At 71.7% G+C, this 56,399-nt stretch carries 55 protein-coding genes (1 of these 55 running past the window's edge); 29 read left to right on the top strand and 26 right to left on the bottom strand.

Annotation, left to right across the window (positions count from 1 at the left end):
* The first annotated feature begins 78 nt into the window (after positions 1-78).
* From ABD811_RS22130 to ABD811_RS22155, 6 genes are all read left to right on the top strand, one after another.
* On the top strand, positions 79-516 hold the full coding sequence (locus ABD811_RS22130) for an AAA family ATPase (RefSeq protein WP_344950825.1): 438 nt from the start codon (positions 79-81) through the stop codon (positions 514-516).
* 60 nt (positions 517-576) lie between these two features.
* Entirely contained in the window at positions 577-1,005 is a 429-nt protein-coding gene (locus ABD811_RS22135; RefSeq protein ID WP_344950828.1) for an SRPBCC family protein, read from the top strand.
* A 128-nt stretch (positions 1,006-1,133) separates the two neighbouring features.
* Complete coding sequence (locus ABD811_RS22140; protein ID WP_344950831.1) at positions 1,134-2,660, top strand: hypothetical protein; 1,527 nt, start codon at positions 1,134-1,136, stop codon at positions 2,658-2,660.
* Positions 2,661-2,811: 151 nt separating this feature from the next.
* Positions 2,812-3,252: a hypothetical protein gene (locus ABD811_RS22145; RefSeq protein WP_344950833.1), complete on the top strand. Its 441-nt coding sequence runs from the start codon at positions 2,812-2,814 to the stop codon at positions 3,250-3,252.
* Positions 3,249-4,460, top strand: a complete 1,212-nt coding sequence (locus ABD811_RS22150; protein WP_344950835.1) for an FHA domain-containing protein — start codon at positions 3,249-3,251, stop codon at positions 4,458-4,460. The genes ABD811_RS22145 and ABD811_RS22150 overlap by 4 nt, the downstream gene beginning before the upstream one ends.
* Positions 4,461-4,552: 92 nt before the next feature.
* The gene (locus ABD811_RS22155) at positions 4,553-6,256 is read left to right on the top strand and encodes an MFS transporter (protein WP_344950838.1); all 1,704 of its coding nucleotides are present in this window, start codon (positions 4,553-4,555) and stop codon (positions 6,254-6,256) included.
* Between the two features lie 72 nt (positions 6,257-6,328).
* Here ABD811_RS22155 and ABD811_RS22160 read toward each other — a convergent pair whose 3' ends face one another.
* The 7 genes from ABD811_RS22160 to ABD811_RS22190 all read right to left on the bottom strand — a co-directional run bounded on the left by ABD811_RS22160 (position 6,329) and on the right by ABD811_RS22190 (position 15,450).
* A complete protein-coding gene (locus ABD811_RS22160) occupies positions 6,329-7,285 on the bottom strand; it encodes a LamG-like jellyroll fold domain-containing protein (RefSeq protein WP_344950841.1) in 957 nt (318 codons plus the stop codon).
* Positions 7,286-7,430: 145 nt separating this feature from the next.
* Positions 7,431-9,548 carry a PQQ-dependent sugar dehydrogenase gene (locus ABD811_RS22165; RefSeq protein ID WP_344950844.1) on the bottom strand — a complete coding sequence of 706 codons (2,118 nt, stop codon included), beginning with the start codon at positions 9,546-9,548 and terminating at the stop codon, positions 7,431-7,433.
* 95 nt (positions 9,549-9,643) lie between these two features.
* The gene (locus ABD811_RS22170; protein ID WP_344950847.1) at positions 9,644-10,870 is read right to left on the bottom strand and encodes a purine-cytosine permease family protein; all 1,227 of its coding nucleotides are present in this window, start codon (positions 10,868-10,870) and stop codon (positions 9,644-9,646) included.
* Positions 10,871-10,876: 6 nt separating this feature from the next.
* Positions 10,877-12,028, bottom strand: a complete 1,152-nt coding sequence (locus ABD811_RS22175) for a Gfo/Idh/MocA family protein (RefSeq protein ID WP_344950850.1) — start codon at positions 12,026-12,028, stop codon at positions 10,877-10,879.
* 419 nt (positions 12,029-12,447) lie between these two features.
* Positions 12,448-13,263 carry an ABC transporter ATP-binding protein gene (locus ABD811_RS22180; RefSeq protein WP_344950853.1) on the bottom strand — a complete coding sequence of 272 codons (816 nt, stop codon included), beginning with the start codon at positions 13,261-13,263 and terminating at the stop codon, positions 12,448-12,450.
* A 176-nt stretch (positions 13,264-13,439) separates the two neighbouring features.
* Positions 13,440-14,462, bottom strand: a complete 1,023-nt coding sequence (locus ABD811_RS22185) for an ABC transporter substrate-binding protein (protein WP_344950855.1) — start codon at positions 14,460-14,462, stop codon at positions 13,440-13,442.
* Positions 14,463-14,553: 91 nt separating this feature from the next.
* A complete protein-coding gene (locus ABD811_RS22190; RefSeq protein WP_344950857.1) occupies positions 14,554-15,450 on the bottom strand; it encodes an ABC transporter permease in 897 nt (298 codons plus the stop codon).
* Between the two features lie 134 nt (positions 15,451-15,584).
* On the opposite strand from ABD811_RS22190, the gene ABD811_RS22195 reads away from it, so the two are divergent.
* Both ABD811_RS22195 and ABD811_RS22200 read left to right on the top strand, forming a co-directional pair.
* On the top strand, positions 15,585-16,712 hold the full coding sequence (locus ABD811_RS22195) for a LacI family DNA-binding transcriptional regulator (RefSeq protein ID WP_344950860.1): 1,128 nt from the start codon (positions 15,585-15,587) through the stop codon (positions 16,710-16,712).
* 113 nt (positions 16,713-16,825) lie between these two features.
* Positions 16,826-17,626 (top strand): arginase family protein, encoded by an 801-nt coding sequence (locus ABD811_RS22200; RefSeq protein WP_344950863.1) that lies wholly within the window; start codon positions 16,826-16,828, stop codon positions 17,624-17,626.
* A gap of 90 nt (positions 17,627-17,716) precedes the next feature.
* On the opposite strand, the gene ABD811_RS22205 is transcribed toward ABD811_RS22200, so the two are convergent.
* Positions 17,717-18,430, bottom strand: coding sequence for a hypothetical protein (locus ABD811_RS22205; protein WP_344950866.1), 714 nt, complete (start codon positions 18,428-18,430; stop codon positions 17,717-17,719).
* A gap of 99 nt (positions 18,431-18,529) precedes the next feature.
* On the opposite strand from ABD811_RS22205, the gene ABD811_RS22210 reads away from it, so the two are divergent.
* Together ABD811_RS22210 and ABD811_RS22215 are read left to right on the top strand one after the other, a co-directional pair.
* A complete protein-coding gene (locus ABD811_RS22210) occupies positions 18,530-18,844 on the top strand; it encodes a hypothetical protein (protein WP_344950868.1) in 315 nt (104 codons plus the stop codon).
* A gap of 49 nt (positions 18,845-18,893) precedes the next feature.
* Positions 18,894-19,226, top strand: a complete 333-nt coding sequence (locus tag ABD811_RS22215; RefSeq protein WP_344950871.1) for a YciI family protein — start codon at positions 18,894-18,896, stop codon at positions 19,224-19,226.
* Positions 19,227-19,336: 110 nt separating this feature from the next.
* On the opposite strand, the gene ABD811_RS22220 is transcribed toward ABD811_RS22215, so the two are convergent.
* Complete coding sequence (locus tag ABD811_RS22220; protein WP_344950874.1) at positions 19,337-20,056, bottom strand: hypothetical protein; 720 nt, start codon at positions 20,054-20,056, stop codon at positions 19,337-19,339.
* A gap of 199 nt (positions 20,057-20,255) precedes the next feature.
* On the opposite strand from ABD811_RS22220, the gene ABD811_RS22225 reads away from it, so the two are divergent.
* Positions 20,256-20,942 carry a hypothetical protein gene (locus tag ABD811_RS22225; RefSeq protein WP_344950877.1) on the top strand — a complete coding sequence of 229 codons (687 nt, stop codon included), beginning with the start codon at positions 20,256-20,258 and terminating at the stop codon, positions 20,940-20,942.
* 164 nt (positions 20,943-21,106) lie between these two features.
* The gene (locus ABD811_RS22230; protein WP_344950880.1) at positions 21,107-21,937 is read left to right on the top strand and encodes a GNAT family N-acetyltransferase; all 831 of its coding nucleotides are present in this window, start codon (positions 21,107-21,109) and stop codon (positions 21,935-21,937) included.
* Positions 21,938-21,967: 30 nt separating this feature from the next.
* Here the strand turns inward: ABD811_RS22230 and ABD811_RS22235 are convergent, their stop codons facing one another.
* Complete coding sequence (locus ABD811_RS22235) at positions 21,968-22,732, bottom strand: class I SAM-dependent methyltransferase (RefSeq protein WP_344950883.1); 765 nt, start codon at positions 22,730-22,732, stop codon at positions 21,968-21,970.
* A gap of 117 nt (positions 22,733-22,849) precedes the next feature.
* Between ABD811_RS22235 and ABD811_RS22240 the strand changes: the two genes are divergently transcribed.
* Positions 22,850-23,443, top strand: a complete 594-nt coding sequence (locus ABD811_RS22240; protein ID WP_344950886.1) for a TetR/AcrR family transcriptional regulator — start codon at positions 22,850-22,852, stop codon at positions 23,441-23,443.
* Between the two features lie 203 nt (positions 23,444-23,646).
* Positions 23,647-24,099, top strand: a complete 453-nt coding sequence (locus ABD811_RS22245) for a MaoC family dehydratase (RefSeq protein WP_344950888.1) — start codon at positions 23,647-23,649, stop codon at positions 24,097-24,099.
* 194 nt (positions 24,100-24,293) lie between these two features.
* Here ABD811_RS22245 and ABD811_RS22250 read toward each other — a convergent pair whose 3' ends face one another.
* The 4 genes from ABD811_RS22250 to ABD811_RS22265 form a co-directional block, all read right to left on the bottom strand.
* Entirely contained in the window at positions 24,294-25,049 is a 756-nt protein-coding gene (locus tag ABD811_RS22250) for a hypothetical protein (RefSeq protein ID WP_344950891.1), read from the bottom strand.
* A 119-nt stretch (positions 25,050-25,168) separates the two neighbouring features.
* Positions 25,169-25,408 carry a DUF397 domain-containing protein gene (locus tag ABD811_RS22255; protein WP_344950893.1) on the bottom strand — a complete coding sequence of 80 codons (240 nt, stop codon included), beginning with the start codon at positions 25,406-25,408 and terminating at the stop codon, positions 25,169-25,171.
* A 24-nt stretch (positions 25,409-25,432) separates the two neighbouring features.
* Positions 25,433-25,642: a DUF397 domain-containing protein gene (locus ABD811_RS22260; protein ID WP_344950894.1), complete on the bottom strand. Its 210-nt coding sequence runs from the start codon at positions 25,640-25,642 to the stop codon at positions 25,433-25,435.
* A gap of 66 nt (positions 25,643-25,708) precedes the next feature.
* On the bottom strand, positions 25,709-26,554 hold the full coding sequence (locus ABD811_RS22265) for a GntR family transcriptional regulator (protein ID WP_344950896.1): 846 nt from the start codon (positions 26,552-26,554) through the stop codon (positions 25,709-25,711).
* Between the two features lie 444 nt (positions 26,555-26,998).
* Between ABD811_RS22265 and ABD811_RS22270 the strand changes: the two genes are divergently transcribed.
* The gene (locus ABD811_RS22270; protein ID WP_344950899.1) at positions 26,999-27,409 is read left to right on the top strand and encodes an ATP-binding protein; all 411 of its coding nucleotides are present in this window, start codon (positions 26,999-27,001) and stop codon (positions 27,407-27,409) included.
* A gap of 20 nt (positions 27,410-27,429) precedes the next feature.
* On the top strand, positions 27,430-27,720 hold the full coding sequence (locus ABD811_RS22275; RefSeq protein WP_344950901.1) for a hypothetical protein: 291 nt from the start codon (positions 27,430-27,432) through the stop codon (positions 27,718-27,720).
* 401 nt (positions 27,721-28,121) lie between these two features.
* Here ABD811_RS22275 and ABD811_RS22280 read toward each other — a convergent pair whose 3' ends face one another.
* The 6 genes from ABD811_RS22280 to ABD811_RS22305 form a co-directional block, all read right to left on the bottom strand.
* The gene (locus ABD811_RS22280; RefSeq protein WP_344950904.1) at positions 28,122-28,988 is read right to left on the bottom strand and encodes a TIGR03619 family F420-dependent LLM class oxidoreductase; all 867 of its coding nucleotides are present in this window, start codon (positions 28,986-28,988) and stop codon (positions 28,122-28,124) included.
* Positions 28,985-29,422, bottom strand: coding sequence for a MerR family transcriptional regulator (locus ABD811_RS22285; protein WP_425549443.1), 438 nt, complete (start codon positions 29,420-29,422; stop codon positions 28,985-28,987). Before ABD811_RS22285 ends, ABD811_RS22280 begins: the two co-directional genes overlap by 4 nt.
* Before the next feature lie 98 nt (positions 29,423-29,520).
* Positions 29,521-29,778 (bottom strand): hypothetical protein, encoded by a 258-nt coding sequence (locus ABD811_RS22290; RefSeq protein WP_344950908.1) that lies wholly within the window; start codon positions 29,776-29,778, stop codon positions 29,521-29,523.
* A gap of 16 nt (positions 29,779-29,794) precedes the next feature.
* Complete coding sequence (locus tag ABD811_RS22295; protein ID WP_344950911.1) at positions 29,795-29,938, bottom strand: hypothetical protein; 144 nt, start codon at positions 29,936-29,938, stop codon at positions 29,795-29,797.
* Positions 29,939-30,116: 178 nt separating this feature from the next.
* A complete protein-coding gene (gene glpK / locus ABD811_RS22300; RefSeq protein WP_344950914.1) occupies positions 30,117-31,631 on the bottom strand; it encodes a glycerol kinase GlpK in 1,515 nt (504 codons plus the stop codon).
* A gap of 19 nt (positions 31,632-31,650) precedes the next feature.
* Positions 31,651-32,418 carry an IclR family transcriptional regulator gene (locus tag ABD811_RS22305; RefSeq protein ID WP_344950917.1) on the bottom strand — a complete coding sequence of 256 codons (768 nt, stop codon included), beginning with the start codon at positions 32,416-32,418 and terminating at the stop codon, positions 31,651-31,653.
* Between the two features lie 333 nt (positions 32,419-32,751).
* Here ABD811_RS22305 and ABD811_RS22310 point away from each other — a divergent pair, with 333 nt between their 5' ends.
* Genes ABD811_RS22310 through ABD811_RS22320 form a run of 3 tightly spaced genes read left to right on the top strand, consistent with a single transcriptional unit; the run spans position 32,752 to position 36,845 of the window.
* Entirely contained in the window at positions 32,752-33,579 is an 828-nt protein-coding gene (locus tag ABD811_RS22310; RefSeq protein WP_344950920.1) for an MIP/aquaporin family protein, read from the top strand.
* 43 nt (positions 33,580-33,622) lie between these two features.
* Positions 33,623-35,137 (top strand): glycerol kinase GlpK, encoded by a 1,515-nt coding sequence (glpK, locus tag ABD811_RS22315; protein WP_344950923.1) that lies wholly within the window; start codon positions 33,623-33,625, stop codon positions 35,135-35,137.
* Between the two features lie 22 nt (positions 35,138-35,159).
* Complete coding sequence (locus tag ABD811_RS22320) at positions 35,160-36,845, top strand: glycerol-3-phosphate dehydrogenase/oxidase (protein ID WP_425549444.1); 1,686 nt, start codon at positions 35,160-35,162, stop codon at positions 36,843-36,845.
* A 78-nt stretch (positions 36,846-36,923) separates the two neighbouring features.
* On the opposite strand, the gene ABD811_RS22325 is transcribed toward ABD811_RS22320, so the two are convergent.
* The 4 genes from ABD811_RS22325 to ABD811_RS22340 all read right to left on the bottom strand — a co-directional run bounded on the left by ABD811_RS22325 (position 36,924) and on the right by ABD811_RS22340 (position 42,426).
* The gene (locus tag ABD811_RS22325; protein ID WP_344950925.1) at positions 36,924-38,705 is read right to left on the bottom strand and encodes a M64 family metallopeptidase; all 1,782 of its coding nucleotides are present in this window, start codon (positions 38,703-38,705) and stop codon (positions 36,924-36,926) included.
* Between the two features lie 63 nt (positions 38,706-38,768).
* On the bottom strand, positions 38,769-39,380 hold the full coding sequence (locus tag ABD811_RS22330) for a GTP-binding protein (RefSeq protein ID WP_344950928.1): 612 nt from the start codon (positions 39,378-39,380) through the stop codon (positions 38,769-38,771).
* A complete protein-coding gene (locus ABD811_RS22335; protein ID WP_344950931.1) occupies positions 39,361-39,753 on the bottom strand; it encodes a DUF742 domain-containing protein in 393 nt (130 codons plus the stop codon). Before ABD811_RS22335 ends, ABD811_RS22330 begins: the two co-directional genes overlap by 20 nt.
* A gap of 6 nt (positions 39,754-39,759) precedes the next feature.
* Positions 39,760-42,426, bottom strand: a complete 2,667-nt coding sequence (locus tag ABD811_RS22340) for a sensor histidine kinase (protein ID WP_344950934.1) — start codon at positions 42,424-42,426, stop codon at positions 39,760-39,762.
* 269 nt (positions 42,427-42,695) lie between these two features.
* Between ABD811_RS22340 and ABD811_RS22345 the strand changes: the two genes are divergently transcribed.
* From ABD811_RS22345 to ABD811_RS22355, 3 genes are all read left to right on the top strand, one after another.
* Positions 42,696-43,880 carry an ABC transporter substrate-binding protein gene (locus tag ABD811_RS22345; protein ID WP_344950937.1) on the top strand — a complete coding sequence of 395 codons (1,185 nt, stop codon included), beginning with the start codon at positions 42,696-42,698 and terminating at the stop codon, positions 43,878-43,880.
* An 84-nt stretch (positions 43,881-43,964) separates the two neighbouring features.
* Entirely contained in the window at positions 43,965-45,014 is a 1,050-nt protein-coding gene (locus ABD811_RS22350) for an LLM class flavin-dependent oxidoreductase (RefSeq protein ID WP_344950940.1), read from the top strand.
* A 252-nt stretch (positions 45,015-45,266) separates the two neighbouring features.
* Entirely contained in the window at positions 45,267-46,520 is a 1,254-nt protein-coding gene (locus ABD811_RS22355; RefSeq protein ID WP_344951019.1) for an MFS transporter, read from the top strand.
* An 18-nt stretch (positions 46,521-46,538) separates the two neighbouring features.
* Here the strand turns inward: ABD811_RS22355 and ABD811_RS22360 are convergent, their stop codons facing one another.
* A complete protein-coding gene (locus ABD811_RS22360) occupies positions 46,539-47,381 on the bottom strand; it encodes a PaaX family transcriptional regulator (protein ID WP_344950942.1) in 843 nt (280 codons plus the stop codon).
* Positions 47,382-47,520: 139 nt separating this feature from the next.
* On the opposite strand from ABD811_RS22360, the gene boxC reads away from it, so the two are divergent.
* The 7 genes from boxC to ABD811_RS22395 all read left to right on the top strand — a co-directional run bounded on the left by boxC (position 47,521) and on the right by ABD811_RS22395 (position 55,999).
* On the top strand, positions 47,521-49,224 hold the full coding sequence (gene boxC / locus ABD811_RS22365; RefSeq protein ID WP_344950945.1) for a 2,3-epoxybenzoyl-CoA dihydrolase: 1,704 nt from the start codon (positions 47,521-47,523) through the stop codon (positions 49,222-49,224).
* A gap of 3 nt (positions 49,225-49,227) precedes the next feature.
* The gene (gene boxB / locus ABD811_RS22370) at positions 49,228-50,646 is read left to right on the top strand and encodes a benzoyl-CoA 2,3-epoxidase subunit BoxB (protein WP_344950948.1); all 1,419 of its coding nucleotides are present in this window, start codon (positions 49,228-49,230) and stop codon (positions 50,644-50,646) included.
* A gap of 23 nt (positions 50,647-50,669) precedes the next feature.
* Positions 50,670-52,319: a benzoate-CoA ligase family protein gene (locus tag ABD811_RS22375; RefSeq protein WP_344950950.1), complete on the top strand. Its 1,650-nt coding sequence runs from the start codon at positions 50,670-50,672 to the stop codon at positions 52,317-52,319.
* A 32-nt stretch (positions 52,320-52,351) separates the two neighbouring features.
* Entirely contained in the window at positions 52,352-53,218 is an 867-nt protein-coding gene (locus ABD811_RS22380; RefSeq protein WP_344950952.1) for an amidohydrolase family protein, read from the top strand.
* 105 nt (positions 53,219-53,323) lie between these two features.
* On the top strand, positions 53,324-54,352 hold the full coding sequence (locus tag ABD811_RS22385) for an SPFH domain-containing protein (RefSeq protein WP_344950955.1): 1,029 nt from the start codon (positions 53,324-53,326) through the stop codon (positions 54,350-54,352).
* A 22-nt stretch (positions 54,353-54,374) separates the two neighbouring features.
* On the top strand, positions 54,375-54,686 hold the full coding sequence (locus ABD811_RS22390) for a hypothetical protein (RefSeq protein ID WP_344950958.1): 312 nt from the start codon (positions 54,375-54,377) through the stop codon (positions 54,684-54,686).
* Positions 54,687-54,811: 125 nt separating this feature from the next.
* Positions 54,812-55,999 (top strand): pyroglutamyl-peptidase I, encoded by a 1,188-nt coding sequence (locus ABD811_RS22395; RefSeq protein WP_344950961.1) that lies wholly within the window; start codon positions 54,812-54,814, stop codon positions 55,997-55,999.
* Between the two features lie 115 nt (positions 56,000-56,114).
* Here the strand turns inward: ABD811_RS22395 and ABD811_RS22400 are convergent, their stop codons facing one another.
* Positions 56,115-56,399 carry the final stretch of an alpha/beta hydrolase gene (locus tag ABD811_RS22400; RefSeq protein ID WP_344950964.1) on the bottom strand. The gene runs 747 nt beyond the window's last position, so only the last 285 of its 1,032 coding nucleotides appear in the window; the start codon falls outside the window, past its right edge — the gene reads right to left on this strand; the stop codon is at positions 56,115-56,117.

A 56,399-nucleotide genomic window follows, 5' to 3' on the forward strand; every position in this document is an offset into this window, starting at 1 on the left:
CATCTGGCTCCGCAGCCTGCCAGCCCTCCCATGATCTGAACTAAGAACAGGCCCTAGGCCGGAAGCGGGTTCCGGAGGGTGCGGTCCGACGTGGTGGTCATGGTCGGGTTGCAGGGATGCGGCAAGACGACCTGGGTGGCGGCGCATCTGGCGCGGACGCATGCGGTCGTGAGCAAGGACCACTGGCCGAACGCCCGCGGACGCGAGGCGCGCCAGCGGCGGGTGCTGCACGAGCTGCTCGGCGAGGGACGGAACGTCGTCGTCGACAACACCAACCCGTCGCCGAAGGAGAGGGCGCCGATCATCGAGATCGCCCGCCGGCACGGCGCGACGGTCCGGGCCGTGTTCCTCGACGTGCCGCTGGACGTGTGCCTGGAGCGCAACGCCGCCCGGACGGGGCGGGCCCGGGTGCCGGAGGTGGGGGTGCTCGACGCGAGGAAACGGCTCGTCCCCCCGGTGGTGGAGGAGGGGTTCGACCGCGTGGACGTGATCAGGCAGGGCGGGGGAGCCGGTTAGGGCGGATTTTCCCGGGTAGCCGATATCCCGGTACGTCGTCCAGACCCGGGAGTGAGGGCCATGGAGTACGAGGCCAGCCGCACCATGCCGGCCGACGGCCGCGTGGTGTTCGACATCGCCGCGGACACGGGGACCATGCACCGGTGGCTGCCCGGCGAGATCGACGTGCACGAGATCGCCCCCGGTGTCGCCGAGGCCGAGGACCACGCCTACGGCGTCGACCGGGAAGGCGTCATGCGCACCTCGCCCGAGCAGTTCCGGCTGGAGTGGGGGAGCCGGGGCACGCCCGACTACACGGGCTGGCTCCAGGTCATGGACCACCCCGGAGGCACCAGCGAGGTCGTGGTGCACCTGTCGTTCCTCGGTGACCAGCCGGAGGCGACGGGGGCGTCGCGGGCCCGCGACCATGCCGAACGCGAGCTGCGGCGCTCGCTGGACCGCCTGGCGGAGGAGGTCGCCCGCCGCGTCGGGCAACCCGGCGGGGGCTGAACGTCCGCAGAGCGCGGGCCGGCCCGCGTGACGTTTCCCGCATGGCCTGTAACTATCTGGATGCTTGCGCGCGGCGTTAAGGGATAAAGTGGCGCGTCGTCCAGAGTGCCGTTGTGTGGGGGACTCACGTGCCTGCCGCTCTTCCGGGTGGTGATCTGACGCCGCAGCTGATCGCGACGTCGTTCTGGTCCGACGAGATGGTCCGCGCGGCGGGCATCCCCATCTACGACACGCCGCTGGTGTCGGTCGGCGGCGGGTTCGGGTCGTTCACGCTGGTGGACGTGCTGCGCATCCAGGGGGCGCCCACATCGGCGATCCGCGTGCTGTCCAACAGCGACACTCCCTGGCAGACATGGGAGTACCTGACGCGGGTGTCGCAGCTGCCCGCGCGGGAACGCATCCGGTCCGACGCGGGCGCGCGGCCCGACAACATCTGGGGCTTTCCGTCGTACGCGCTGCACGAGGCGTGGCAGGACAAGTCGCCCAAGCTGCTGTGGCAGGTCCTGGCCGAGCCGATCTTCACGGACTTCTTCAGCCCCCGCACTGGAACGGTCCTGGCGACGGTGCGGCGGGAGGCCGACCGCATCGCGTACTGGAGCATGCTCGCCAAGGGGCAGGTGCGGATGGTGCGGCGGCGCGCGGGCGGCGGCTACTTCACGATCCTGACCCCGCCCGCCGGGACGACGCCGACCAAACGGGTGGCGATCCGCTCCCGGTACGTCCATATCGCCGTGGGGTATCCGGGCCTGCGGTTCCTGCCCGACCTGCAGGAGTTCCGGGAGACTCACAACGACTACCACCGCGTCGTCAACGCCTACGAACCGCACGAGCACGTCTACGAGTTCCTCAAGGCGCGTCCCGGCGTGGTCGTGGTGCGCGGGGCGGGCATCGTGGCGTCCCGGGTGCTGCAACGTCTCATGGACGACCGCGAACGCTTCGGGCTGCAGACCCAGATCGTGCAGGTGTTCCGCACGTACGTCACCGGCGCGCACGGCCCCGGCCTGTGGATGCGGCGCAAGGGCGGGGACGGCTGGGCCTACCAGGCGTTCACCTTCCCCAAGTCGGCGTTCGGCGGGCAGCTCAAGGCGCAGTTCCGCAAGGCGGAGGGCGAGAAGCGGGCGCGGCTGGCGCAGGTCGTGGGCGGCACGACGACGCCGAAGCTGCGCAAGTGGCAGCGGCAGCTGCGGCAGGGCCGGGAGGGCGGCTGGTACCACGCCGTCCAGGTCGTGGTCGACAAGGTCGAGCCTAGGCCGGACGGGCGGCTGACCAGCCACACGCGCGGCGACGACGGCAGGCGCGGCGCCTACGTGTCGGACTTCATCGTCGACTGCACGGGCCTGGAGGCCGACATGGCCGAGCACCGGGTGCTCGCCGACCTGCTGGAGCACGGGGGAGCGCGGCGCAACGGGGCGGGACGGCTGGCCGTCGGCCCGAACTTCGAGGTGCTCGGCGCGCAGAACGAGGACGGCGTCCTGTACGCGTCCGGCGCGGCCACCGGCGGCAACCACTTCCCGGCCGTCGACAGCTTCCTCGGCATGCAGACCGCGGCCCTCGACATCGCCGCCGACCTGGCCCGGCGCGGGTTCGTCCGGCGCCTGGGCCCGCTGCGCTCGACCGGCCAGTGGATCCGCTGGGCCACCGGCAGGCCCACCTGACGCCGCCGCGAGCCACGACCGCGCGTTTCCCTCGCGATCCCGGACCGCACGATTTCCGGCCGCAGGAGGCTTTCGCCGCCGCCGAGGACGATCCGATGGCGCGGTCCCGGCGTCCAAGGGCACGGGCAAGGCAATGTGAGGAGCGTGCACGGTGATCCCCACCCTCGGCGGACGGATCCAGACCCGGATCTTCCTGCTGGCGACCGTCGGCGTCGTGCTGACCGCGCTGATCGTGCCGGTGCTGCCGGGCACCGGCGGGCCGCTGTCGGCCACGTACCGCACCGCGTACCTCATCCTGGCGGCGGTCGCGGTGGTCGGCGTCGGCTGGGAGCTGGTGTACCACCTGCTGATGCAGTTCCGCTGGGACAAGGACTGGCCCACCCTGTTCGGCCTGGTCACGATCGTCCCGGAGGGGCTGGTGATGTGGGGGCTGCTGCGGGCCGGGCTGGTGCCGGGCATCGACGGCGAGGTGGCGACGTCCACGTTCGTCACGATGTTCACGGTGGTGTGGCTCGGCGTGTGGCTGGTCATGAACGGGCCGATGCGCGTGGTGTTCGTCCAGTGGAGGCTGCGCGGAGGGCGGCTGCTGTGACCGCGTCCGGGGGTGCCGCGGATCTGGTGCAGCCGCTGCCGGGTGACGGGCTGGTCGCCCGGGAGGGCGAGCTGTCGCTGGTGTGCGCCCGTCCCGCCACCGCCGCGCTGGCGTCCGTCGTGGACGGTCTGCTGGGCGCCCTGGTCGACGCGGCGGCCGCCGGGGAGGACGGGCTCGCGCTGGTGCGCCGGGCGATCGGCGTGCTGACGGCCTCGGTCGGTCCGGATCCGCTGTCGTTCGCGCTGGCCGGTCCCGACCGCGACGGCGGCACGGCGATGCTGGCCGGCGGCGCCGGGCGGGCCCGCGCGGTGACCGCGTCCGGCGCGGACGTCACGGTCGGCGGCGACGCCGCCTACACCTGGACCGACCGCACCGTCCGCGAGCCGGTCGTGCGGCTTGAGCTGACGCTTCCGGGCGTGGGGTCCGGGGATCCCGATTCGTGGCTGCGGCTGAGCTCCGGCGTGGTGTCCGGCGGCGGGCTGCGGCAGCTGTCGCCGCCGCGTGCGCGGCCGGTGTCGCTCGCCCATCCCGACCGTCCCCCCGTGAAGCCCGCCGTGAGGCCCGCCGTGGCGGCCGCGGCCGAGCCCGTCGCCAAGCCGGGGGAGACGCCGCGGCTGCCCGCGCCCGGTGACGTGCCGCTGGTGACGCGGCTGGACGGCATGCGCAGGCCGCCGACCCCGGTCCACAGCCCCCATCCCGAGCCCGCCGCGGCGCGCCCCTCGGGGCCCCAGGTGCCGCACGTCCTCGGGGTGAACTGCAAGAACCACCACTTCAACGACCCGCGCGCCATGTACTGCGCGGTGTGCGGCATCTCGATGATGCAGGCCACGCTGTCGCCGTTCCGGGCGCCGCGTCCGCCGCTCGGGGTGCTGCTGATGGACGACGGCCAGACCGTGCCGCTGGCCACCGACGTGCTGATCGGACGCGAGCCCCGCACGGCGCCCGAGGTCACCGGCAAGACCGCCATCCCGCTGCGGCTGTCGGACGAGGACGGGTCGATCTCCCGCCGCCACACCCTGGTCCACCTGGACGAATGGCAGGTCGCGCTGGTCGATCTCGGCTCGGTCAACGGCACCGCCGTCATGCCGCCCGGCGCCCGGGACTTCGACCGGCTCATGCCCGACACCCCCGTCCCGCTCACCGCCGGGACCGTGGTGCGCATCGGCGTGTCGAGAACGTTCCGGTTCGAGTCGAACCGGGAAGCGTGAGGTCTCGTCTGACTCCCGGTGACCGGACGACGCGCCGGCGCGGACGACGTCGAACGGCGTACCGCGCACGGCGCGTGAGCAGGAGGAGACGCATGAGTTCACGGTTCGCGGGCGGGATCGCGTTCGCCCATCCGCTGTCGTTCTGGGGCGGGTTCGCGGCCTGCGTCGCGGGCGTGCTGCTGCACCTGCCCATGTACCTGCACGCCGCCGACATGGGCTACCACATGGCGGGCATGCCGATGGACGCGCCCATGATGGCGGGGATGGGGCTGATCGTGGTGGGGCTGGCCGCGGTCGCCCACGGGCTGGTGCCGCGCGGGTTCCTGCGGGCGCGTCCGGCCGCCGAGGTGCGGGTGCGCGCGCTGGACGACGCCCGCATGCGCCCCGCGCACATCGGGTTGATCATCGTGCTGACCGCGGCCGTGACGGTGGACGCGATGAAGCCGATCACGCTGTCGTTCGTGGCGCCGGGAATGACCAAGGAGTACGGGCTGAAGTCGGCGCTCAACCCCTCCGGGGACCTGCCGGTCGCGCTGCTGCCGTTCTTCGGCCTGACCGGCACAGTGATCGGCTCGTTCCTGTGGGGCTGGCTGGGCGACCGGATCGGGCGGCGCACATCCATCCTGCTGGCGGGGGTGCTGTTCGTGACCACCGCGACCTGCGGGGCGATGCCGTCGTTCGGCTGGAACCTGGCCATGTGCCTGCTGATGGGCATCGCCGCCGGGGGCATGCTGCCGATCACGTTCTCGCTGCTGGCCGAGACGATCCCGGCCCGGCACAAGGGCTGGGTGATGGTGCTGATCGGCGGCAACCTGGCGCTGGCGTACGTGGTGACGAGCTGGCTGTCGTCGGCGCTGGTGCCCGAGTACTCCTGGCGGATCCTGTGGCTGCTGGGCATGCCGACCGGAGTGGTGCTGATCCTGCTCAACCACTGGATCCCCGAGTCGCCGCGGTTCCTGCTGACGCATGGGCGGGAGGAGGAGGCCCGCGCGATCATGAGGCGGTACGGCGCCGTCCTCGCCGAACCCGGGCGGGACGACGCGGCCGCCGCCACCACCGACACGACCGCCATGTCCTCGGCCACCGAGGCCACCGAGGCGACACAGGCCACCGAGGCGACCGGGGCGATCCGCGACGACCACGGCGGCGGGTACGGGCGGCTGTTCCGCGCCCCGTTCACCGGCCTGACCTGGGCAGTGGTCGCGCTCGGCCTGGGCGTGGGGCTGGTGACGTACGGGTTCCAGCTGTGGATCCCGTCCAACCTGCAGCAACTGGGCCTGTCTCAGGCGACCGCGGACTCGGCGCTGCGCGACTCGGCACTGCTCGGGCTGCCGCTGGTGTTCGTGGCCGCCGCGATGTACGGGCTGTGGAGCGCCAAGAAGACGATCATCGTGCTGGCGGCGCTGGTGACGGCGGCGCTGGCGGTGTTCGCGGCGGCGGGCGACTCGCTGGCCGACGACCGGGCCTGGCTGTACGTGCTGCTGGCCGGGCCGATCGTGGGCACCAGCGTGATCGCCGCGGTGCTGGCCGCCTACAGCTCGGAGATCTACCCGACGCGGGTGCGCTCGCGCGGCTCGGGCCTGTCGGCGGGCGTCGGCAAGTTCGGCGGAGTGGCGGTGACGACGCTGCTGATCGCGGGCATCGCCGCCCCGTCGATCGGGCTGACCGCGCTGATCGGCGCGGTCCCGCTCGCCGCGGCGGTGGTGGCGGTCGCGCTGTTCGGCGTCGAGACGCGGCGTCGTCCCGGCGACGCCGCGGCGCCGGCGTCGCCGGCCGCCGAACCGGCCGACGCGTAGCCGGCGCCCGACATGGAACCGGCCCGGGCAGCGGGGGCGTCTCCGCTGGCCGGGCCGGACGTTCGGTCGCGCCTACTTGCCGGCGACGAGGTGGTACTGCCGTTCGATCTCCCAGGCGGTCAGCGGGCGGTCGAGCAGCATGACGCTGTCGATGCGGCAGTTGCAGGGGTTCTGCTCCCGCGTGTTCTGCGGGAAGCTGCCGCCGATCTTGATGCCGCGCGGGTCGGTCGCGGTGGTCGTGTGCGGGCCGGGGGTGCTCCCGATGGCCCACGGGTCGTCGCTGCGGGTGTAGAAGCCGGGCAGCGGCTTGCCGTCCTTGTACAGGGCCATGGTGCCCTTGTCGAAGTCGAACGTCGCGGCCAGGAACACCCAGGTGTTCAGCGGCAGGATCTTCTGCCAGTCCTCGCCGGCGGCGAACGTCTGGGAGTTGCCGGTGTCGATGCGGCGGCCGAGGGCGACGACGCGCTGCTGGCCCTGCACGTCGATGATCTCCAGGAGGGCGCGCACGTCGTGGCCGTTGGAGTTGCCGCTGAGCACGCCCGCCAGCCCGGTCGCGTTGTACTTGTCGTCCGGGTTGGCGGTGTTGGAGTTCGGGCTCGGGTTGGTGCCGGTCATCTTGAACCAGCCCAGGACGGTGGCGCCGCGCGTGGCGTTGAACGCGCGCAGCGTCGGCACGCCGGACTCGGAGTAGATCCCGGCCTTCCAGTCGTCGTTGCCCGGGACGGTCGGGTTGACCTGCCCGAGCTGGATCGAGCCCTTGCTGCCGCGGTGCGCGCCGTCCGGCACGCGCATGGCGGCGCCGCCGTTGACCAGGTCGATGTCGGTGCCGGACGGGCCGAGGTCGCGTTCGCGCGCGGGCGCGCCCTGGACGGGGTGCTCGAAGTCGTAGTGCGCCACGAGGCCGTGCCGGAGGCTGGGGAACACGTCCGGGCGGCCCTTGCCCGACGCCGCGTCGGCCTGGGCCTGGGCCGGGACCGCGGCGAGCGCGCCGCCGAGCAGCGCCGCCACCGCGATACGGCGAACGATCATCGTCTTCTCCTTGGGGCGGGGAGTGTCCGTGGGACGAAGGGGGCGGCCCCGGGCGGGCGAGGGAGGTGTGGCGCCCGCCCGGGGCCGGCCGCACGACCGCCGGAGCGTCGGAAGGCGGCCGTGCGTTCGTGCCGGTACTCGGGGGTTACTCGGCGCGGGTTCCGGTGACGGTCAGGTCCCGGAGGCTGCCGACGTTGTCGAACGAGCCGAAGCCCACGCGGCCGGAGCGGAACGTCTTGTCGACGGCCGTCATCAGCGGGCGCTTCGAGCCGTCCATGTAGACGGCGATCTCGCCGGTGTCCGCGCAGTGCTTGACGCGCACGTCGTGCCACGCCGCGTCGGTGACGGCGGGCGCCGCGCCGTGCGGGACGAGCCGGTTGCCGTTCCACTGCTGGTCGATGCGCAGCCGGTCGGCGTCGTTCACCGCGAAGATCCCGTTGTGCGGGTAGATGGTGTTGTCGCTGGACAGGTGCGCGTAGTAGAAGCGGGTGTCGGACTGGTAGCCGAAGACGATGATCACGTCGCGGTTGCTGACCGACACCGGCGTGTCGAGCCGGACCTTGGCGGTGATCTCGCTGGATCCGAGCGCCGGGCCCTTGGACAGGACGGCGTACTCGTACGGGCGGCGCGGGCCGGGACGCTGCGAGCCCGCCTCGGCCAGCACGACCTCGCGGCCGTTGAACTGCCACTTGGACGGGGTGACCGGCGCCCAGTCCTTGGCGGACGTGGCGTGGTCGACGCGGACCGGGGTGGTGCGGCAGTCGGCGAACGTCCGGGTGCCGACGACCTTCCAGATCTTGCCGTTGGCCTTGGCCAGCAGGTACGGCTCGCCCTGGGCGTCCTGGCCGAACCGCGCGTCGACGCGGGCGTCACCGGCCAGCTGCTGCATCGTGACGGGGTTGCCCTCGGTGTCGTAGGCGGCCATCGAGTAGAGCTGCGCGCGCTTCTTCCCGGACGGGTCGCGCTGCATCTCCTTCTCCTCGGCGTAGAGGAGCTTGCCGTTCACGATGTCGGTGATCAGGAACTTGCCGCGCAGGTCCGCCAGCTTCCCGCCGCGGTAGACGAAGCCCGTGGAGATGGCGTTGCCGCTGTCGGAGGTGCAGGACACGTTCGGCGGACGGTCGTGGTCGTAGGCCGCCAGCGGGTAGGTGTAGCCGTACTTGGCGTCGTCGGCCGGCAGCGGGTGCAGGTAGCAGCGGTCGTTCTTGTCGAACCGGAACGCGCCCTCGCGCTCGCTCCAGCCGTAGTTGTCGCCGGGGCGCACGTCGTAGACGGCCTCGATGGCGTGCTCGCCGATGTGGCCGAGGAACATGCGCTTCTGCCCGCCGGTGTCCCAGCTGAACCGGTGCGGGTCGCGCATGCCGTTGGCGTAGATCTCCTTGACCACGCCGTCGCGGTTCGCGTACGGGTTGTCGGCGGGGATGCCGTACTTGCCGTTGGCGCTGTTGTCGCCGGCCGGGTCGATCCGCAGGATCTTGCCCTGCGGGACGGCGAGGTTCTGCGGGTCGCCGCCGTTGTCGCCGACGTTGCCGTTGCCGCCGTCGCCGACCGCCAGGTAGAGCTTGCCGTAGTCGGCGCTGCCGGGCCGGGCGTTGGGGTTGAAGTCGATCTGCTGGATGCCGTGGATGCGCCCGGCGAACCCGATGCGCAGCAGCTCGCGGTGGGTGCCGCTGAAGGTCTGCGCGGCCGGGTCCTCGGCCGTCCACTCGCTGACGATGCCGTGGTAGGCGGTCTTCGGCTGCGGCGTCAGGTCGGGCTTCTTGGTGGTCAGCGCGTTACCGGCCTCGACGTGCACGGTGTAGAACTTGCCGTTGTGCTTGAAGTCGGGGTGGAAGGCGACGAAGCCGAAACCCTGGCCGAGGCCCTGGGCGGAGAAGAAGTCCGGGAACTGGGCCTTGACGTCCAGGTAGACGTGCTGCTGGTACGTCTTCTTGTCCAGGAAGTACAGGCTGCCGTTCAGGTCCGGCACGTACAGGCGGCCCGAGTGGTCGGGCACCTCGCCCACGTAGTTGATGCGGTTGTGGCGCTTCAGCCGCGTGTCGGTGACCATGTCGGCCGGGGTCGGGGTGGACTTGGGGAGTTGGGCGACCTCTTTGAGCACCAGCCCGATTCCGGACGGTACGGGGTCTTCGGGAATGGGGTCGACGATCGGGTCGTCCGCCCGCGCCTGCGGCGGGGCCGCCAGCAGCGCGGCGACCAGGGACGCGAACAGTGCCGTGACGAGCGCGACCAGTGTCGGAGGAGACCAGCGGATTTTTGTCATTCCGGCCGTCCTGGGGGTGGGAGTAGAGGTGAAAGCGCTTTCTGTAAGCGCTTTCTAGAACGTACGAGCGGAGATCCGGTCCGTCAAGAACGAATTTATGGTTGGGAGTGTGGCCGATTTCGGACACGGTGGTGCAGCAAGGTCGCCACAGCCGAAACCAGGAGTCCGGCCGGGGCCGCCGCCGCGAATCCGGCGAGGGTGAGCGCCAGCGCGGTGCCTGCCGCGGGCGCCCACAGCCAGGTGGAGACGGGACGCGCCGCGTGCCCCCGCCGTCGCCGCGCCGCCTCGGCCGCCATCGGGGGGATGAGCGCCGGCAGCACCGCCGCCAGCAGGGTCAGCCAGTACAGCAGCATCTGGTCCACGCGCAGCGCGGCCAGCACGGCGCCCGGCACCGCGATCGCCAGCACCGCCGCCGCGTGCGGCAGCGGCGGGGCGAACCGCTGGACGGCGAACACCCCCGAGTGCACCGTCGCCAGCGTCGGCGCGATCACCGACGCGGCCACGAACAGGTTCGCCACCGGCAGCCCGTGCGGCCCGGCCAGCACCGCCACCACGTCGGTCGAGCCGCTGGTGGCCGCCAGCCCGGCCCCGACCACCGAGGCCGCCAGCGCCGGGACCACCAGCAGGCCCACGCACCAGGCCAGGTCGCGGCGGTCGCGCAGCCCCACCGTGAAGTCGGGGGCGCGCACCGCGAACACCGACACGTACCCGACGTAGCCCGCCAGATCGGCCGCCAGCGTGACCGGTGGTCCCGCACGCGACCACACCACCGGCGGGTCCGGCGGCGCCAGCCGCACCGCCACGATCGCCACCAGCGCGATCGCGGTGAGCGTGGTCGCCACCGCCACCGCGTTCCACCGGCCGCTGCCGCCCAGCAGCACCGCCACCAGCGGCAGCGACAGCAGCGCCACACCGATCGGATCGGCCAGCCCGGTCAGCTCGCCCAGCGCCGCCCCGCCCAGGCCCACGTTGAACCCGAACCAGCCGACCATCGCCACCGCGAGCAGCCCGGTCAGCACCCGCTCGGCCGGGCCGGGCAGGTACCGCGGCATCAGCGCGGCCACCGCCACGCCGTCACCGCGCGGCGGCAGCAGCCCCAGCCGCCCTCCCGACGCCAGCAGCAGCGCCATGATCACACCGCCCGTCACCAGCACCAGCACGGGCAGGACGCCGTCGTGCCGCCCGCCGATCTGCGCACCGAGCACCAGCGCGCCCGGCGCCGTGCCGATGCCCAGCCACGCGCCCGCCGCGTTCCGCCACGTCCGCCCGGGGACGCCGGCGGAGCCCGCGGCGGGCCCGGACCGGTTCGACGCGCGTGTCATGCGAGGTCAGCGACCCAGCTCGGGCACCTCGATGCGGCGCCCCTCCCGCCAGGCCCGCAGGCCCAGCTCGGCGAGCTGGACGCCGCGCGCCCCGGCGTAGAAGTCCCACGAGAACTCCGCGTCCTCGGCCACGTGCCGCAGGAACATCTCCCACTGCACCTTGAAGCCGTTGTCGAACTCCTCGTTGTCGGGGATCTCCTGCCACTGCTCGCGGAACTTCTCCGTGGCGGGCAGGTCGGGGTTCCACACCGGCTTGGGCGTCATGGAACGGTGCTGGACGCGGCAGCGGCGCAGCCCCGCGACGGCGCTGCCCTCGGTGCCGTCCACCTGGAACTCCACCAGCTCGTCGCGGAACACCCGGGTGGTCCACGACGAGTTGATCTGCGCGACGATCCCGCCGTCCAGCTCGAAGATGCCGTACGCGGCGTCGTCGGCGGTGCAGGCGTAGGGCTTGCCGTCCTCGTCCACCCGCTCGGGGATGTGCGTGGCGCCCAGGCACTGCACCGACCGCACCGGCGCGATGATGTCCTCCAGCACGTACCGCCAGTGGGCGAACATGTCGAGGATGATGCCGCCGCCGTCCTCGGCCCGGTAGTTCCAGCTCGGACGCTGCGCCTCCTGCCAGTCGCCCTCGAACACCCAGTAGCCGAACTCGCCGCGCACCGACAGGATGCGGCCGAAGAACCCGCCGTCCACCAGGCGCTTGAGCTTGCGCAGCCCCGGCAGGAACAGCTTGTCCTGCACGACGCCGTGCCTGACGCCCGCCTCGTCGGCCAGCCGCGCCAGCGCCATCGCCTCGCCGGTGTCCTCGGCCAGCGGCTTCTCGGTGTAGACGTGCTTGCCCGCCGCGACCGCGGCGCGGATCGCCGCCGCCCGCGCGCTGGTCACCTGCGCGTCGAAGTAGATCTCGACGTCGGACCGTTCCAGCGCCGCGTTCAGGTCGGTCGTCCACTCGGTGAGCCCGTGCCGGTCGGCCAGGGCGCGCAGCTTGTCGGCGTTGCGCCCGACCAGCACCGGCTCCGGCCACAGCGTGGTTCCGTCGGCCAGCCGCAGCCCGCCCTGGTCGCGGATCGCCAGGATCGAGCGCAGCAGATGCTGGCGGTACCCCATCCGGCCGGTCACGCCGTTCATGACGATCCCGAGGGACCTGCGTGCCATCCCGTTCCTCCTGTGTTCATCGCTCTGGCGAGCCGGGCCCTGGCCTGGCGGCTCGGACCCGGATCGCGAGAGCAGCGAGCGCGGCCTCGCCTCGCCACCTGAGCATGAGGCCTCACCTCAGGCTCGCCACCGGCTCAGGTCGCGCGCCGTGCTTGCCGCCTTCGCATTTCGGGTTCTCGCCTGACGGCTGTGTTCATCGCTCCCGCGACCTCGGGCCTGGCCTGGCGGCACGGACCCGGATCGCCAGAGCAGCGAGCGCGACATCGCTTCGCGGCCTGAGCTTGAAACTTCGCCTTGGGCTCACTTCGAGCTCAGGGGCGCGCTCGCGGCGCCGGTCAGGCAAGACATGTGTGGTTGGGAAACGCCGTTCAGTCGTGTTGACGAGGTGGGGTGCGGGGCCCGCCCGCACCCCACCCGCGTCAGTCGGCGGCGGCGCCGGCGCCGAGGAGGTCGCGGATGCGGGCGGTGACCCGCGCGAACTCCGGAGTGGCCACCGTGGTGGAGTACTCGCGCTCCGCCGGCAGGTCCACGTCGATGATCTCCGCGATCCGGCCCGGCCGGGACGTCATCACCACCACCCGGTTGGCCAGGTACGCCGCCTCGGCGACCGAGTGCGTGACCAGCAGCACCGTGGTGCCCGTCTCCCGCCAGATGCGGTTGAGCTCGATGTTGAGCTGCTCGCGGGTGAGGGCGTCCAGGGCGCCGAACGGCTCGTCCATCAGCAGCACCGGCGGCTCGTGCAGCAGCGCCCGGCACAGCGCCACGCGCTGCTGCATGCCGCCCGACAGCTCGTGCGGGTAGGCGTCCTCGAAGCCGGTCAGCCCGGTCATCTCCATCAGCTCGGCGGTGCGCCGCCGGGCCTGCTCGGCGGGCATCTTGCGCATCTCCGCCTGCAGCAGGATGTTGCGCCTGGCCGTGCGCCACTCCAGCAGCGCCGCCCGCTGGAACACGTACCCGATGTCGTGCCGCGGCCCGGTCACCGTGTCGCCGCGCAGCCGCGCGCTGCCCGACGACGGCTTCAGCAGCCCCGACACCAGCTTCAGCAGCGTCGACTTGCCGCAGCCCGACGGCCCGACGATCGCCACGAACTCGCCCATCGGCACGTCCAGCGAGACCTCGGCCAGCGCCGTCACGTCGCGCTTTCGGGTGCGGAAGCGCACGGCCACGCCGTCGAGCTCCACGGCGTTCTCGGTCGCCCGGTCCCGCCCCTCGGCCGCTGTCTCCGCCTTGCTCATGATCCTCATCGCTGCTCGTCCCGTCGATCGTCAGTGCGGGCGCCGCCACGCGGCTCACTCATCCGTGTCTCCCGCTCGCCTTCGGGGCGCCGGGAAGGCGGCGCCTTCCCTCCTCGCCCGTCCCTCGCTCGTCGGTCCAGGCGCCACCGCGCCCCTCCGGCTCGCTCATTCCTGGGTCACCCCTGCGGTGCGGTGTCGGCCAGCCAGTACTCCGACGGAGGCTGGGCCTTGCTGATCACACCGGCCTGGTGGAAGACGTCGATCGTCTGCTTCCAGTCCGCCTCGGTGTTGACGCCGGGCGCCTTGCCCTGGGTGCTGGGCGTGTTCAGCAGCGTCAGCGTCGTCTTGAACTGCTCGGTCAGCACCGGCACCGGCGGCAGCTGCTCCGAGGCGCCCTGCATGGCCGCCACCGCGCCCGCCTGGTCGGACTGCGCCGCCGTCCACGCCTCGCTGGTCGCGGCGACCATCTTCTTCACCAGGTCGCGGTCGCTGTTCAGCTTGCGCTCGCCGACCAGCAGGCCGTTGGAGTAGAAGTTCAGCCCGAACTCCGAGAAGCGCACGTACGACACCGGCTTGCCCGCCTTGTTCTGCATGGTCGGGCCCTGGTCGCTGGCGTAGCCGAGCAGCCCGTCGGCCTGCCCGGAGATCACCGCCGACATCTTGCCCGCCGGGTCGGTGTTCTGGATGCGCACGTCGCTCTCGCTCAGCCCGTTCTTCTTCAGGAAGGCCGGGAAGGTGCGCGACAGCGCGTCGCCCGCGGTGCCCGCGATGCGCTTGCCCTTGAGGTCGGCGGGCTTCTTGATGCCGGTGGCGCTGAACGACTGCACCGACGCCGGCGTGGTCTGCAGGAACACGCCGATGCTCTTGACCGGCATGCCCTTGTCCACCGCCGCCAGCAGCGCCGGGGTGTCGGCCCAGCCGAAGTCGGTCTGGCCCGCGCCGGTCGCCTGCACGGTCTTCTGCGAGCCCTGGCCCGCGTTGATCGTCAGGTCGATGCCGTGCTTCTCGTAGATGCCCTTCTTCTTGCCGTAGTAGAACGGCGCGTGCTCGCCGTACGGGTACCAGTTGAGGGTCAGGGTGACCTTCTTCAGCTTCTTGCCCGAGGCGCTCGTGGTCTCTTCCGAGTCACCGCCGCCGCACGCGGACAGCGCCAGCGCGGGGATCAGGGCGGCGGCCGCCAGGGTGGCAAGTCTTCTCATTTCTCCGGCCTCCGAGGATGGGGTGGGTCGCGCCGCTGGGGGTCGAAGCGGGGTGCGGCGGCATGGGGGTGGGTGCGGACGCGGGGTCCGCTCAGAAGGTCGTGGTCACGGCGTCGCCCCGGCGGCTGGCGTGCCAGGGCAGCAGCAGCCGTTCGGCCAGCTCGATCAGGACGAACAGCACGACGCCGAGCGCCGACATCACCAGCAGCGCGGCGAACAGCATCGGGGTGTCCAGGTTGCCGTTGGCCTGCTGGATCACATAGCCCAGGCCCTCGTTGGCGCCGACGAACTCGCCCACCACGGCGCCGGTGACGGCCAGCGTCACCGCCACCTTCAGGCCGGAGAACAGGTGCGGCAGCGAGGCCGGGAAGCGGATCTTGACGAAGGTCTTCCAGGGGCCGGCGCCCATGGTGGCCGACAGCTGCAGCATCTCCGGATCGACCGACTTCAGGCCGGTCACCATGGCGATGACCACCGGGAAGAACGCGATCAGCACCGCGACGAAAATCTTGGGCGTCACCCCGAAGCCCAGCCACACCACGAACAGCGGGGCGATGGCGATCTTCGGGATGACCTGCGCGAACAGCAGGATCGGGTAGAGCGTGCGCTCCACCGAGGTGGAGTACACCATCACCACGGCCGCGGCCACGCCGATCAGCGTGGCCAGGATGAACCCGGCCACCGTCTCGTACGTGGTCACCCAGCTGTGGTGCCAGATGTAGCTCCACTTGTCGACCATCAGGTCGAGCGTGGCTCCCGGTGACGGCACCAGGTAGGACTCCACGAGTTCGGCCGCGGTGATCGCCCACCACGCGGCCACGCAGGCCAGCAGCATCGCCGCCGGCCGCCAGGACCGTTCCAGGGCCTCTCGGACCCGTTCGCCCAGGGGCGGGCGGCCGCGTTCGACCACCGCCGCGTTCGGCGTGTTCTCGGCCGCGGGCGTCGTGGACGCCGCCGTGGACGTCGACGTCGTGCCCTGGCTCACCATCGGGGCCACCTCCGTGGTCGGCTTGGAAAGCGATTTCAGAAAGCGCTTTCTGATGTACCGTAAGAACGACGCAGCGCGCGGTCAAGAGGCGGATCGGAAAGTGACCGCGCGATCGGGCGACCGAGAGGGCGGCGATGGGCGAGCAGACGGGACCTGGGCGTTCGCACGTGACCCTGCGGGACGTGGCGCGGCGGGCGGGTGTGTCACTGGCGACCGCGTCCCGGGTGCTCAACGGCACCGCGCAGGTTCGCGCCGACCTGCGCGAGCGGGTGCTGGCCGTGGCCGCCGAGCTGGCGTACGCGCCAAACGCGCACGCCCAGGCCCTCGCCAGCTCGTCCAGCAAGGCCATCGGCGTGATCTGCCACGACGTCAGCGACCCCTACTTCGCCGCGATCTCGCGGGGGGTGATGCGCACCGCCGCCGAACACGACCTGCTGGTCATGCTGGCCAGCACCTTCCGCGACCCCGACCGCGAGATCGAGTACATCGCGATGTTGCGCGCCCAGCGCGCCCGCGCCATCCTGCTCATCGGCTCCGGCTTCGAGGACCGCGCGTGGGAACGCGCCATGGCCGCCGAGCTGGACCCCTACATGCGCGCCGGCGGCCGGGTCGCGGTCGTCAGCCGCCACCGCAGCCTGCGCGTCGACACCGTCCAGCCGCAGAACCGCGAGGGCGCCGCCGCCCTGGCGCGCGCCCTGCTCGACCTCGGCCACCGCGACTTCGCCGTCCTGACGGGCCCGCGCTCCCTGACCACCGTGGCCGACCGGCTGGCCGGCTTCACCGGCGCGCTGGCCGACGCCGGGCTGCGCCCCCGCGTGCTGGAGGGCGGCTTCACCCGCGACGGCGGCTACGCGGCCGCCGCCGAACTGCTCCGCCTCGATCCCCGTCCCACCTGCGTGTTCGCGGTCACCGACGTGATGGCGATCGGCGCGCTGACCGCCTTCCGCGACCACGGCGTCGACGTGCCCGGCGAGGTGTCCCTGGCGGGCTTCGACGACATCCCGATCGTCGCCGACCTCACCCCGCCCCTCACCACGGTCGCCCTCCCGCTGGACGAGATGGGCGAACGCGCCATGCGCCTGGCCCTCAAGGAACCCCGCGCCAGCCGCAGCCGCATAGAGCGCATGGCCGGCCGGGTCATCCTCCGCGCCAGCACCGCCCCGCCCCCCGGCGTCCCGGCCCCCCGCGTCCCCGCCCCCCGTCGAGCCGCCGCCCCCGACGGCACGCCGCCGCCCGCCGGCTCCGCCACGGCCGCCCGGTAGGGGCCGACCGGCCCACCCGCATGACCCCCGGCGTACGCGTGCCGCGTGCGGAACGTCCGGCAGGCCGATACGGACAGGGGCCTGAGAATGATCTCGGCGCGTATCGTCGCGGCATGACGACTGTGCTGTGCGTACCGCAATGGCAGGGTTCGGCGTCGAGCAGGGCGCCGCGGCTGGTGGACGGTGCCCGCCGCGCCGCCGAACTCGTCCCCGCCGACGCGGTGGTGACCGTGCCGGTGCTCCGGAGCGGCGGGGAGAAGACCGCCGGAATCCGCGCGTACGACGTGCTCGTGGAGAACCAGCGGCTGAGCCGCGAGGCGTTGGCCGGCATCGACGACCGGGTGATCACCGTCGGCGGCGACTGCGCGGTCGACATCGCGCCCATCACCGCCGCCCACCTCCGTTACGGGGACGCCTTGACGGTGCTGTGGATCGACGCGCATCCGGACGTCTACAGCCCGCAGACCCTGCCGTCGGGAGCCTTCCACGGGATGGTGGTGCGTGCGCTGCTCGGAGACGGACCGGCCGGCCTCGTACCGGAGCGGCCGCTGACACCACGGCAGGTGATCATCGCCGGGGAGCGGGCGGGCGACGCGTCCGAGCACGACTATCTCGTGAGGACCGGTCTGCGCAGGTACGGCGTCGACGACCTGGAGCGCGCGTTGGACGGTCTGCGCGGTCCCGTGTACGTACACGTCGACCTGGACGTCCTGGAGCCCGCCGCGTTCGGCGCGACCTGCTACCCGGAGCCGGACGGCGTGCGGCCGCAACGGCTGATCGACCTCGTCTCCCAGGTGGACGGCATCGTCGGCGCGGCCATCACCGAGCACGCGCCCGCCGGTGACGACGCCGATCCCGCCGAGGCCGAGGTGATCCGCCGGCTGGGCGCCGCCCTCGCGTCGCGCGGAGCTTGATCCGCCTGGCGCTCCTTTTCCTCGTCGGCCGACATATATATAGGGCCCGCGGCTTCACGGTGTCCGCCGCGACTACGGATTCGGCGGAGGTCACGTCGAGCTGGGCGAAGCCGCAGCGGCCCGGGGTCTGAGCCGGATCGCGACGTATCCCGCGACGCACACCGTCAGGAGAGCGGCGAGGACGGCCAGCAGCGGGTTGACGAATCCGGGCACCGTGTCGGCGCCACAGGTGGTGTCGCTCAGCGGCAGCAGGCTCTGCCCACCGCTGTGGCCGGGTTGTCCGCCTGAGGGGTCGAAGCGGCACACCCGGTCCTTGACGTCGCCCATCGCGTCGTCGAAGTGTGAGAACCCGTAGCCGTAGGTCGCCACGAGGGCCAGCAGCCACGTCCACGACATCCGCCCCCAGGTCCGCCGCGCCGTCGGCCCCGCCGACAGTCCCGACCTGACCGCCGCGACCGCCATCACACCGGCGCTGGAGACGGCCACCGGCCAGGCGATCATCAGGTACAGCGCGGCGAGGAGCACCAGCAGCACCGCGAACTTCGGCGCGGCCGCCGCCAGGAGCAACAGCCCGCCGCTCAGCACGGCTGCGGCGCCCCACCCGACCCTGCGCAGGTCGCGGGGAGAGAGCGACGACCGCAACGGCAGCACGAACAGCGCGACCAACAGCGCCGGCACGCCGACCAGGGACAGGATGGCGAAAGCGCCCTCGCCATTGGCCGTGAATGCCAGCGCCATCCCGCCGACCAAGGCGACGGCGGCGGCCACCACATGTTTCCTGGCAGAGGCCCGGTCGGTGCTCACAACGCGTTCCCAGCGCCCGGCACCGACGCGGGCGCGCCCCCGCGCGTTCGCGCACCGTCCTGCGGGGATCGGGTGACCGGGAACCGCATGCTCTGCCTCATGACCAGCGAGTTCAGCAACACCGGGCGAAGCATGTCAAATCTCAATAACGCTACTGAATACATATCCGACGGCATATCGACGCAGCTCATCGCCACGAAGGCCCTAGCGTTCTGGACTTGCCCTGGTGAACGCGGCATCGTCGGCAAGCAACACACGATGCGGACGGAGGCCTGGCCGACCCGCCGGCGCCTCGTCCGGGCTCACGCGGTCATGATCGTCGCGGATATGGGAGTGAACGCGCGCCACCGGCCGGGCGGCCTGAGCCGGTACACGGACGTCGTGGCGCGAACGATGAGTTCTGTTCCGGGCTGAGGTCGGTACTGATGAACGTTCCGTGCGAACGAGAGGACGGAGACCTGTTGTGGCGAAGTTCGTGACCATCGGGTACGGAGACCAGGAGGGCTACGACCGCACCGGCGCGGCGGTACGGCAGGAGGCACATGCGCATGACGCCCGCTTGCGGGAGGCGGGAGCCGTCATGGGCATTGCCGGCTCGCCCGTACAGGTGCGAAACCACGACGATGCCGGCATGACGGTGGAGAGCGGTTCCTTCATGTCCTCTGCTCTCCCGGTGGCCGGGTTCGCGATCATCGAAGCCGCGACCTTGGAGGAAGCCGTCCGGCTGGTGTCGAAAACCCCGTGCGCGGTGGCGCACGGCGTGGTCGAGGTCTGGCCGCTGCAGGAGTCGCCGTAAAAGCACGCCCCTCCGGGGCCTGCTTCGTGATGGGCCTGTGCCCATGTGGCGGGAATCCTACGAGGAGGTCATCCGCGGCGGCTCACCTCGGTTGGACGGTCGGCGCCGGATCACATGCCGAGGGACGCTCGGGTGGCGTCGATCGCGTCGAGCAACTCCTCATGGCAGTCGAAGCCCCGGTCGATGCAGGTCATGTCGACCCCGCATTCCCGCTGCCGCGCACGCAGCGGCGTTTCCTTCAGCGGGGCCACCGGGAAGGCGAAGGGATCGAGGTCGTGTTCCTGGAGCACCTCGAAGGTGTCGCGGCCGTCGCGGCCGACCAGAAGCCACCTGTCCCCGCTGATATCGGTGGGGCGGACCACACCGGCGGCCATCCCTTTCGTCCACTCGGTGAACAAGGCGGCCAGGCTGTCAGCGGCGCGAACCGCGTCCCAGGCGTCGGGGGAGATCTCGTAGCGCCAGATCTCCCCCTCGTGGTCGCCCGCGAGGACGAACGTGTAGAAGACGACATCGAAGTAGAACAGGGTCAGCTGATGGCGCCAGGGGAAGGGGGTACCGATCGACAACGACAGATTCTCGAGGGCCTCGCCCCCGTCGGTCGGCCACGGGACGAGGTATCCGCCTTCGGGAAAGGCCGGTTCGGGCCATGCCTGGGACTGCAGCCAGATCAACTGCTCGGCGACACGGTCCACGTCGAAGAGCCGGTAGACCAGGTCGGGAGGCTCCGCACCGGGCGATTCACCGCGTTCGGGCCAGGTGATACCCGCGGCCGTCGCCGCAGCACGGTATTTCTCGACCGCATCGCGCAGAACGCGCATGTCATCGAGCATCAGGAGGCTCCCGGTGGTGTGGGCGCGATGCGCGGGCTCGCCGGTCGTGCTCGAAATCCAATGGCCGCCCTGTTCGCCGCGACCCGCGCCGTCACCGGCAGCACCAGGATCCTTCGTCCACACGGCCCGCTGACCACGTCTGGTGTTCGGGTCTGGTGTTCGGGAGGCACCGTCCCGCCCCACGCCCTACGCTCGCCTGATGGTTGCCTTGACCCCCTACGAGCAGACCTGGATAGACGTCCTGGACGAACTGAAGAACTGCCCCGAGATCGAGGTCCTCAACGAGTACAGGGAGATCGACCCCGAAATCGAGGATGCCGAGACCAGCATCGAGACCGTCTCCCTCGTCACGGGCATGCCGCTGGGCCCGTCCTTCCGGGACTGCCACTTCCGATTCGAGTATCTCGGCAGCGCCTGGCAGAGCGCCGAGGGCAAGGAACACTTCATCGCCGGGGAGTTCTGCATGGGGGCCTTGGAGACCGCCGTGCTGGGGCGGCGACCGCTCGAACTCTGGGCGAACATGACGCCCGAGGAAGAACGGCTTCAGTCCGAACTCCGGGGCATCGACGGAACCCCCGAGTGGGGCACCGGCCATCTCGCCGCACTCAGGGTGCAGCCGGGCGTCGAGGAGCCCGAGATCTGGTTCGACAAGACCGGCGATGACTACTACAAGCTGGATCTCGACTACCAGGGATACCTCGACGCCCTGCGCGTCACGAAGGGCACCTTCGGCTGGCAGTACCTGTTCACCGAGAACCCGCTCAGGGGCGGCGACAGCACGGTCACCAGGCTCCGCACGATGCTCGAACTGTTCCCGAAGTGGTTTCCCGACCACGACTACAAGCCGTTCCGGCGGCGGCTGGACATGGCTCTCAAGCGTCGTTGACGTAGTGGAAGGCCGGGCGCCGACCGAACGTCCCAGATCGCGCACCTGGGCGCACATGCACGCCTAGGACGTCTCGTTCGAGCGCCTGGCCGATCGGCGGCCTCGACCAGGGCGCCGCGATCTAGGCTTCCCGGGCCAGAGCCTTCGACGAACCGGGAGATCACATGAGCTGGGCCATGGGCGAAAGCGTCGCGGAGTTCCGCGAGGCCGCGGGGGACTTCCTGCGGTCCCGGCCGGTGGAGCACAACCTGCTCTTGACGATCATGGAGAACGTCTCCGTGCGCGCCCCTGGCTATGGCGGGACGCCGTTGTTCGGCTGGTGGCGGGAACAGGACGGCCAGGTCGGGGGCGCTTTCGTGCAGACTCCGCCGCGCCCCGTCGTGGCCGCCCTGTCCGCAGGGGAGGCGACGGAGTCGCTGGCGCGGGCATTGGCGGGCACCCGGATATCCGGGTTCAACGCCGAGCCCAGGACCGCCGAGGCGTTCGCCGCCGCGTGGGGACGCCGCACCGGCGTCGGCGCTCAGGTCGTGAAGCGCACCCGCTTGTACCGGCTCGGGCGGCTCGTCCCTCCCAGTCCGGCGCCGCCCGGGGGTGAGCGGCCGGCCCGACCCGATGATCGGGACCTGTTGCTGGCCTGGCACGAAGCGTTCTACCGGGACGTCGGCGAGCCGTCGGGTGACCCGGCGCCCGCAGTGGACGACCGGATCGGCCATGGCAGGCTCAGCCTGTGGGAGGCCGACGGCGTACCCGTCTCGATGGCCGGGTCCACCCGGCCGGTTGCGGGCGTCGTCCGGATCGCGCCCGTCTACACCCCCGACGCACTGCGCGGGCGCGGCTATGGCGGAGCCGTGACGGCGGCGATCAGCCGGCAGGCGCTGGAGCGGGGTTACGAGGTGGTGTTGTTCACCGATCTGGGCAATCCCACGAGCAACGCCCTCTACCAGCGCCTGGGATACCGGCCGGTGCACGATCGTGTCGTGGTCGCGTTCGGGTGAGGCGTCCGGAGTGTCGGCTGAGCGGCCGGATCAGGTGGTGCCGGTTCGGGTCGCGGTGACGGCCACCGTGGCGTACCGCATGGTGAAGCTGCCGCCCAGGGCGTCGACGGCGGCTCCCACGCCCTCCAGCACCTCCGCCTGCTTGTCCTGAGGGAGGGGGGTGAGGGCGCCGGTGGTGGGCAGCTGGTCCAGCCATTCGTCGCGGGAGTAGAACTGCTCCCAATCGAAGCGCCACTGTTCCGGCTCGCCGAAGCCGCCCGCCGCCCGGATCCCGTCGGCGGCCTTGGTGCACATCAGTTGGTAGGCGTCCAGGGACTGCCTTCCCGCCTGGAAGTTGAACGGCGAGTCGGGCACCACCCGCTGGTAGACGGTGGCGTAGGCGTCGGCCACGGACGCCGGAAGCTGGAAGGCGTTCCAGAACACGGCGAGCAGTCCACCGGGACGCAGCGCCACGGCGGCCTTCGCCGCGCCCGCGACCGGGTCCACCCAGTGCCAGGCCGTCGCGGCGACGACCGCGTCGAAAACCCGGCCCGCGGGGTCCCAGGACTCGAACGTCGCCACCTCGACCTCGACTCCACTGCGCCGCGCGAAGTCGGCCATGCGCGCGTCGGGCTCGACCCCGAGCACCCGGCCGCCGGCCGCCTGGATCTGCCGGGCCTCGATGCCGGTGCCGCAGCCGACGTCGAGGACGTCGGGCCCGGGACTGGCGGCCATCAGCCTGCTGATCAGCGCGTCGGGGTATCGGGGCCGGGTCCGGTCGTAGCGTTCGGCGTCCACGCCGAACGACTCGGCCATCTGCCGGTGACGATGGGGCTCGTTTTCGGGCGTTGTTAGAGTGGGCATATGCCCACACTAGTGGGCACATGCCCACTCGTCTACCGTGTTGGCCCGACACGAGGAAGGGATGCGGCGATGCCGACAGGGGTGGCCATCCGTGACGTGCGCGAACAGCTGTTCGTCGCCGCCGAGCGCGTCCTGCTCCGGGACGGGCCGGGCGCGCTGACCAGCCGGGCGGTCACCACGGAGGCGGGCTGCGCCAAGGGCGTCCTGCACCGCCACTTCGCCGACTTCGACGCCTTCCTCGCCGAGCTCGTGCTCGACCGCGTCACCCGGATCGACGACCAGGCCGCCGCCCTGCGCGACCGCGCCGGGACCGGCACCGTCGCCGACAACCTCACCCGCGTCCTGACGGACCTGTTCGAGTCGGTCGCCGTGGCGATCGTCGCCCTCATCACGTCCCGGGACAACCTGCGCGCCCGGCTGCGCCAGGCCAGGCCGACGGGCGTCCCGCTCCTGGCGGAGGCCACGACCATGATCGCGTCCTACCTCACCGCCGAACGCGACCTGGGCCGCCTCGCCCCGGACGCCGACGTCGACACGCTCGCCCCGACCCTGATCGGAGCCGGGCACCTGCTGTTCGCCGACCGGACGGGCCCGGCGCCGGCCCCCGAAGCCGTCCGCAACGTCGTCACCACGGTCATCGGCGCCGTCGTCCGACAGCCGTGACGAGCCCCCGGCGCAGCGCCCGACCAGATGGGCTGTGCAATACGAGGAGACACACCGTCGCCCGGTTGACTCAGGTGGTCTCGAGCCTCGGAAAACTGCGAGGCGGATTGCGCGCAAGGCGCCGGGCGGACAAGCAGCCGATGGCGACTGTTGTCAGTGCGCGGCGTTGCCCCGCCGCTGATCAAATCGGAACGATCATGCGTATGAGACGTTTCGCGGATCTTGCCGAGTTCGCCGCCGCCAAGGGGGAGCACCTGGGCTACAGCCCCTGGCGAGAGGTGACCCAGCGGCAGATCGACCTGTTCGCCGAAGCGACCGACGACCACCAGTGGATTCACGTCGACCCCGAACAGGCCGCCGCCGGCCCGTACGGCGCGACCATCGCGCACGGTTATCTCACCCTGTCGCTGGTCAGCGCGTTCATGCCGGAGATCTTCCGGATCGACGGGCTGAAGATGGGCGTCAACGTGGGTCTCAACAAGGTCCGCTTTCCCGCCCCGGTCAAGGTCGGCTCCCGCGTACGAGGCGGTGCCGAACTGGTCGACCTGAAGAACTCCCCGGCGGGCAAGCTGTCGACGGTGCGGGTCACGGTCGAAGTCGAAGGCGAAAAGCGCCCCGCCTGCGTCGCCGAGACCCTCTCCCTCTACATCACCTGACGCCCCGCCCACGCTGCCGGGCATCGTCGCCTGCCGCCCATGGCGATCACAGGAGACGCGCCCGCGACTTCCACGGACGCCGCTAGGTGCGGCTACCCGCCAGGTGAGGCGGGACGGTTCCGGCACGGACATGCCGTGCCCTTGGCGTCAGGGAACGGAGCGACGGCGGCCCCGCTCTTCGGGTTCCGCCTTCGTCACCCGGGGTGAGTCAGCCGGACGTATCCATACGGGTTGAAGAACAGGTCGTCCTCGTCGTAGCGGTCGCATGTGCCGGTACGCAGCACCCATCGGGGAGCGTCCTCGGTCATCCGGAAGCCGGCGCCGTCCTCGATCTCCTCGGCGCGTGGATCGGTCAGCAGGTAGATCGCCAGCGTGTCCAGATGTGCGACCAGGTCAGGCAGATCGTCCTCGGTCAGCTGCTCCTCACCGACCTCGATCTCCACCTCGGGCGCGCCGAGCAAGTGCATGCCGCAGCTGTAGAGCACCCGGCCGTCGTAGATCGGCCGCTTCACCCAGGCGGTGACGAGCGCATCGGCCAGGTCCTCGTCCTTGGCGTCGGCCGCTCGGCCGGCCAGCGCGAGCCAGCGGTCCCGGCCGTGCGCGAGTCCACTGCTCTCGTTCTTCACCGCAGTGGCGCCGGACCGCAGCAGAGCGGCCGTCGCCGCCAGCAGCCGCCGCGAAGTGTCGGCCGCCAGCTCCCGCATCATCGGCGCGGACAGCAGGTAGCCGACCGTGTCGTGGGACTCCACGGCGGCCCAGTCCTCCTCGTCGAACGAAGCCACCGCCATACTGGCCTCGAACGCCTCCGGCATCCGCGGATCGGGTTCGGCCTCGGAGTACTCGCGGTCGAGCACGAAACCGCCGAAGCCGGCGGCGACCCGTTCGATCTCCGCAAGACCCAGCCCGGAGCCGAGTACGCACAACACATGCCGAGGAGCCATTTCACTCATCCCGGCACGCTATCGATCACCACCGACGTTCAGCACCGACTCCCCACGCCTACCGTTCTTTTTGCGTGGGTCCTCCGCCGGTGGCAGGCGGAGGACCCACGAGGAGTCAGGGACGAACCTCAGCTCAAATCGTGCTGGCCAGCCTTGACGTTCTGCAAGAAGGTGGCCCACTCGTCGCTCTGAAAGCTCAGGATCGGTCCAGTTGGTTGCCTGCTGTCGCGTACAGCTACCCCCGGGTGTGCGGCGGCGAGTTCGACACACTCTCCGCCGGCTCCGTTGCTGTGGCTGCTCTTGCGCCAGGTGAGGTGGGACGGTCCTGACGCGGCCATGCCGCGCCTTCCTTTCGATCGCCAAGACATTGCGGTCTCGCTCGAGAGGGCTTGTCAGCTCAGGTCGTGCTGTCCCGCCTTGATGGCCTGAAGGAACGCGCTCCATCGCTGCGTGGGGATGGTCAGGAGGGGGCCCGTGGGCAGCTTGCTGTCTCGGACGGCTACGGCGGTCTGCAGGTCCGCGATCTCGACGCACTGGCCATTGGCGCTGCTGCGGCTGCTCTTGCGCCAGACGGCACATGACAGGGCTTTTGCTTCGGTCATGGCGCGATCCGCCTCCTACCCAAGGGAACGTTGCGACGGTCTCATGACTGCCGTTGGTGACTATGGCTACGTACCCGGAGCCACGGGCGGGCCGTCGGGCCCGGTGGCCGGGTGTGGCCACCTCGCTGAGTCGTCCCGCCGCAGCTGGGCCACCTCTTCCATACGGTCACCCGGGATGATGACCTGCGTGACGTCGACGGCCTTCTCATCCTTGGCGCTGTAGCTGACGCGCACGATCTCCCATACCGGCAGGCTGGACGGGATGAGCAGGAGTTTGCGCTCTTCAACGGTCGGCATGCGCACGCGCCGCCGCTCCAACCACTCCAGGGGGCCGTGCCCTCGGCTCTCGATCGCGTCGATCCAGGCGCCCGGCCCGGTGCCGTAAGGGTCTTCGACCTCCGGCACCTCCTCCGAGATGCGCGGGTGGATCCATGTTGTCGAGATCTGGAAGGTCGGTTCGCCCTCCGGCCCGGTGACCCGGAGCCGACGCGTGACGATCTCGCCAACCGGCACGTTCAGCAGGTGCGCCAGGCGCGGGTCGTTGATCGGTGCTTTGCCGACCGTGGGCGGCAGGTGGTGGATCCAGAGTTCGTTGCCCATGGCAGCCGGGAAGCTGTAGCCGCCCGCGACCTGTTGGCCGTCCTTCACATGCCGGGTGTTACGCCTGACCACGTCCGTCCGCATGACGACCTTGCGGTGCCTTGGGCGGACGACGGTGCCCCTGCGCGGCACGGAGACGAGGCGGCCCTGCTCGGCCAGCTTGCCGACGGCCCGTGCGACGGCGTTGCGGCTGGCGCCGTAATGCTCGGCAAGCCGCTCCATCGGCGGCAAGGTCTCGCCGGCCTGCCACTCGCCCTCGTCGATGCGCCGCAGCAAGTCCTCCGCGATCTCGGTGTACCGAGCTGACCCCACGTGTCCAACCCTTCACTCATGGATTTGTTGAAGCTTATTGACGGATGCGCTGTGTGACGGCACCATGAAGGCACCCTGATTTGCTTCAACAAATCAGGGCTTCACCGTAGTCGACGCTGGAGATCTACCCGCAATGCCCCCCAGAACGCCCTACATCGGTCCGCCCGCGCCAGCCGCCTCGCCAGAGGAAGCGAACACCTCGCGTTTTGATGTGCTGGTCCAACTTATGACGGACCTGCGCTCGCTGGGGCGGGGATCGTGGCTGGCGCTGCCCGCGCTGGGGGAGCCGGTCTTGTACGTGCGGGTGCGGTCGCGTGCTCGATCGATGGCCGTCTTGGCCTGCCAAGAGCCGCGGGGTGGGTGGTCGTATCTGTGGGACGGGCGGTGTATGGCGCCGGCGGACGGGACCAAGCGGGCGGCTCGGCAGATCGCGGCGGTGGAGTGGTGATCGTGTGGGGCCGGGTGGCGACCGGTCGAGTGGCCGGCGGTGCAGGCGTGGATGTCCGAGCGGTGCGCCGGTTCGTGCGGGAGGCGGTGTGCTCCGACAGCTCGGTCGATCTCGGCGATGTGGATCTGCTGACAGCGGAGATCGCCACCAATGCCGTGCGGCACACCGCGAGTGGGAAGCGCGGTGGTGGGGTGTGGGTGACGGTGCTCAGCGCGCCTGGGCGGGTCCGAGTGGAGATCCAGGACGACGGGGGCGCGGACACGCTTCCGGAGATTCCGGCCGGTGACGAGTGGGGGGAGTCCGGGCGGGGGTTGCTGCTCGTGAGCGAACTGGCCCACGCCTGGGGTGTCAAGGTCACCGGTGACGGACAGCGGCAGGTCACCGTCTGGTTCGAGGTGGCGGGATGACCCGTAGACAGGAACGGACGATGGCTTTCCGGCTCTGGGCCACGATCGCCCTGACCCTGTCACAGGCGGACGGGTGGCGGACGCTCGCGGCTGCTCATGAACAGAAGTCGGCCGAGGAAGCGGCGCTGGGGCAGGTGCGAGAGGCCGCTCGGCATGAAGGCCGCGCGGAGGCGTACAAGACCGCGGCTTCCGTGGTGGAGGACGTGGTGTCAGGGCTCGGCCCGTACTGGGGTCATTACATGCGGTGGGACGAGCGGCCGCGCCGGTGGCGGTGGGCACTGCGAGTGCTGTTGGACCGCGTCACTCGGTGAGCGTGTCGGAGGGACGTTGGGATGGATGGCTGCCGGTCGCGTGAATGAGCGCTGTGGGGCAGCGAGGGTGGTTGGCGGGACGTCCCGACTGCGCCCGGTTCGGAATCACCGTGACACCGGAGGGCCAGAAGATATGGCTGGTTTCGCCCGAGGCGCCGGTCACCACGGTCGGCGCGCAGGGGCGACGGCCGCTTCGCCATGTGACGCGGGATGCTGGCGTCCTGCGGCAGGGGGTGCGGCGCGTTTCCACTGCGATGTGATTCGGTGTGGGCTGCGTAGGGGCGCCGGTGCCGCAGGTGCGACGGAGCGGGCCGCGCCCGGCGAGGGCGGCGCTTGACTGGGTTTCTGGTCAGCCTTGATCTTCCAGTCGCCCCGCGGCTTCCGTGCGGTGGGACGGGGCGTCAGCCGGGTGTGGGGGTGAGGTTGAAGCGGGTGGCGAAGGTGGTCATTTCTTCGCGTTGTTCGTCCGGGTCGGTGGTGGTGGGGCCTACGACGATGCGGGTCACGCCCTGGGCGGCGAAGGCCTCCACTCGTTCGGTGGACATGTCCATCGAGCCGAAGCGGGTGTACTCCAGTGCCTCCGGGTCACGGCCGGCCTCGATCGCGGTGGTGCGGGCGAGGTCCATCTGGGCGGCGCGTTCGGCCGGGGCCAGCGCACCGCCGGGGAAGTAGCCGTCGCCGAGGCGTCCGGCGCGGCGGGCGGCCGCCCGGCTGGAGCCGCCGACGTGGATCGGCAGGTCAGTCGCGTTGAAGGGCTTGGGGAAGCTGCTGAGGTCGTCGAAGGAGAAGAACTCCCCGTGGAAGCTGACGCCCTCTTCGCCTCCCGCCCACAGCAGCCGCATCACCTCGATGGCCTCGTCGGCGCGGCGGCCGCGGGTGCGGTAGTCGACTCCCACCGCCTGGGCCTCGCCGGGCAGTGCCCCGACGCCGATGGTCAGCAGTCGCATCCGGCCTTTGGACAGCACGTCGATGGTGGCCAGGCGCTTGGCGAGCGTCACCGGGTGGTGGTAGGGCAGCAGCAGTACGCCCGTTCCGAGCAGGATCCGCTCCGTGGCCGCGGCGACGAAGGTCAGGCAGGTGAGCGGGTCGGGGTAGGGCAGTGACGGGGGCAGTTCCATTCCCCCGATCTGCGCGCCGGGGTACAGGGCGATGTGCTCCGGCAGGTACAGGGCCTCGAAGCCGCAGGCTTCGGCGTGCCGGGCATAGGCGATCAGCTTGTCGGGGTCGGCGCCGTAGAAAGGCGTGCTGTAGCTGGTGGCAAATTTCACTGCGTCCTCGTTCGGGAGTCGGTGCGGGACGGCGGGCCGCCTCGCAGGCGGCCGGTGCCGGGCTGGCGGCGGGGAGGCAGCGGCCGGGGGAGTTCCGCGGCCGGGAACAGTTCGCAGCCGGGGCAGTCCCGGGTCAGTTGGCCGGCGATCTCGGCGCGGCGCCTGAGCAGGGTGCGGATCTCCGCGTCGATCTCGGCGAGCTTGCGCCGGGAGACGGCGGCCGACTCCGCGCACGCGCTGCCCACGTCGTTGCCCGCGCGCAGGCAGTCGACGAACGGCCGGGCGTCCTCCAGGGTGAATCCCGCCGCCAGCAGGGTGCGGATCTCCGCCACAAGCCGCAGGTCGGACTCGTCGTACTCCCGGTAGCCGTTGGCCGCGCGCCGGGCCGGCAACAGCCCCTGCTTCTCGTAGTAGCGCAGCGCACGCGTGCTCACGCCCGCACGCTCGGCGAACTCCCCGATACGCATCGGCCCTCCCGTTCCACGGATCATGAACGCTATCCCTTGACACCGGTGACAAGGTCAAGCCCGCCCTAGTACAGGCGGGCGCGTTCGTCGACGGTGCGGGTGGGCGGCGTCAGGAAGACGTCGGGTGGGAAGGCGGGGCCGTAGGCCAGGTTGAGGGTGTCGAGCCTGTACGACCAGCCGTGGTAGCCGCTGAAGCGGTAGTTGATCTGCCAGCGGAGGGTCTCGCCGGGGACCCGCCGGGGGCGCCTCCGGAGTGGAGGCGCCCCCGGGTGGACAGAGTGGTTGGGGATGGGAAGCCCGTGCGGGACGGGCCCAGTGAGCAACCTGGATGTCGGCCGATCAACGATCGGCGCGCTCTGCCTCGGGTGCGGGCGACGTGGACTCGGTGGGCTTGGCGCCCTGGTCGGTCCGTACGTCGACCGTGCGCTGCTTCGGCCAGGCGTCGAGCCTGGTGCGGCGAGGGTTGGCGAGACGGCTGCTCATGTTCGCGGTGTTCCTCCCATGGGGCCGCTGACGCGGCCGATGATCTTGTGTGGACTGATCGTCCTTGCGGTACAACACCAGCAAGTGGACAGATCTTCTCCGATAACCCGGCCCCTACCGCAAAATGGTCTAGACCGTTACGGGCGGGCCTACCCGGGGGAACGACCGTTATGCCTGCTCAGTCCTGTTTATTGGGCTTTGCCCAGTCGAACGTCCGTTCCACCGCCCGGCGCCAGTTGTCGTACTCGCTCTCGCGCCGCCGCGGGTCCATCGACGGGACCCAGCGGGCGGCGCGGTGCCAGTTGCGGCGCAGGCCCCGCAGGTCCGGCCAGTAGCCGACGGCGAGGCCGGCCGCGTAGGCGGCGCCCAGGGAGACCGTCTCGACGACCATGGGCCGTTCGACGGGCACGTTCAGCACGTCGGCGACGAACTGCATGAGCAGGTTGTCGGCGGTCATGCCGCCGTCGGCCTTCAGCTCGCGCAGGCTGAGGCCCGAGTCGCGGTTCATCGCGTCCACCACCTCGCGGGTCTGCCAGCCGGTGGCCTCCAGCACCGCGCGGGCCAGGTGGCCCTTGGTGATGTAGGAGGTCAGGCCGACGATGATGCCGCGGGCCTCGCTGCGCCAGTGCGGGGCGAACAGCCCGGAGAACGCCGGGACGATGTAGCAGCCGCCGTTGTCCTCGACGGTGCGGGCCAGCGTCTCGATCTCCGGGGCGGTGGAGATCAGCCCGAGCCGGTCGCGGAACCACTGCACCAGCGCGCCGGTCACCGCGATCGAGCCTTCCAGCGCGTACACCGCGGGCTCGTCGCCGATCTTGTAGCCGACGGTGGTGAGCAGCCCGTTGGCCGACCGGACGGGGGTGGTGCCGGTGTTCATCAGCAGGAACGCGCCGGTGCCGTAGGTGCACTTGGTCTCGCCGGGGGAGAAGCACGTCTGCCCGAACAGCGCGGCCTGCTGGTCGCCGAGCGCGGCGCCGATGCGCACCCCCGGAAAGACCCGGCGGGCGGTGGCATAGCTCTCGGTGGACGAGCGGATCTCCGGCAGCATGGCCCGGGGGACGCCGAAGAACGCCAGCAGGTCCTCGTCCCAGCTCAGCGTCTTGAGGTCCATGAGCAGGGTGCGGCTGGCGTTGGTGACGTCGGTCACGTGCACGCCGCCGTCCACCCCGCCGCTGAGGTTCCAGATCAGCCAGCTCTCCATGGTGCCGAACAGCACCTCGCCGCGTTCGGCGCGTTCGCGCAGGCCGGGGACGTGGTCGAGGGTCCAGCGGATGCGCGGGGCGGAGAAGTAGGTGGCCAGCGGCAGGCCGCTGCGCTCGGTGACGAGCGCGGCGTTCGGGGCGCGCGACAGCTCCTCGACCAGGGCGTCGGTGCGGGTGTCCTGCCAGACGACGGCGCGTCCGACCGGTGCGCCGGTCAGCCGGTCCCACAGGACGGTGGTCTCGCGCTGGTTGGCGATGCCGACGGCGGCCACCTGGGCGGGGGTGGCGCCGGCCTGGGCGAGGGCCTCCGGCGCGATGCGTTCGAGGTTGCGCCAGATCTCCACGGGGTCGTGCTCCACCCAGCCGGGCCGGGGGAAGTGCTGCCGGTGCTCGCGCTGCGCGACGGCGACGAGGCGGCCGCTGTGGTCGAACAGGATGCAGCGGGTCGACGTGGTGCCCTGGTCGATGGACATCACGTAACGTTCGACCACGGCCCCTCACCCCCTGTCGTCACCAGCGAGAACCCCCCAGGTCACGGGAGACCGCGCGGGCCGCGTCCCGCACGAACCCCACGAGCTTGGCGGCCGGGACGCGCTGGGCGTCGCAGATGCGCTCGATCGCCCCGGACACCCCGATCGCCCCCACGACCAGGCCGCCGTGGCCGCGGATCGGCGCGGCGATGGCGGCCTCGCCGATCGACAGCTCCTCGATCTCCGACGCCCAGCCGCGTTCGCGCACCTGGGTGAGGGCGCGGGCCAGCTGCCGGGCGTCGGTGACGGTGCGGCGGGTGAACGCCTCCAGCGCGACGCCGCGGACGCAGGCGGCGGCGTTGGCGTCGTGGGCGAGCAGCGCCTTGCCGAGCGCGGTGGCGTGCAGCGGCAGCAGCGACCCGACGTCCATCGCCTGGAGCGTGTCGTCGGGACGGAACACGTGGTGCACGACGAGGACCTGACCGTCCAGCAGCGTGCCGATGCGCACCGCCTCGCCGCTGCGGGCGGCCAGCGCGTCGGCCCAGTTGATGGCGCGCGAGCGCAGCTCGTTGACGTCCAGGTAGCTGGTGCCGAGGTGGAGCAGGGCGGCGCCGAGCTGATATTTTCCGCTGGCCTTGTCCTGCTCGACGAACCCCACGCGTTCCAGCGTGCGCAGGATGCCGTGCGCGGTGCCGCGCGCCAGGCCGAGCGACTGGGCGATCTCGCCGACGCCCAGCCGTCCCGAGCTGCCGGCCAGCAGCCGCAGGATGGCCGCGGCCCGCTCGATCGACTGCACCGGTCCCGGCATGGACGCGAGCGTAGTTCATCTTCACCCCAGGTGCCGACATTGTCGGCATGGGTCGCCATCACCGTCATTTCTGCCGCGAACTGCCCGAATGGTGTGATCCGCCGCACAGCAGGGAGCGTAACGGGCGCGGGGTGACGGTGAAAGTGTTCGACATTGTCGGCACCCGTCCGTTGCCGGTTGCCGAGCGCCGTTCTAGCGTCCTCGGCAGCCGAGGAGCGTCACGCCCGCCCCCGGCCGCGACCCGGCCGACGACGCGGCGCCCCTCGCCCCAGCGTGCGGCCGCCCGCACCACCGTGGCCGCGCGCCCCTGCCCGCCCGTCCGAGGAGGTCAGCATGGCGGTACGCAGCAGGGTGCCGGGACTCGCCGGGGAGATCGCCGCCGAGTTCGCCGGAACCATGATCCTCATCCTGTTCGGAGTCGGAGTGGTCGCGCAGGTCGCCGCGGCCGGGATCGGTGACCACGACAGCATCGCCTGGGCCTGGGGAATCGGTGTCACCCTGGGCGTGTACGTGGCGGCGCGCATCAGCGGCGCCCACCTCAACCCCGCCGTGACCGTCGCGCTGGCGGTCTTCCGCGACCATCCGTGGCGCAAGGTGGCGCCGTACGTGCTGGCGCAGACCGCCGGCGCGTTCGTGGCGGCGCTGCTCGTCCGCTGGAACTACAGCGAGGTCCTCGCCAAGGCCGATCCCGGCCACACCATCAAGACGCAGGGCGTGTTCTCCACGCTGCCGGGCAACGGGGAACTGCCGGTGACGATGTGGGGCGGGCTGCGCGACCAGGTCATCGGCACCGCGATCCTGCTGTTCGTGATCCTGGCCCTCACCGATGTCCGCAACCGGCCGCCGCTGGCCAACCTGACCCCGGTGGTGATCGGCCTGCTGGTGGTCGCGATCGGCATGGCCTGGGGCACGGACGCCGGCTACGCGATCAACCCCGCCCGCGACTTCGGCCCGCGCCTGGCCTCGTTCCTCACCGGATACGGGACCGCCTGGCGCGACCAGTACGGCGACCTGTACTTCTGGGTCCCGATCGTGGGACCGCTGGTCGGCGGGGTGCTCGGCGCGGGGCTCTACAAGGTCCTGATCCACCGGTTCCTGCCGGGCGACGAGGAGAGCGCCGCGGCCACCGTCCCGGAGAAGACCGAGCACCAGCCCGCCTGACCCGGCCCCTGACACGCCCGCCTGACCACCTGGAGAGGACCACATGGCTGACTTCGTCGGAGCGATCGACCAGGGCACCACCAGCACCCGGTTCATGATCTTCGACCACGGTGGCAACGAGATCGCCCGCCACCAGCTGGAGCACGAGCAGATCCTGCCGCGGGCGGGCTGGGTCGAGCACAACCCCACCGAGATCTGGGAGCGCACCCGCGCCGTCATCGAGACCGCCCTGACCAAGGCGAACCTGCAGCACAGCGACCTGGCCGGGCTCGGCATCACCAACCAGCGCGAGACCACGGTGGTGTGGAACCGCCGCACCGGCCGGCCGTACCACAACGCGATCGTCTGGCAGGACACCCGCACCGACGCCATCGCCGCCGCGCTGGACCGCGACGGACGCGGCGACGTGATCCGCCGCAAGGCGGGCCTGCCCCCGGCCACCTACTTCGCGGGCGGCAAGATCCAGTGGATCCTGGAGAACGTCCCCGGGGTGCGCGAGGCCGCCGAGGCCGGCGACGCGATCTTCGGCACGACCGACTCGTGGCTGCTGTGGAACCTGACCGGCGGACGCGACGGCGGCGTGCACGTCACCGACGTCACCAACGCCAGCCGCACCATGCTCATGGACCTGGAGACCCTCGACTGGGACGACGAGCTGCTGTCGTTCTTCGACATCCCCCGGGCGATGCTGCCGGAGATCCGCCCGTCGTCCGACCCGCGCGGCTACGGCACGACCCGCGCGAGCGGCCCCGTCGGCGGCGAGGTCATGCTGACCGCCGCGCTCGGCGACCAGCAGGCCGCCACCGTCGGGCAGGTGTGCTTCGAGCCCGGCCAGGCCAAGAACACCTACGGCACCGGCAACTTCCTGCTGCTCAACACCGGCGAGGAGCTCGTGCGGTCCGAGCACGGCCTGCTGACGACGGTCTGCTACAAGTTCGGCGACGCCAAGCCCGTCTACGCGCTGGAGGGCTCGATCGCCGTCACCGGGTCGGCGGTGCAGTGGCTGCGCGACCAGCTCGGCATCATCTCCGGCGCCGCGCAGAGCGAGGCGTTGGCCCGCCAGGTCGACGACAACGGCGGCGTGTACTTCGTGCCCGCCTTCTCCGGGCTGTTCGCCCCGTACTGGCGCAGCGACGCCCGCGGCGCCATCGTCGGCCTGTCCCGCTACAACACCAACGCCCACCTGGCCCGCGCCACCCTGGAATCCATCTGCTACCAGTCGCGCGACGTGGTCGAGGCGATGCGGCAGGACTCCGGCGTCGCCCTTGAGGTGCTGCGCGTGGACGGCGGCGTGACCGCCAACGAGCTGTGCATGCAACTGCAGGCCGACATCCTCGGGGTGCCCGTCTCCCGGCCGGTCGTCGCCGAGACTACCGCGCTCGGCGCCGCCTACGCCGCGGGCCTGGCCACCGGGTTCTGGAAGTCGACCGCGGAGCTGGAGAGCAATTGGCAGGAGGACGCCCGCTGGCTGCCGGAGTGGGACGACGAGCGCCGCGAGAAGGGCTACGCCGGCTGGAAGAAGGCCGTGGCCCGCACGCTCGACTGGGTCGAGATCTGAGACGTCTGATCGGGAGCGACACGTGACATCCATAGCCCTCGGACCGGGGTACCGCGAGAAGGTCCTGGACGACCTCGGCGGGACGGAGTTCGACGTCCTGGTGATCGGCGGCGGCATCGTCGGCGTCGGCACCGCGCTGGACGCCGTCTCGCGGGGCCTGTCGGTCGCGCTGGTGGAGGCCCGCGACTGGGCGTCGGGCACGTCCAGCCGGTCCAGCAAGCTCATCCACGGCGGCCTGCGCTACCTGGAGCAGCGCGACTTCGGGCTGGTGCGCGAGGCGCTGCGCGAACGCGGCCTGCTGCTCAGCCGCCTCGCCCCGCACCTGGTGCGCCCGGTGCGGTTCCTGTACCCGCTGCGCAACCGCATCTGGGAACGCGCCTACGTCGGCGCGGGGGTGACCCTGTACGACACGATGGGCGGCGCGCGCATACTGCCCTGGCACAGGCAACTGTCGCGGCGCGCGGCACTGCGCCAGGCCCCCGCGCTACGGCACGACGCGCTGGTCGGGGCCGTGCAGTACTACGACGCCCAGGTCGACGACGCCCGCTACACGATGATGGTGGCCCGCACCGCGGCCATGTACGGCGCGCGTGTGGCGACCCGTACCGAGGTGACCGGCTTCCTGCGCGAGGGCGTACGCGTCACCGGGGCCGCCGTCCGCGACTTGGAGAGCGGCCGGGAGATCGCCGTACGCGCCCGCAGGGTCGTCAACACCACCGGGGTGTGGACGGACGGCGCGCAGAAGATGACCGGCGCGCGCGCCGCGTTCACGGTGCAGGCGTCCAAGGGCGTGCACATCGTCGTGCCCCGCGACCGCATCCCCATGGACACGGGCCTCATCACCCGCACCGAGAAGAGCGTCCTGTTCGTCATCCCCTGGGGACGGCACTGGATCGTCGGCACCACCGACACGCCCTGGGAGAAGGGCCCGGACGAGCCCGTCGCCGACCGCGCCGACGTCGACTACCTCCTGGAGCAGGCCAACGCCTGGCTGCGCGTCCCGCTGACGCACGACGACATCGAGGGCGTGTACGCCGGGCTGCGGCCGCTGCTGTCGGGCGACACCGACGACACGACCCGGCTGTCGCGCGAGCACACCGTGGCCGAGCCGGTGCCCGGCCTGGTGGTGGTCGCGGGCGGCAAGTTCACCACCTACCGGGTGATGGCCGAGGACGCGGTGGACGCGGCCGTGCGGGGCCTGGAGGAGAACGTGCCCGCGTCGGTCACCGAACGCCTGCCGATCATGGGCGCCGAGGGGTTCGAGGTGCTGTGGAACGACCGCCGCAGGCTCGCCGCCGCGTCCGGGCTGCACGTGGCGCGCGTCGAGCACCTGCTGCGGCGGTACGGGTCGTGCGTGCGGGAGGTCCTCGAACTGGTCGCGGCGGACCCCGCGCTGGGCGAGCCGATCCCGGGCGCGGCCGACTACCTCAAGGCCGAGGCGGTCTACGCGGTGTCGCACGAGGGCGCGCTGCACCTGGAGGACGTGCTGGCCCGCCGCACCCGCATCTCGATCGAGGAGTGGGACGGCGGGGAGGCGGCGGCGCGTCCCGTCGCCGAGCTGATCGCGCCGTTCCTCGGGTGGAGTGAGGACGACGTCGCCGACGAGGTGGACCGTCACGTGCGGCGGATCCGCGCTGAGAGAGGCGAGACGGCGGCCCCGCTGCCGCAGCCCAGCCCCTCCCGTCCGTCCTCGGCCTCGGCCGCCTGAACCGGAGCGACGGCGCGCGTCGCGGCCACGGTGGGCACACCCCCCCCGTGGCCGCGACGCGCCGTCCTCTCGGCGCGGTCACCGCAGCGTCACGGTGAACCGCTTGGGCGAACCGTAGTTGCCCGCCGCGTCGATCGCCCGGTACTCGATGGTGTGCCTGCCGCGCGGCAGTTTCCCGTAGACGAGGTGGTCGATCGTCGTGCCGTCCGGCGTGAACAGGAACGGCGCGTTGGAGTCGGTCGGCCATCCGAAATAGGTGAACCAGCCGTCCCCGTCGACCCGGAACTCGCCCACGACATAACCGTCCTGGTCGTCCTTCGGGGTCAGCCGCAACGTGAAACGGTCGTCGAAGGTGTAGTGCTCGCCCCGCTTGGCGGCGGGCCGGGAGACCTCGTAGCCGGTGACGGGCGGCGTGGCGTCGACGGTCCACGTGCGCGTCGTCTCACCGGCCGTGGCCGTCACCCGGTGCGTGCCGGGACGCAGCCGCAACCGCTTGAGGTCCAGGTCGCGGTCGGCGCGCACGGGACGGCCGTCGACCGTCCAGCGGACCTTCACCGGACGCTTGGCCGGGTGCGTGGTCTCGGCGTAGACGACGCTCCGCGCGCCGACCGGCACGTTCGCCGGCGTGCTGTCGGCGAGGCCGTCGGGCGTGCCGTCCGGCGGCGTGGTGAGCGAGGTGTCCACCGTCCACGTGCGGGTGCGCGTCAGCGAGTCGCGCACCGCCGGGTCGCGGACGAACCCGGTGGGGTCGGAGACCGTCACCGTCACCGAGTGCGTGCCGGGACGCAGGCGCAGGCGGCGAAGGTCCAGGTCGTGGCCGCCCTCCCGCACCGTGCGGCCGTCGACCGTCCACGTCACGCGCAGGGCGTGGCTCACCGGGTGCATGGTCTCCACCCACAGCACCCGGTCGGCGCCCACGGGACGGTCGGCGGGCGTGGCGTCCTGCAGCAGGCTGACCTTCTGCGAGACGGCCTGCGTCATCCGCTCGCGGCCCACCTGGTCGAAGTAGTAGCCCAGCGTCTTCATGATCGAGTGCTCGCTGGGGCGCCACACGCCCCTGGTGAAGTACAGCCCGCCCTCGTACCGGCCGATCGTGCCGCCCGACTCGCTGCGCTCGCCCAGCCAGCGCCACCACTTGGCGCGCCGCGTCCGCATCTGCTCCTCGGTCAGCAGCGTGTGGTGCAGCGAGGCCGGCTCCGCGCCGGTGTAGGTGCCGCCGGGCTCGCCGCGCTGGTAGTAGTCGTACTCGTCCTGCAGCCCGCCCAGCGAGTGCCCGAGCTCGTGCGGGCTGATCAGCGCGGACATGGCGTTGCCGCCGGACGCGGTGGCGTACGCGCCGCCCGCCCCGCCGTAGGTGCGGCTGTTGCCCAGCGCCAGGATCTGCCGGTTGGACGAGCCCGTCCCGGCGACCATGTCCGCGTACCGGGTGGCCGCCGTCTGGTCGAGGGTGAGCAGCCGCTGCGGCCCCTGCGGCCGGCACCCGCCCCAGAACGCCATCCTCAGCGGCGTCTCCCTGCGCGGGGACGCCAGGTCGGGATCACAGCTCACGCCCGACTCAGCGGAGGGGATCTCGACCCGGTACACGTTGACGTAGCTGCGGTAGGACTTGAACGGCTCGATGCTCCACAGCACGTTCAGATGCTTGTCGACGTCGGCGCGGAACGTCGCCATGTCCGCCTCGGTGTAGCCGTCCCCGAGGACGATCAGGTTGAACCGCTTTCCGGGCTCACCGGTGACCTGCACCGGCACGACGGTCGCGGCACCCGGCGCCGCGGCGGCCGCCGCCCATCCGGGCACGGCGACCACCGACAGCGACACGGCCGACGACAGGACGAGGGCACGCAGGGGTGTGATTCGCACCCGAAGACAGTGACATCCCGCCCACGGCCGTGGACAGGCCCATCTTTGCCGAAAAACCGGGCGTCAGGTGCCCGCGACCGCCGACGGGTCGGGCTGCTCCACCCCGCGGCTGCTGATCAGGAACCGCACCAGCGAGGTCAGCACCTGCTTGGCCGAGTCGCGGCTGCGCGCGTCGCAGAGCAGCACCGGGATGCGCGGCGACAGGTCCAGCGCGTCGCGGATCTCCTCCACGGTGTAGTCGTAGCCGTCGTCGAACCGGTTGACCGCGATGATGAACGGCAGCCCGCGCTGTTCGAAGTAGTCCACCGCCGGGAAGCTGTCGGCCAGCCGACGGGTGTCGGCCAGCACCACCGCGCCCAGCGCGCCGTGCGACAGCTCGTCCCACATGAACCAGAACCGGTCCTGCCCGGGCGTGCCGAAGATGTAGAGGATCAGCCCGTCGCGCAGGGTGATGCGGCCGAAGTCCATGGCGACCGTGGTGGTCGTCTTCCGGTCCACGCCGCTGGTGTCGTCGACGCCGACACTGCGCTCGGTGAGCAGTTCCTCGGTCTGCAGCGGCCGGATCTCGCTGACGGCGCCGACGAACGTTGTCTTGCCGACCCCGAACCCCCCGGCGACCAGGATCTTGACCGCGAGGGGCATGTCGGCGGCGGCGTCAGAGCGCCTCGAGTCCATGGAGTACTTCCCTGAGCAGTTCCTCGGTGACGGTCTGGTGCTCCTGCTGGGGGCGCCGGACCACGATGAAGCGATGGCTGAGCAGGTCGCCGAGCAGCACCCGCACCACGACCAGGGGCAGCCCGAGCTGCCCGGAGATCTCGGCGACCGAGCGCGGCCGCACGCACAGTTCCAGGATGGACATGTGCTCCGGGCCCAGCCCCGGCGTGGCGTAGGCGGGGGTCGAGACGGTCGCGATGATCGCGATCATCTCGAAGTCCTCGCCCTGGGTGGTGGGCCGCGCCCGCCCGCGGGTCAGCGCGTAGGCCCGCACCAGAGGACCCGCCTCCTCGTCGAGCCACTCGGTGCTTTCGTGATCGTCCCGCCCGATCATCGTCCGTCACGACTCCTCACCGGGGCCCGCGGTCTCCGACCGGCCGCGTCTGGTGCCCCGCTGGATCGCCGACATCATGGCACGGGCGGCCTCGGGGGACCGCTCCGGACGGACGCGCCCCTGGTCGGGGGGCGGCGCGGCCGGCGGCGCCGTCTCCTCGCGCAACTGCGGCGCGAGGTTGGCCTGCCGGACCCGCTTGGGCAGGGAGGGCCTGCCGCCCTTGGCACGCCGCCGCGGCGGCGGCTCCTTCCGCGGCTCCTTCCGCGGCTCCTTCTGCGCCTCGGGCCGCGTCTCGGGCGGCAGTTCCGGCCACGCGTCCGGCGGCGGCGCCGCCGGGGACTGCGGCTCCGGCGCGGGAGCGGCCGGTGCCCCGACCGTGGGCAGCGGCCCGGTCAGCGGGTCGTTCAGCGGATCCTCGAACGGAGCCGGAGGCGCCCCGGGAGCCCCGGGAGCGGGCGGGACGGTGCGCGCGTGCCGCGGCGGCTGCTCGCGCCCGGGGACGTCCCGCGGCGGCTGCGCGTTGTCGGGCGTGGGCCGCGGCGGCGGCCCGTCCAGGCTCGGCTGCTCGCCGCCGAGGGCGCCGATGCCCCCGACCGCGCCGACGGCGCCGCCCGCCGTGAGCGCCGGCCGCTCCCGGTGGCCGCGCACGACGCCCGCGGTGACCAGGGCGTCCTCGGCGCGGCGGGTCAGCGCGAACGGCGCGTCGCCCGCCGGGGTGCCCTGGCCCTCGTGCACGACGATCTCCTCGGGCAGCAGCACGATCGCGGTCATGCCGCCGAACGGGGAGGTGCGCAGCGTCACCTTGATGCCGTGCCGCTGGGCCAGCCGCCCGACCACGAACAGGCCGAGCTGGGTGCTGTTGGACAGGTCGAACTCCGGCGGGTTGGCCAGCCGCTCGTTGGCCTCGGCCAGCTCCGGGGGCTTCATGCTCAGCCCGCGGTCCTCGATCTCCAGCGAGAACCCGTGCGCCACCGCCTGCCCGGTCACGCTGACCGTGGTGTGCGGCGGGGAGAAGATCGTGGCGTTCTCGATCAGCTCGGCCAGCAGGTGGATGAGGTCGGCCACGGCCGCGCCGGCGACCGACGCGCGCGGCATCGGCGACACCTGGACCCGGGTGTAGTCCTCGACCTCCGACGCGGCGGCGCGGGCCACGTCGATCACCGCGACCGGGTTGCGCCAGCCGCGGCCGGGCGCCTGGCCGGACAGGATGATCAGACCCTCGGCGTGCCGGCGCATGCGGGTGGCCAGGTGGTCGACCCGGAACAGGTCCTCCAGGTCGTCGGGGTCGGAGATGCGCCGCTCCATCGCGTCCAGCAGCTTCAGCTGCCGGTGCAGCAGGCTCTGGCTGCGCCGGGCCAGGTTGACGAAGACCTGGCTGATGCCCTGGCGCAGCCCCGCCTCCTCGACGGCGCCCTGGATCGCGGTGCGCCGTGCGGCGTTGAACGCCTGGCCCACCTGGTCGATCTCGGGGGTGCCGAACGACAGCGGCGGCGCCTCGGCGGCCACGTCGACCTTCTCACCGCGCCGCAGCCGCGCGATCACGCCGGGCAGCCGCTCGTCGGCCAGATCCTGCGCCTCGCGCCGCAGCCCGGCCAGGTCGCGCAGCACCGAACGCGCCACCCACACGGCCAGCAGGACCGAGGCGACCACCGCGACCAGGCCCAGGGCGCCCGCCAGCGCGACCCGCATCAGGATCGCGTCGGCGATCGGCTCGGCGCGCCGCTCGGCCTCGGCGGTCATCGACAGCTCCAGGCCGCGCAGGCGGGTCAGGTTGGAGTTGGTGGTGATCTTCCACGAGATCGGGGCGTCGGCGGCGCGCAGGCCGCGGATCGAGTCGACGTAGCGGTCCTCGAGCGCCCGGAGCCGGGCGTACTCGGGGGTCGCGGTGACGCGCTGGTAGTAGGTGCGTTCGGACGGCCGCAGCTCCTGGGCGGCCATCTCGTACATGGTGCGCTGGGCGCCGACCAGCTTGACGAACTCGGCGTGTTCGGCCCGGTTCATCCGGCCCGCGGCCAGGGCGCCCGCGAGCAGCGCGTCCTCCTGCGCCAGCACCTCGTGGGCGCGGGCCAGCGCGACCTGGTTACGGGCGTCCAGCGCGACCTCGGGGTTGTCCAGGGTGGACAGCGAGCCGCGCAGCGTCCCGATGCGCTCCAGGATCTGGGTGTACTCGGAGAAGGCGCGGGTGCGGTCGAGGCGCACGTTGTCGATGGCGCCACGGCGGGCGGGCAGGCCGTCCAGGCCGCTGATGATCTCGCGGGCCAGGCGGCGCGCCGTCGCGGGCGCGGCCTGCTGGGCGTCCTGGTCGCCGGCCAGCCGGCGGAACACCTCGGCCTGCCGGTCGGTGATGAGCCGCACGCCTTCCATCGCGGCACGGTCGGACGGCGTCCTGCTGCCCAGGAACACCAGGGTGGCGCGGCGCTCGGCCTGCAGCGCACTGCCCAGGGCGCCCGACGGGTACTCGAAGTGGTCCTGAACACTCTCGATCTTGCGGAGGTTCAGGCCCTCGCCCAGGGTGACGCTGGCGGCGAAAGTCCACAGCGCTCCCAGCGACACCAGCGAGACCAGCACCAGCAGGACGACCTTGAAGCGGACCGTCCGGAAACGTCCGGTTCCTGCTCTGCGCCGCCGGTGGCCGGTGGACGACGGTTCCGCTCGACGGTCGGATTCACGCACGACGAAGCTCTCGGTTAGGGGACGGCCACTGATCGCAGCAGAGGGTACTACCGCGAAGCGTGATTTGGGGCCAGAAGTGACATGAACTATGAATCCGCCGGAATCCCCCTTGTGAGACGGTCCGAGACCCCTAGAATCACCCGATCGTGATCTATGTGAGCCCGCCTCCGGGTCCCCAGGCAAGGCGTCCGGCGTCCCCCGCGCCCTCGCTCCAGCCCCGTGACCAGGCCGAACGTCCGACCGCTGCGCGGGCGAGGCAAGGGGCGCGGGTGAGACGGCCGCTACGGCGGCTGGCGGCCGTGGCGACGGCCGCCGTGCTGACCGCCGCAACCGCCGGCGCGTGCAGCGGCTCGTCCGGCGACGAGCGGTCCGGCGGACTGCCGCAGGTGCAGATGCAGCAGGCGATCGGCGCCACCGAGGGCCGCGTCAACCTGGTGGTGTGGGCCGGGTACGCCGAGGACGGCTCCAGCGACCCGCGCGTCGACTGGGTCACGCCGTTCACCAGGGCCACCGGCTGCAAGGTCAACGCGAAGGTGGCCGACACCTCCGACGCGATGGTCGCGCTGATGAAGACCGGCCAGTACGACGGGGTGTCGGCGTCCGGCGACGCGAGCCTGCGCCTGGTGTACGGCGGCGACGTCGCGCCGGTCAACACCGGGTTGCTCACCAACTGGGACGACATCGCCCCGTACCTGAAGAACCAGCCGTACAACTCGGTGAACGGGCAGATGTACGGCGTGCCGCACGGCTACGGCGCCAACGTGCTGATGTACCGCACCGACAAGTTCTCCGAGCCGCCCACGTCGTGGGGGGTGGTGTGGGAGGACAACTCCCCGGCGGGCACCAACCTCACCGCCTACGACTCGCCGATCTACATCGCCGACGCCGCGCTGTACCTCAAGGCCAAGCGGCCCGACCTGAAGATCACCGACCCGTACGAGCTGGACGAGAAGCAGTTCAACGCCGCGGTGGAGCTGCTGCGCAAGCAGCGCTCCAAGGTCAGCAGCTACTGGCACAGCTACATGGACCTGGTCCAGTCGTACCGGGTCGGCGACACCCACGCCGGCACCGCCTGGCAGGTGATCGCCAACCTGGCCCGCGACCAGAAGGTGCCGGTCGGCACCACCATCCCCGCCGAGGGCTCCACCGGCTGGTCGGACACCTGGATGATCTCGTCCAAGGCGCAGCACCCCAACTGCATGTACCGGTGGATGAACTGGATCACCACGGCGAAGGTGCAGGCCCAGGTCGGCCAGTGGTTCGGACAGGCCCCGGCCAACCCCAAGGCGTGCCGCTACACCGCCAAGGGCTTCTGCAACGACTACCGCGTCGGCGACGCCGAGTTCTACCGCAAGATCGCGTTCTGGAAGACCCCCGTCGCCAACTGCGGCGACGGACGAGAGTGCGTCGACTACGACCGCTGGGCGCAGGCGTGGACCGAGATCAAGGGCTAGGTACCGCCTGACGAACCCCCCGAACCATCGAACCCCCGCTCACAGTCCCTTCCCCGAGAAGACATCGAAGGAGATGCTTCGCTCGTGAAGTTCAGCTACGCCATGCTCCCCGACTACCCGCTGAACGAATCCCTCGCCTCCATCAAGCTGGCGGACGAGCTGGGCTTCTACGCCTGCTACGCCGCCGACGAGCCCTGGCACAAGGACCTGTGGCTGCTGTTCGCGGCCGCCGCCGCCCAGACCTCGCAGATCCGCATGGGTCCGTCGGTGTCGGCCGTCACCCTGCGCGAGCCCACCCTCATCGCCCAGGCCGCCGCCACCCTCGACGAGCTGACCGGCGGCCGCGCCGAGGTCGTGCTGGGCAGCGGCAACTTCGGCGTGCTGGCCCAGTACAAGATCGACTGGACCCGCACCAAGCCGCTCACCCGGGTCAAGGAGGCCGTGCAGGTCGTCCGCACCCTGCTGGACGAGGGCACGATCACCCGCGACGGGGAGTTCTACTCCTACGACGGCCTCTTCACCTTCGCCCGTCCCGTCCAGGAGCGGCTGCCGGTGAAGATCGGCGCGATGCGCGGGCCCAAGTCGTTCGAGGCGGCCGGTGAGCTGTCCGACGGCGTGCACCACGCGCTCAGCTACTCGCGCGAGGCGTACGAGTACGCGGTCAAGCACTTCCGGATCGGCGCCGAGCGCGCCGGCAAGGACGCCTCGACCCTGGACATCGGCGCCTGGGTGGTGTTCGCCGTCGGCCGCGACTCCGAGGCCGCCAAGCAGGCCGCGCGCAGCATGGTCGGCCTGTACGCCTCGGCCATGCCCGCCGAGCAGCTGGAGCGCAACGGCGTCAGCCCCGCCGACGTGGCCCCGATCATCGAGGCGATCGGCGCGGGCGACCTGGCCAAGGGCATCGAGCTGACCACCCCGGAGATCACCGAGAAGCTGTCCATCGCGGGCACCCCGGAGGAGGTGCTGGAGAAGATCCAGCGCGACATCGCCCCGACCGGCGTCAACCACATGATCTGCGCCATCACCGACTCGGCGCTGGTCAAGTCGTTCACCGGCCGCGACGTCGAGAACGTCGCCGACGTGGACACCCAGCTGCGGCTGATCGCCGACGAGATCATGCCCGCGTTCAAGTGACGCGCTGACAACGGGCCGGGCACCCTCACCAGGGGTGTCCGGCCCTACGCGTGCCCGCACCCGCCGGCGGCCGGCTAGGTCGTCGGCGGGTACGCCTATATAGCAGGCAAATCATGCGAAAGGGGATTCGGGTATTAAATAACCGGCTAAACGTGACGTTAGTCATAAAGGCGGTCAATTCGGAAGGTAAAGCGAGTCCCATGCCGTTCTCCAGTCCTTGGTGCCCCCGACCAAGGAGCGAACGACGTGGACATGCCGGCGATGCTGCGCTCACTGCGCCATCACAACTACCGGCTCTGGGCCGTCGCGGACCTCATCTCCGTCACCGGGACGTGGATGCAGGTGCTCGCGCTGAACTGGCTGATCCTGACCCTCACCCACTCGGCGACCAGCGTCGGCATGGGACTGGTCCTGCAGGCCCTGCCGACCATGCTGCTCGGGCCGTGGGGCGGCGTCATCGCCGACCGGCTGCCCGCCCGCCGCGTCGTGCTGGCCGGGCAGATCGCCCAGGCGGGCCTGTCCACCCTGCTGGCCGTGCTGGCCGCCGGGCCGCCGGGCTCCATCTCCGGCCTGTACGCGATCTCGTTCGTCTCCGGCATGGTCACCGCGCTGACCAGCCCGGCGCTGGGCCGCTTCGGCGGTGAGGTGGTCGGCCCGGACGACCTGTCCAACGGCCTGGCCCTGGGCTCGCTGCTCAGCTCGGGCGCCCGCATCCTCGGCATGAGCCTGGCCGGGGTCGTCATCCCGCTGGCGGGCGTGCCCGGCGCGTTCGCCGCCAACGCCGCCAGCTTCGGCGCCGTGATCGTCGCGCTGCTGCTGATGCGCACCCGCGAGCTGCACGTCCTGCCGCCCGGCGCGCCGTCCGAACGCGGCGTCGCCGCGGGATTTCGGCACGTCCTGCGCACCCCGTGGATGCTGGTGACGCTGTTCCTGGCGTTCATGCTGGGCAGCCTCGGCCGCAACTACCAGGTGACCATGGCCGCCATGAGCCAGGGCCCGCTGCACGGCGGCGCCGCCGGGTACGGGGCGCTGTCGGTGGCGTTCGCGGTCGGCACCGTCCTCGGCGGCGCGTACGCGGCGGCCCGTGCCCGGCTGCCGCTGCGCCTGCTGCTGGTGACGGCGTTCCTGTGCTCGATCGGCCAGCTGCTCAGCGGCGCCGCGCCCAACCTGGCGACCTTCGGCGCGCTGATGCTGCCCGTCGCCGCCTCCGCCGTGCTGATCGACACCACCGTCAGCACCCGCGTCCAGCTGGACAACCCGGGCCACCTGCGCGGCCGCGTCATCGCCGCCCAGGGCATGGTCGGCGCCGCGTCCGGCGCGGTCGGCGGCCCGCTGCTCGGCTACCTGTGCGACACGCTCGGCCCCCGCGCCGCCCTCATGCTCGCCGGGACCGCCTGCGCCCTGGCCACCGTCGCCGCCGCCTGGGCCCTGGCCCGCCTGCGCGCCGGCCGCGGGCTGCTGCCGCGTCTCGCCGCCGTTCCCGCACCGGAGTCCGCGGCCCCCTGACCCGGTCCGCCGCCGGACTCAGGGGCGGGTGGCCAGGGTCTGCCAGTGGGCGCGGGCGGGGTGCTGCCAGGTGGTGTGGCGGTCGTCGAACAGGTGGCGGGCGCGGCGGCCGATCCAGCCGGGGGGCAGCAGCTCGTCGGGGAGCTGGGGGTCCAGGAAGGGGAAGCGGCGCCACTCGTGGACGAGCCGGACCTGGGCGAACAGCGTCTCGTCGCCCGGCTCGGGGCGCAGGCCGGAGAACTCGTCCAGGAACGCGGCGTAGCGGGAGTCGACCTCGGCCAGGTCCCAGGCGCGTTCGACCAGCTCGGCCTCGGAGCCGATGCCCGCGAACGGGCCGGTGAACGAGAACGCCGACGCCTCCAGGCCGAGGTCGCCGACGATCTGCTTGACCTCGGCCTCCCGCTCGGGATGCGGGCTGACCCACAGCCCCGCGGTGGGGTTGCCGAAACCCGCCCAGGCGAGCCGGGTGTGCAGCTGGTGGCGCAGCCGCCGGCGCGTCTCGGGGACCGAGACCATGACGATCAGCCAGCGGCCGTCCCAGGCGCGGCGGTCGGCGCCGAAGGAGTAGATGCGCTGCGCGCCCTCGGTGAGCAGGCGGCGGCCGGGCGGGGTGAGGTCCCAGCGCACGCGGCGGCCGTCGCGTGCCGAGACGATCCAGCCGTCGGCGGCGGTGCGGTTGACGGCCTGCCGCGCCGACTTCTCCTCCACGCCCAGGCCCGCCAGGACGCGCAGCAGCGTCGAGGTCCACACCGGCTCGCCGGACGGCAGCACGAACTCGCCGAGCACGGTGAGCAGCAGCGAGCGCGCACTGGTCCCGCCGACGTTGTGCCGGCGGGACAGCACCGGCTCCGTCGTGGCCATCCAGCCTCCCTCGGTCGGGTGCGGGGTCGGGTGCGGCCCCAAGTATCCCAGCCCCCAACGTGCTACACAGTATTGACGTAACTGCAGAATTACGTCAAAGATGAGAGTGAGGGAGAACACACTCGAAGGAGGCGCCGACATGTCCGTCACCGCGGCGGCCGAGCCGGGCACCGAACACGACCCGCCGCGGGTCTCGTTCGACGCCCATCCCGCCGGCTACCGGCACCTGGCCCTGGAGATCGACGGGGAGATCGCCCGGATCGTGCTGCGCGTCGACGAGCACGGCGGCCTGGTCCCCGGCTACGAGCTCAAGCTGAACTCCTACGACCTGGGCGTGGACATCGAGCTGTACGACGCCGTCCAGCGGCTGCGCTTCGAGCATCCCGAGGTGCGCGCCGTGGTGCTGACCGGCGGGCTGGAGAAGGTGTTCTGCGCGGGCGCCAACATCCGGATGCTCGCCCGCTCCGGCCACCCGTGGAAGGTCAACTTCTGCAAGTTCACCAACGAGACCCGCAACGGCATCGAGGACGCCACGGCCAACTCCGGCCAGACCTACATCGCGGCCGTCAACGGCACGGCCGCGGGCGGCGGGTACGAGCTGGCGCTGGCCTGCGACCGCATCATCCTGGTCGACGACGGGTCCACGGCGGTGTCCCTGCCGGAGGTTCCGCTGCTGGCCGTGCTGCCCGGCACCGGCGGGCTGACCCGGGTGGTCGACAAGCGCGGCGTCCGCCGCGACCTGGCCGACGTGTTCGCCACCCGGGCCGAGGGCGTGCGCGGGGCCACCGCCGTCGACTGGGGGCTGGTGGACGAGGCCGTCCCGCGCAGCCGGTTCGAGGAGACGGTGCGGCGACGCGCCGAGGAGGCCGCGGCCCGCTCGTCCCGGCCCGGGGACGCCGAAGGCATCACCCTGACCCCGCTGGAACGCACGGAGACCGCCGACGCGATCACCTACCGGTACGTGACGGCCGAACTCGACCGCGCCGCCGGGCTGGCCACCCTCACCGTGCGCGGCCCGGACACCGGACCGCCCGCCGACCTCGCCGGGATCCACGCGCAGGGCGCCGCCTTCTGGCCGCTGGCGTTCACCCGGGAACTGGACGACCTCATCCTGCGGCTGCGCACCAACGAGCTGGAGATCGGCACCTGGGTGATCAAGACGGTGGGCGACGCCGACCGCGTCCTCGCCCACGACGCGCTGCTGGCCGAGCACGCCGGCGACTGGCTGGTCAACGAGATCCGCCACTACACCAAGCGCACCTTCAAGCGCCTGGACGTCACCAGCCGCAGCCTGATCGCGCTGATCGAGCCCGGGAGCTGCTTCGCCGGGACGCTGCTGGAGCTGGCCCTGGCCTGCGACCGCTCCTACATGCTCGACGGCGTCTTCGAGGACGAGGACCCCGACGCCGACCCCGCCGTGATCGTCCTCGGCGACGCCAACTTCGGCGCCTACCCCATGGGCAACGGCCTGACCCGCCTCCAGTCGCGTTTCCACGGCACCCCGGGAAAGGCCGAGAGCCTGCGCGGCGAGGCGGGCGCGCGCGTCGACGCGGTGAAAGCGGCCGCCCTGGGGCTTGTGACCTTCGCCTTCGACGACATCGACTGGGAGGACGAGGTCCGTATCGCCCTGGAGGAACGCGCGTCGCTCAGCCCCGACGCGCTGACCGGAATGGAGGCCAACCACCGGTTCGCCGGTCCCGAGACCCTGGAGACCAAGATCTTCGGCCGGCTGTCGGCCTGGCAGAACTGGATCTTCCAGCGCCCCAACGCCGCCGGACCCGACGGCGCGCTGCGCAGCTACGGAACCGGCCGCAAGGCCGTCCTCGACCGGAAGCGGGTGTGACCCATGAGCACGAGCGTCGACTACACCGAGCGGATCCCCAACAACGTCGACCTGTCCGGCGACCGGCGGCTCCAGCGGGCGCTGGAGTCCTGGCAGCCCAAGTTCCTGCGCTGGTGGGGCGAGATGGGCCCGGCGCTGCCGACCAGGGACGTCTACCTGCGCACCGCCGTGTCCGTCGGCCGCGAGGGCTGGGCCCACTTCGGGCACGTGCCGCTGCCGGAGTACCGGTGGGGGATCTTCCTGGCCGAACGCGACCCCGACCGGCGCATCGCCTTCGGCGAGCACAAGGGCGAGCCGGTCTGGCAGCAGGTGCCCGGCGAGTACCGCGCGGACCTGCAGCGGCTGATCGTCGTGCAGGGCGACACCGAGCCCGCGTCCGTCGAGCAGCAGCGGCACCTGGGCATGACCGCGCCCAGCCTGTACGACCTGCGCAACCTGTTCCAGGTGAACGTGGAGGAGGGCCGTCACCTGTGGGCGATGGTCTACCTGCTGCACGCCTACTTCGGCCGCACCGGGCGGGAGGAGGCCGAGGCGCTGCTGCGGCGCAACTCCGGCAGCGACGACTCCCCGCGCATCCTCGGCGCGTTCAACGAGGAGACGCCTGACTGGCTGGCGTTCTACATGTTCACCTACTTCACCGACCGGGACGGCAAGTACCAGCTCGGCACGCTCAAGGAGAGCGCGTTCGACCCGCTGTCGCGCACCTGCGCGTTCATGCTCAAGGAGGAGGCCCACCACATGTTCGTGGGCACCACCGGCGTGGACCGGGTGGTGGAGCGCACCGCGCAGCTCATGCGCGAGCACGACACCGACGACGTGCGCCCGTACGGCGGCATCCCGCTGGAGATCGTCCAGAAGTACGTCAACTTCCACTACAGCGTCTCGCTGGACCTGTTCGGCTCGGAGACCTCCACCAACGTCGCCAACTACTTCACCGGCGGGCTCAAGGGACGCTGGCAGGAGGAGCGCCGCAAGGACGACCACCTGCTGACCGAGGACGTCGCCGCCGTCGCCCAGGTCCGCGACGGACGCGTCGTGGAGGTCGAGACGCCCGCGCTGGTCGCGCTCAACCACGATCTGCGCTGCGAGTACGTCGCCGACTGCCAGAGCGGCATGAACCGGTGGAACCGCATCCTGGAGAACGCGGGCGTCGACCTGCGGCTGCGCCTGCCGCACGTCGGGTTCAACCGGCACGTCGGCGCGTTCGCCGGGCACCACCTCTCCCCGGACGGGCGGCTGATGAGCGCCGAGGACTGGGCGGCCCGGCGGGACGACTGGCTGCCCACCGAGGAGGACAAGGCGTACGTGCGGTCGCTGATGCGTCCCGTGTACGAACCCGGCAAGATCGCGAGCTGGGTCGCACCGCCCCGCTCCGGCATCAACGGACAGCCCTTCGAGTACGAGTACGTCCACCTCTCCTGACCGCGCGGACGCTGGAGCCGACCATGCCCGAGTCCATGCCCCGAACCGGTCCCGCACCCTTCAACGCCTGCCGCTACCTGGTGGACCGGCAGGTCGAGCTCGGCCACGGCGACCGGATCGCCGTCGCCGGGCCGGGCGGCGCCCTCACCTACGCCCGGCTCGCCGCCCTCGTCCGGCGCGCCGCCGCCGGGCTGCGCGCCGCCGGGGTCCGGCCCGAGGAACGGCTGGTGCTGTTCGCCGCCGACGGCCCCGAACTGCTCGTCGCGCTGCTGGCGGGGATGCGGATCGGCGCCGTCCCCGTGCCCGTGTCGACCATGTACCACGGGGACGAGCTGGCCGCGCTGCTGCGCGACTCGCGCGCCCGCACGCTCCTGGTGTCGCCGCAGTTCGCCGACGCCGCCGCCGAGGCGCTGCCGATGGCGCCCGAGGTGACGTCCGTGGTGCTGACCGACGGCGCGAAGCCGGACGTCCCGCCCGGCGTGCGGCCCATCGACTGGGACGAGCTGCTCGCCGGCGGCGAAGGCCACGACACCGCCCCCTACGACACCTGGGACGAGTCCCCGGCGTTCTGGCTCTACACCTCCGGCACCACCGGCACGCCCAAGGCGGCCATGCACCGGCACGCGAGCGTGCGGCACGTCGCCGAGACCTACGCCGCCCAGGTGCTGGGCATCACCCCCGACGACCGCTGCTTCTCCGTCGCCAAGCTGTTCTTCGCCTACGGGCTGGGCAACTCGGGCTTCTTCCCGTTGTCGGCGGGAGCCACGACCATCCTCGACCCGGCCCGTCCCACCCCGGCCTCCGTGGCCGAGCGGGTGCGCGAGAACGAGCCCACGCTGTTCTTCGCCGTCCCCACCTTCTACGCCGCGCTGCTCGCCTCCGACCTGCCGTCCGACACGTTCGCCTCGGTACGGCTGGCGGTGTCGGCGGGGGAGGCGCTCCCGGCCGACCTGTACCGGCGGTTCACCGAACGGTTCGGCGTGGAGATCCTCGACGGCATCGGGTCGACCGAGGCGCTGCACATCTTCCTGTCCAACCGGCCCGGCCGGGTACGGCCCGGCACGTCCGGCATGCCCGTCCCCGGCTACGAGGTGCGGGTCGTCGACGAGCACGGCGCCGACGTGCCGCCCGGCGTGCCCGGCGACCTGCTGGTGCGCGGGCCCTCCCTCACCACCGGCTACTGGTGCCGCACCGGCGTCACCCGCCGCGCCTTCCACGGCGAATGGCTGCGCACCGGCGACAAGTACGTGGTGGACGACGACGGCTACCACACCTGCCTCGGCCGCTCCAACGACATGATCAAGGCGGGCGGGATCTGGGTGTCGCCCGCCGAGGTCGAGCAGGTGCTCGCCCGGCACCCGTCGGTCGCCGAGGTCGTGGTGGTGGCGGTGCCCGACGAGAACGGCCTGGACAAGCCCGTGGCCTGCGTCGTCCCGGCCCCCGGCGCCACGGTGGACCCGGACGAGCTGATCGCCCTGTGCCGGGAGCGGCTGGCGGCGTTCAAACGCCCCCGCCACGTGCTGGTGGTCGACGTCATCCCCAAGACCGCCACCGGCAAGCTGCGCCGCTTCGCCGTCCGCGAGACGGCCCGCGAACGCCTCGCGGGCGCCTCCGCCGCGCCGCGGCCCGCCGACGTTGTACCCGCCGCCGACGAGGGAATAGTCGCCACCTAGCCTACGGATACGGCCCACCTACAGGAGGACGGATGCTGGACGGCCGGCTGCTCGTCGACGCGCATGTGCACGCCGCGCGCCTGCCCACGCTGAGCCCCGCGTGGCGGCGTTGGGCCGAGGAGTTCGGCCGCGCCAACCCCTGGCCCGACCTCTACGACGACGACGGAACCCCCATCCCGGAACGGTTCGACGCGCACTTCGCCGCCGAGGGCGTGGACGCGGCGCTGCTGTTCAGCGAGTACAGCCCCAAGGCCACCGGCACCCAGCCGATCGAGGACGTGCTGCCGCTGGTCAAGCACAACCCGCGCCGCTTCCGCGCCGTCGCCAACGTCAACCCGCACCTGCACTACCCGATCGACGCGGAGTTGTCCCGGCAACTGGACCTGGGCGCGATCGCCTTGAAGCTGCACCCGGTGCACGGCGGTTTCAGCCCGTCCGACAACGCCCTCTACCCGGCGTACCACGTGTGCCGCGAGGCGGGCATCCCCGTCATCGTGCACTGCGGGACGAGCACGTTCCCGGGCGCGTCCAACAAGTTCGCCGACCCGATCCTGCTCGACGACGTGCTCCGCGACTTCCCCGACCTGACCATCGTCCTGGCCCACGGCGGCCGCGGCTGGTGGTACGACGCCGCCGCGTTCCTGGCCCTGTCCCGCGACAACGTCTGGATCGAGCTGTCCGGCCTGCCGCCGCGCAGGCTCCCCGAGTACTACGCCCGCCACGACCTGTCCCGCCTGGCCCGCAAGTTCATCTTCGGCACCGACTGGCCCGGCATGCCCGGCGTCGCCCGCAACGCCCGCGCCATCGCCGCCCTCAACCTGGACGACGAGACCATCTCCCTCATCCACGGCCGCAACGCCGTGAACGTCTACCCGGCCCTACGCAACCTCCTGGCCTGAGTCGGGGGAGTTGCTTCCGTTCGCGGCAAACCGGATGAACGTGATCTGCGTCCTATTGGCACCAATTGCTGATCATCGGCGTGGGCCGGGACGGACGGAGAGATCATGGCAGGGGCGAGGACTGGGACGGCGGAGCGGGGCGGGCGGCGGATGTCGCGGGGAGGCGCGATCGCGCTGGCGGTCGTGCTGGCCGTGGTCGGGCTTCCGCTGCTGAAGGGGCTGCTCGGCAGCTTCGAGCGCACCGGCGGCGGTGAGGTCGCCGTCGTCCGCAACGGCGGGTTCTTCGACGACAACAAGATCCGCCAGGTCGTGGACCCCGCGTCCAGCCGGACCTGGACCGGCTGGTGGTCGAAGATCCACCGGTACCCGGCGCAGCAGCGCTTCTACACCATCACCGCCAAGGCCGGCGACAGCGACCAGCGCAACGTCGACGTCGTCACCGTGCCCAGCAGCGACGGCGTCAACATGGGCATCGAGGGCGTCCTGTACTTCACCCTCAACCTCGACCACGACGCGCTGCGCAAGTTCGACGACAAGTTCGGCACCCGCAAGTTCCGCGGCCCCGACGGCAAGAGCCACTTCGCCTGGGAAGGCGACGAGGGCTGGTCGGCGTTCCTGCACCAGATCGTCCGGCCGGTCATCGACAACGACCTGCGCACGCAGATCAACAGCTTCCGGTGCGCCGAGCTGGTGTCGTCCTGCGCGCTCGTGCAGAACACCGGTACGACCGCCGCCAAGCGGCCGAACACGGGCCTGCCGCAGGCGCAGAGCAACAACGCCAACATCGCCAAGGTGCAGACCGCGATCAACACCAGCCTGGCCACCGACCTGGAGAACACCCTCGGCGGCAAGTTCCTCACCAACCTGCACTTCAACCTGGTCCGGGTGACGCTGCCCGCCCGCGTGCAGGAGGCGGTGGACCGCGCGCAGGCGGCGTTCGCGCAGGTCAGCGAGGCGCAGGCCAAGGTGGCGTCGGCGCAGGCCGAGGCGCAGGCCAACAAGGCCCGGCAGGACGGGTACAACAAGTGCCCGACGTGCGCGCGGATCGAGGAGCTCAAGGCGCTGCCGCAGGGCATCACCGTGTACGCGCCGGGCAACCCCAACGGCTCCCTGTACGGGACGGGCCGCCGCTGATCGACGTCACCGGGAGGCGACCGTGCGGATTCTGCTCATCCTGGGCGCGCTGGTGCTGCTCGCGGCCATCGTGCTGCTGCTCTGGTACGGCGTGACGGGCGGGCGGCCCAGGGCGGCGACGCCGCCGCGGTGGGAGCCCCACACCGAGACCGACGGCGGCGTCACCGTCGTCGTGGTGCGCAGGGTGTCCCGCTCCGGGGACCAGGTCACCGAACTGGGACGCCAGGTCGTCGCCGAGATCCCCGACGCGGATCCGGACTGGGAGAGCCGCTACCACGAGGCGATGGCGACGGCGCGGTCCCGGGTGGCCGCGTTGGAGATCGAGTCGGACTGACCGCCCCGCCCCGGCCGTCGCGCAGGAGTGACGGCCGGGGCCGGACGGGTTCGGCACATTCCACCGTTGCCGGGGCGACCGGACGGTTTCGACAATGGCCGTCGATCTTCCAGGGAGGGTGCGCGATGCGCGTGGCGTGGGTCTCGGCGGTCGTCGTCGCTGCGGTGACGTGGGCGGGGGCCGTCCCGGCCCACGGTGAGACGGCGACGGTCGAGGAGCAGCGGCTCGCCAGGGCGGTGCCGCAGGAGATCCTCCGGCTCAGCGGATTCGACGACGTGACGGCGAAGTTCACCCGTGCGCTGCGCGACGTCCGCACCTACGGCGAGGCCGAACGGGTCGTCGCCCGCCACGGGGACCGGTTGTGGCGGCGCGCGGTCGACCGGGCGCAGGGCCGCGGACCCGCCGACGGCCTCGCCCGCGAGGACGACCGGCCCCTGTACTGGGCGCGGCTGGGCATGACGCGCGAGCTGCGGAACTGGCAGCCGTCCTTCGCGTTGCCCGGCGACGCCCGGAACCGGCTGATCGACCGGCTGGAGACCGCGTCCCGCGGCGAGGACTCGATCCGCTTCCCCAAGGGCGTGCGGAAGATCCTGGTCACGGGGTTCGACCCGTTCACGCTCGACCGTGACATCCGCATCGGCAACCCCTCGGGGGCGTCCGCGCTGGCGTTGGACGGCACGCTCATCCGGACGGCGGCGGGCCCCGCGCGGATCGAGACGGCGGTGTTCCCGGTGCGGTGGCGGGACTTCGCCGACGGCACGGTCGAGCGGACGCTGCGTCCCCACCTGCCGCGCGTCGACATGTTCACGACCGTCAGCCAGGGCCGCGTCGGACGCTTCGACGTCGAACGCTACAACGGCGCCTGGCGCGGCGGATCGCCGGACAACGAGAACGTCTCCAAGCTGGAGATGATCCCCGTCAAGGGGACGCAGCCGCAGTGGACGACCACGACGCTGCCGTACAAGGCCATCACCGCGGCCCGGACGGGACGTTTCCCGGTCTACGACAACACGCAGGTGACCGAGATCCCGGCCGGCGGCACCACACCCGTCGTGCGGCCCGACGGCCCCACCGAAGGGTCCACCGCACGGGCCGGAGGCGGCGGCAACTACCTGTCCAACGAGATCGCCTACCGCGCCACGCTGCTGCGCGACCGTCTCGGCCTCGACACTCCGGGCGGGCATCTGCACACGCCGGTGCTGGAGTTCGGGCAGAACGAGGCCGTGACCGACCCGACGTTCGAGCAGAACCGCCGCGACATCATCACCCAGGTCCGCACGGTGCTTCGCGTGGCCGCCGACGCGTCCTCCTGATTAATCCGTTGCCGGGTGGTCGTCCGCGGCGGCTTCGCCACGGGCGCGGCGGAGGCGGGCGGACCCCTCACCCCGCACGAACGCGACATCGCGTGCCTGGCCGATCCAATGCGTGTCAACCGGCGACGCCCAAGGCGGTCATCATCAGTGGCCAGTACCGGTGCATCTCCGGCTGCCAGGTCGCCCAGTCGTGCCAGCCGTTGCCGTAGATGTGCGACGTCACCGGGATGCCGAGGGCGCGCAGACGGTCGATGAAGTCCCGGGACGTCACCCCGGTGAGCACCTCCTGGGACTGGACGATGAGCCGCTCCCATGGAGCCGGGTCGTCGTACTCGCCGGGCAGCCCCGTGGTGCCGGACGACACGTACAGCCCGGTGCCGCGCAGATTGGCCGCGAGTTC

It is taken from the genome of Actinomadura miaoliensis, from assembly GCF_039536785.1.
In the GTDB taxonomy this organism is placed as follows: domain Bacteria; phylum Actinomycetota; class Actinomycetes; order Streptosporangiales; family Streptosporangiaceae; genus Spirillospora; species Spirillospora miaoliensis.

Excerpts from the sequence above, each read along its gene's own strand:
- ABD811_RS22260 (WP_344950894.1), bottom strand. The coding sequence starts at position 25,642 with ATGACCGAAGCAAAAGCCCTGTCATGTGCCGTCTGGCGCAAGAGCAGC.
- ABD811_RS22360 (WP_344950942.1), bottom strand. The coding sequence starts at position 47,381 with ATGGCCACGACGGAGCCGGTGCTGTCCCGCCGGCACAACGTCGGCGGG.
- ABD811_RS22335 (WP_344950931.1), bottom strand. The coding sequence starts at position 39,753 with ATGATCGGGCGGGACGATCACGAAAGCACCGAGTGGCTCGACGAGGAG.
- ABD811_RS22275 (WP_344950901.1), top strand. The coding sequence starts at position 27,430 with ATGGCTTTCCGGCTCTGGGCCACGATCGCCCTGACCCTGTCACAGGCG.
- boxC (WP_344950945.1), top strand. The coding sequence starts at position 47,521 with ATGTCCGTCACCGCGGCGGCCGAGCCGGGCACCGAACACGACCCGCCG.
- ABD811_RS22305 (WP_344950917.1), bottom strand. The coding sequence starts at position 32,418 with ATGCCGGGACCGGTGCAGTCGATCGAGCGGGCCGCGGCCATCCTGCGG.
- ABD811_RS22200 (WP_344950863.1), top strand. The coding sequence starts at position 16,826 with ATGACGACTGTGCTGTGCGTACCGCAATGGCAGGGTTCGGCGTCGAGC.
- ABD811_RS22190 (WP_344950857.1), bottom strand. The coding sequence starts at position 15,450 with ATGGTGAGCCAGGGCACGACGTCGACGTCCACGGCGGCGTCCACGACG.
- glpK (WP_344950923.1), top strand. The coding sequence starts at position 33,623 with ATGGCTGACTTCGTCGGAGCGATCGACCAGGGCACCACCAGCACCCGG.
- ABD811_RS22385 (WP_344950955.1), top strand. The coding sequence starts at position 53,324 with ATGGCAGGGGCGAGGACTGGGACGGCGGAGCGGGGCGGGCGGCGGATG.
- ABD811_RS22330 (WP_344950928.1), bottom strand. The coding sequence starts at position 39,380 with ATGGACTCGAGGCGCTCTGACGCCGCCGCCGACATGCCCCTCGCGGTC.
- ABD811_RS22230 (WP_344950880.1), top strand. The coding sequence starts at position 21,107 with ATGAGCTGGGCCATGGGCGAAAGCGTCGCGGAGTTCCGCGAGGCCGCG.
- ABD811_RS22295 (WP_344950911.1), bottom strand. The coding sequence starts at position 29,938 with ATGAGCAGCCGTCTCGCCAACCCTCGCCGCACCAGGCTCGACGCCTGG.
- ABD811_RS22195 (WP_344950860.1), top strand. The coding sequence starts at position 15,585 with ATGGGCGAGCAGACGGGACCTGGGCGTTCGCACGTGACCCTGCGGGAC.
- ABD811_RS22395 (WP_344950961.1), top strand. The coding sequence starts at position 54,812 with ATGCGCGTGGCGTGGGTCTCGGCGGTCGTCGTCGCTGCGGTGACGTGG.
- ABD811_RS22225 (WP_344950877.1), top strand. The coding sequence starts at position 20,256 with ATGGTTGCCTTGACCCCCTACGAGCAGACCTGGATAGACGTCCTGGAC.
- ABD811_RS22310 (WP_344950920.1), top strand. The coding sequence starts at position 32,752 with ATGGCGGTACGCAGCAGGGTGCCGGGACTCGCCGGGGAGATCGCCGCC.
- ABD811_RS22175 (WP_344950850.1), bottom strand. The coding sequence starts at position 12,028 with ATGGCACGCAGGTCCCTCGGGATCGTCATGAACGGCGTGACCGGCCGG.
- ABD811_RS22155 (WP_344950838.1), top strand. The coding sequence starts at position 4,553 with ATGAGTTCACGGTTCGCGGGCGGGATCGCGTTCGCCCATCCGCTGTCG.
- ABD811_RS22375 (WP_344950950.1), top strand. The coding sequence starts at position 50,670 with ATGCCCGAGTCCATGCCCCGAACCGGTCCCGCACCCTTCAACGCCTGC.
- ABD811_RS22180 (WP_344950853.1), bottom strand. The coding sequence starts at position 13,263 with ATGAGCAAGGCGGAGACAGCGGCCGAGGGGCGGGACCGGGCGACCGAG.
- ABD811_RS22170 (WP_344950847.1), bottom strand. The coding sequence starts at position 10,870 with ATGACACGCGCGTCGAACCGGTCCGGGCCCGCCGCGGGCTCCGCCGGC.
- ABD811_RS22185 (WP_344950855.1), bottom strand. The coding sequence starts at position 14,462 with ATGAGAAGACTTGCCACCCTGGCGGCCGCCGCCCTGATCCCCGCGCTG.
- ABD811_RS22380 (WP_344950952.1), top strand. The coding sequence starts at position 52,352 with ATGCTGGACGGCCGGCTGCTCGTCGACGCGCATGTGCACGCCGCGCGC.
- ABD811_RS22220 (WP_344950874.1), bottom strand. The coding sequence starts at position 20,056 with ATGCTCGATGACATGCGCGTTCTGCGCGATGCGGTCGAGAAATACCGT.
- ABD811_RS22135 (WP_344950828.1), top strand. The coding sequence starts at position 577 with ATGGAGTACGAGGCCAGCCGCACCATGCCGGCCGACGGCCGCGTGGTG.
- ABD811_RS22165 (WP_344950844.1), bottom strand. The coding sequence starts at position 9,548 with ATGACAAAAATCCGCTGGTCTCCTCCGACACTGGTCGCGCTCGTCACG.
- ABD811_RS22255 (WP_344950893.1), bottom strand. The coding sequence starts at position 25,408 with ATGTCTTGGCGATCGAAAGGAAGGCGCGGCATGGCCGCGTCAGGACCG.
- ABD811_RS22355 (WP_344951019.1), top strand. The coding sequence starts at position 45,267 with ATGCCGGCGATGCTGCGCTCACTGCGCCATCACAACTACCGGCTCTGG.
- ABD811_RS22250 (WP_344950891.1), bottom strand. The coding sequence starts at position 25,049 with ATGAGTGAAATGGCTCCTCGGCATGTGTTGTGCGTACTCGGCTCCGGG.
- ABD811_RS22245 (WP_344950888.1), top strand. The coding sequence starts at position 23,647 with ATGAGACGTTTCGCGGATCTTGCCGAGTTCGCCGCCGCCAAGGGGGAG.
- ABD811_RS22210 (WP_344950868.1), top strand. The coding sequence starts at position 18,530 with ATGACCAGCGAGTTCAGCAACACCGGGCGAAGCATGTCAAATCTCAAT.
- boxB (WP_344950948.1), top strand. The coding sequence starts at position 49,228 with ATGAGCACGAGCGTCGACTACACCGAGCGGATCCCCAACAACGTCGAC.
- ABD811_RS22235 (WP_344950883.1), bottom strand. The coding sequence starts at position 22,732 with ATGGCCGAGTCGTTCGGCGTGGACGCCGAACGCTACGACCGGACCCGG.
- ABD811_RS22160 (WP_344950841.1), bottom strand. The coding sequence starts at position 7,285 with ATGATCGTTCGCCGTATCGCGGTGGCGGCGCTGCTCGGCGGCGCGCTC.
- ABD811_RS22240 (WP_344950886.1), top strand. The coding sequence starts at position 22,850 with ATGCCGACAGGGGTGGCCATCCGTGACGTGCGCGAACAGCTGTTCGTC.